Genomic DNA, 57059 nt, shown 5'->3' on the forward strand with positions numbered 1-57059 from the left:
GCCGCGCCGTACGGCGCGGCGCTCGTCGTCGTCGACCACCTCGCCCTCTACATCTTCGTCGCCGAACTCGCCGCGAAGCTCTACGCCTACGGCTGGCGGTTCTTCCGTAACCCGTGGAACCTCTTCGACACCGCGATCGTGGTGGTCTCGCTGCTCCCCACGGTGGGCGGGCTCTCGGTGCTGCGCGCGTTGCGCATCCTGCGGGCGCTACGACTCATCTCCGTGCTGCCCAGCCTGCGCCGGGTGGTGACCGCGCTGCTCACGGCGCTACCGGGGATGAGCTCGATCGTGCTGCTGCTGGCGCTGGTGCTCTATGTCGCGGCGGTGATGAGCACGAAGCTCTACCACGTCACCGCCCCCGAGTACTTCGGCGACCTGCCCACCTCGCTGTTCACCCTGTTCCAGATGATGACCGGGGACGCCTGGTCCGACATCACCCGGGAGGTGATGGACGAGCACCCGTCGGCGTGGCTGTTCTTCGTGGTGTTCATGCTGGTGTGCACCTTCGTGGTGCTGAACCTGTTCATCGCGGTGGTGGTCAGCGCGATGGAGGAGGAGCACGCCGAGGAGTCCGTACAGGCGACCGAGGAACTGGGCAGGACCGTACTCGCCGAACTGGCCTCGCTCCGGGCCGAGGTGCGGGAGTTGCGAGACCGGGTTCCGGCGCCGATGAACGGCACGGCGAGGGCGAAGGGCACGGCGAACGGCGACTCGGGCTCCGCGGGGAAGAACGGCACGAACTCCGGGGGAAGGAACGGCTCGGGCTCCGCAGGGAAGAACGGCTCCGGGGGAAAGAACGGCTCGGATTCGAAGGACTCGGCGAACGGTGGCGTGAGAAAGCCCGCCACCCGGAAGGCGGCGGGCCGGCGGCGCGGATAGGCGCCGGGTCAGCGCGAGTAGAACTCCACCACGAGCTGCTCGTCCACCGGGACCACGATCTGCTCGCGCAGCGGGCGGCTGAAAAGGGTGAACCGGAGGTCGGCGTGGTCGACGTCGAGGTAGGCGGCCGTCCGGTCGTCCGCGTACACGCCTTCGGACGCCGCGACGAACGGCTGCATCCGGCGTGATCTCTCGCGCACCGCGACGACCTGGCCCGGCTTGACGAGGTAGCTGGGGATGTCGACCTTGCGGCCGTCCACGGTGATGTGGCCGTGGGCGACGTACTGGCGGGCCGCGTAGATGGACGGGGCGAGCCCTGAGCGCAGGACGAGGGAGGCGAGGCGCGTCTCCAGCAGCATCACCAGCTCCGCGCCCGCCCGGCCGGTGCCGCGCAGCGCCATGTCCCAGTAGCGGCGCATCTGCCGTTCGGAGACGTCGTAGTACCAGCGGAGCTTCTGCTTCTCCATCAACCGCAGCCCGTAGTCACCGGTCTGCCGCCGGTTGGTCTTGCGACCGTGCTCACCCGGCGGGTAGGGGCGCTCCTCGAAGTATCGGACGGCCTTACGGGTCAGCGGCACGCCGGCCCTCCGGGAAAGACGCACCTTCGGCCCGGTGTAGCGCATGCTCACTCCTCTGTGGTTAGGTTTACCTTAGTTAGGCAAGGCTAATCTTACACACAGCAGTGTCCCCGACCTCAAGGAGAGCCGGTTCATGCAGCCCGTCACCGCTCCGCCGATCCCCGAGCGGGTCCGCACCCTCGCAGCCACCGCCGCTCCCACCCACGTCTCCGTCTCCGGAACCAACGCTCCCGCGACACCCGCCAGGGGCGGCGTGGACGGCGCCGGACGACCCGTGCTGCTCGTCCTGCCCGGCGATCCGCTCCATGACGTGCGAGACGAGCCCGTGGTGACCGTGGATCTGACGTCGACCCGCTCGCTGGGAGGGCACGAGCTCTCGCGGGGCCTGCTCAAGGTGCAGGGCTGGGCGCAGGCGGTGCCCGAGGCCGAGGTGAGGGAGACGGCGGTGGCGATCGCCGAACGCTGCCCGGACGAGGCCCTGTTCGAGACGCTGGAGGGGATGGACGGCCCCCGGCTGATCCGCGTCGACGTCGGCAGGGTGATCTATCTCACCGGGCCGGAGTCGGGCCTGCTGGACGCGGAGGAGTATCTGGGCGCCGCCCCCGACCCCCTGATGGACGACGCCGAGCGCATGCTCCACCACATCAACGGCTCCCACCGTCGGCAGTTGGAGGCCGCGCTCGTCTCCCTGCTCGCCGCACCGGTGCCGGAGGCCTGGCTCTGGGAGCTCGACCGCTTCGGGGCGACCGTCCGCTGCGGCGTCGACAGCGACCCGACGCTGATCCGGCTGCCATGGCCCTCGCCCATCGGCGACGCGGAGTCCCTCGAACACGCCGTACGCTGCCTGCTCTGCCGGCACTGACGAGGAAAGCCCGGCCGGCGGCCCCTCGACGACCAAAAGGGCGACAATTCATCGCGCGGCACCGTTTTATCGCATGGCGCCATTTCCAGGCAAGGCCGGAAATGGCGCCAGACCATTCCATGTGAAACACGCAGAATGGCCGCAGGAAACCACTCCGAGAGCGCGATCACTCCCGGAGGAAATATTCTCCCGAAAGGAGATCGTCCTCGGGAGCGGAATGTCAGCCCTCGGACACCACCTCGCTGGTGTTTCTGATCACCTGGTCGACGAAGCCGTAGTCTCTGGCCTCGGTGGCGGTGAACCAGCGGTCGCGATCCCAGTCCTCCTCGATCCGCTCCAGCGGCTGGCCGGTGTGGAAGGCGATCCGCTCGCGCATCATCTGCTTGGTGTAGAGCATCTGCTCGGCCTGGATGGCGATGTCGGCGGCCGTGCCCCCGAGGCCTCCCGAGGGCTGATGCATGATCACCCTGGCGTGCGGCAGGACGTAGCGCTTGCCGGGAGCGCCCGAGCAGAGCAGGAACTGCCCCATGGACCCCGCGATGCCCATGCCCACGGTGGCGACGTCGTTGGGGATGTACTGCATCACGTCGTAGATGGCCATTCCGGCCGACACCGAGCCGCCGGGTGAGTTGATGTAGAGCCAGATGTCGCGACGGTCGTCGTCGGCGGAGAGCAGGAGCAGCTCCCCGCAGATCCGGTTGGCGACCTCGTCGTTCACCTCACTGCCGAGCACGACGATCCGCTTGCGCAGCAGCCTCTGATACAGCTGGTCTTCGGGGACGATCTGGGGACCACTCATGTCTTCCACCTACTCCGAACCCGAGGTTTGCCGATAAACGAATACCCGCGACCATAGTCCAGCGGGGAGCCGCGTTTTCCGCTCGTTCGCTGTCAGCGCTTTTCGCTGAAAGCGCAGCATCCCTCATTTCGTTTTTCCTCCGGGCGACGACCGCGCCCAGAGCAGGCATGTTTACCCCCTCCTCTGGAGGAGAGGGGACCAGTCGAAGTGGACAAAACTCCACAACGGGAGGGATAACACCATGGGTCACGACGACAAGATCGCCAACAAGACCGAAGAGCTCGGGGGCAAGGTCAAGGAAGGCGCGGGACGTGCCACCGGTAACGAGCGGCTTGAGGCCGAAGGCAAGGCCGACCAGACCGAGAGCAACCTCAAGCAGGCCGGGGAGAAGGTCAAGGACAGCGCGAAGAAGGTCAAGGACGCCTTCAAGAGCTGACTCGCGACTCATATGGCGGTGGGGGCCCGGTTTTCCGGGCCCCCACCGCCATGTCGGGAGGAGTCCTTGCCCCGGGCCCTGTCCACCCTCGTCGGGCGGGGCCGTCCGCCCTTTTCGGGCCGGGGACCATAGGGCGCCAGGTCAAAGAGGGCGGCTCTCAGGAGGCCGGGCCGACCTCCGGTTCCGGCGCCCCGTCACCGGACGTGTCCTCTCCCTCGTCGCCCGCGATCTCGCCGTCGGCCTCGTTCTCGGTTTCGGTCTCGGCCTTGGCCTCGCTCACACCCTCTGGTCTTTCCTCTTCAGGAGTGCGGCGCGCGTCGTCGGGATCCGCCAGAAGTGGTCGCTCGGGGAAGGTCGTGTCCGCCCCCGACCGCTCCGCCACGACCCTGCTCTCGCCGTCGATGCCCCGCGGACCCGCGGGCGGCGGATCCTGCGCGGGGGCGTCACTTTCGGCACCGGTGCTCTCGGCACCGGTGCTCTCGGGGCCGCCCGTCTCGGCGCCTTCACGCTCGGCCGTGTCTTCGCTCGTCTCAGGAGTGTCCGTCATGCCGACCCCCTCCCCTGACAAAGTCCAAATATGTCGCCGGGCAGGCATGGGGCCGGTCAGCCGGGTAGGGAAACCCTCGACGAAGGGAGCGAGATCATGACGGTCACCCGGTTTCAGGATCTGCCACTGGCCGAGCACGACAGGGCCTGGGACGGCGAAGCGGCCGAGAAGCGCGTCCGATCATGGTCGGACGCCGAGGAGGAGCCCAATGCCCGATACCGAGAGGCCCACCTCTGGTACGACGGCGACGAGCCGGACAACTTCGGGAGTTACAAGCTTCCCATCGCCGACGTGATCGACGGCAGGCTCAAGGTGGTGCCGCACGCCGTACGAGCCGCGGGAGGGATCCTGCAGGGAGCCAGGGGCGGGGTCAAGGTGCCCGAGGAGGACCTCGACCGGATCAAGGCCCACCTGGCCAGGTACTACGCCAAGATGGGCGAGAGCGCCCCCTGGGAGTCCTGAGGGGATGACGCGTTTCGCGTTCGAATTCGACCCGGCGTGGCGGATACCGCTGCTGATGGTCGGGGTGAGCCCTCAGAGGGCCTTCGCCGAGGTCCGCGAGGGCGATCTCTCGGTTCGCTTCGGCCTCTGGTCGCTGCGCACGCCCCTGTCCAACGTCGCGGGCACCACCGTGACCGGCCCGTACGCTCCGTGGAAGGCCATCGGGCCGCACCTGTCGTTCGCCGACCGCGGGGTGACGTTCGGCACCGGCACCGGGCGGGGCGTGTGCGTCCGGTTCCACGTCCCGGTGCCCGCCCTGGTACCCGGCCACCTCCTGACCCATCCAGCCGCAACTCTCACGGTCTCCGATCCCGAAGGACTGGTGAGAGCCCTCGGGCAGTCGCACGAGACGTGAGCCGGACACATGACAGAGGGGCATCCGGGTAAAAGGGCGTTCCAACCAAGGAGGGAAACATGACGGCCGAAGGAGAGATGCCGGAGGAGACTTCGGCGAGCGGGAAGCCCATGGTCGCGGCCACCCCGCGCGACGTCGTCCACATTCGCCTGGGCTCGTTCGCCCTGATAGCGGCGATCGGCCTCGGGGTGCTCGGTTTCGTGGCCGGGATCACCTGGCTCACCGTCGTGATGGCCGTGCTGGCCGTGATCGCGATCGTGGACATCGCCCTGGCGGTGCACCGGCAATCGCGTTCCGCTCCGGGTACGACGACGGAAGCGGGCTGAGCCGCCGCGTTCGGCGGTCGTCAACGGGCCACGACGGGGCAGGCCCCGGCCGGATCGTCCACCGCGCCTCGGCGGACGACGGCGCCACGGGCGCCGTGACGGCGAACGGTGCCGGGCGTGGTGACCACGCCCGGCACCGTCGCGCCTCGCCCATTACCGTTTTCTACTTTTTCCTGGTTTACCAGTAGGTGTAGACAACGGGACGGTAATAGGGCTGGAAGCCGAAGGGCGTATAAGTGTTGTAGAAAGTGAATGGCGAATACCTGGTGTAGTAGGCGTAGGGACCGAAGGGGTCGTGGTTGCTTCCGGCGACCACCGAGACCTGCTGTGGCGCCGCGCTTGCCCCGGCGGGCTGAGCCGACACCGTCATGCCGGCGATCAGGGTGGAGGCCACCAAGGTGCCGACGGCGAGAGCCTGCTTGAACATGAAAGATCACTCCGTGTCTGATGGTTGAACCCGGCATGCCGCCAGGACTTACAGGGCGCCGATCAGATTTCCAGGAAATATGACGAATCGACGCCACGTAAGACGCTAGTTCAGAGCCATAACGACCTTCGCCCCAGAAAGGACAAAGCCTTGGTCCGGGATCATTTCCCGGCAGGAAAGGCGGAGGTTACATCCGAGCGGCTTCTCCGCTCCGCCAAGAGGGCGGCTTCTCACCGAGCCGCGCGCACGGTATGGAATGCGCATCCATGTCGATCTTGATGTGCCTCGACCCCGCCGAGCCGCCCACGCGGCACGGAGATCACGAGCCCGCTCACGCCGGGGATCCGCCACCCGTCCGCGCGGGCCCGCGCATCGGCAACCCGAACCGGCCGGTCCATCCCAGCCGGTCCAGCAGATAGGCCACCCCGCGCACGGTGTAGGAGACCTGGAACCTCTCCGCGATCACCACGGCGACACGCGCGGTGGTCCAGTGGCCGTCGTCCCAGCCGTGGGCGGCAGCCCCCTCCGCCAGGACCGCCTCCAGCCGGGCCAGTTGCTCGTCGGTGAGCTTTCTGCCGCCCGCGGCGCCCCTGGAGACCAGTGCCGCCCTGCCTCCCCGTCTCCAGAGCGCGTACCACTCGTAGGCGGACTTGCGGGTGACTCCCAGCAGCCGGGCCACCCGCGCGGGCGTGATCTCCCCGGCGAACATGTCGGCGGCCCGGAACCGCAGCCTCTCGCGCCTGGCCCGCTCCTGCGCCGACAGCCCACCGCCCCTGTCTGAATATCTCATACTTTAAGGCTCTCACCTGGGCAAATGGGGCCTAACAGGCACCCACCCCCGTGTCACCCCCGCGTTTCCCCGCCTGGCCGGTGAGAGGCGCCCCCTGCCCCGGAGCCTCGGGGGACGCGAGGGCGACGCTCCTGAGCAGAACGCCGCTCCCGCGCGAACCCCGGCGCGTGGGCGGGAACGGAGACCGCGCCCGCCCGCCGAGGTCCAGCCGGCCCGCCACGGTGTCAGACGCCCACCGGGTGCCAGACCGTCTTGATCTCCATGAAGGACCTGATCCGGGAGACGCCGGGATCGGCGACGGTCCAGTCGTCGTGAAGACCCGGCCGCAGGACCCGCTTGAGGGTGGTCGCCGCGCTCTCCTCCAGCTCTGAGGCGAGGTCGCCCGCCCCGGTCAGGTCGAGGGCGTTCACGTCGGCGTGCCCGGCGAGCGGCGGGGCGAGCTCACCCAGGCGTCCGGTCAGGATGTTCACGACCCCCGCCGGCAGGTCCGAGGTGGCCAGCGCCTCGGCGAGCGTGACGGCGGGGAGCGGGGCACGCTCGCTCGCCACCAGCACCGCCGTGTTGCCCGAGGTGATCACCGGCGCCAGCACCGAGACCAGTCCGAGCAGCGGGGAGCCGGCCGGGGCGATGACGCCCACGACCCCGGTCGGCTCGGGCTCTGAGTGGTTGAAGAACGGACCCGACACCTGGTTCGCCCCGCCGAGCACCTGGCCGATCTTGTCGGCCCAGCCCGCGTAGTAGACCCAGCGGTCGATGGCGGCCGAGACCAGCCTCTCGGCCCCCGCCCTGCTCACCCCCTCGGCCGCGGCAGTCTCCTCGGCGAACTGGGCCCGGCGCCCCTCCATCATCTCGGCCACCCGGTACAGGATCTGGCCCCGGTTGTAGGCAGTACGGCCGGACCAGCCGGGAAACGCCTTGCGCGCCGCCACCACGGCGTCGCGCGCGTCCTTGCGGGACGCCTGGGCCGCGTTGGCGAGATGGACCCCGCGGGAAGATGTCACCGGATAGGACCTGCCTGACTCCGAGCGCGGGAACGCCCCGCCGAGATACAGCTTGTACGTCCTGCGCACGGCGACGCGGGCCGGCGCGGGGAACGGGGGGTCGGTTCTGTCAGCCAAGGTATGCCTCCAGCCCGTGCCGGCCGCCCTCGCGGCCGTAACCGGACTCCTTGTATCCGCCGAACGGGCTGGCGGGATCGAACATGTTGAAGGTGTTGGACCACACGACGCCGGCGCGCAGCCGGCTCGCGGTCCACAGCATCCGGGAGCCCTTCTCCGTCCATACCCCGGCGGACAGGCCGTACGGCGTGTTGTTCGCCTTGGCGACGGCCTCCTCCGGTGTGCGGAAGGTGAGCACCGAGAGCACCGGGCCGAAGATCTCCTCGCGGGCGACCCTGTGCGCCTGCGTGACGCCGGTGAACACGGTGGGCGGGAACCAGAAGCCGCGCTCGGGGATCGGGCACGCCGGCGACCAGCCGCTCACGCCCTCCGCCTCGCCGACGGCGACCAGTTCGCGGATCCTGGCGAGCTGCGCGGCCGAGTTGATCGCCCCGATGTCGGTGTTCTTGTCCAGCGGATCGCCCAGCCGCAGGCGCTCGATCCTGGTGCGCAGCTTCGTCAGCAGCTCCTCGGCGATCGACTCCTGCACCAGCAGCCGCGATCCCGCGCAGCACACGTGTCCCTGGTTGAAGAAGATCCCCGAGACGATCCCCTCCACGGCCTGATCGATCGCCGCGTCGTCGTACACGATGTTGGCGCCCTTGCCGCCCAGTTCGAGGGAGAGCCGCCTGCCCGTGCCCGCCACGGCGCGGGCGATCTCCCTGCCCACCTCGGTCGAGCCGGTGAAGGCCACCTTGTCGGCGTCCGGGTGGGCGACCACGGCCCGGCCGGTGTCGCCGGCGCCGGTCACGATGTTCACCACGCCCGGCGGCAGTCCCGCCTCCTGGCAGATCTCGGCGAACGCCAGCGCGGTCAGCGGGGTGGTCTCCGCGGGTTTGAGCACCACCGTGTTCCCGGTGGCCAGCGCGGGCGCGACCTTCCAGGCGAGCATCAGCAGCGGGAAGTTCCACGGGATGACCTGGGCGGCCACGCCCAGCGGGCGCGGCGAGGGGCCGAGCCCGGCGTGGGCCAGCTTGTCCGCCCATCCCGCGTGGTAGAAGAAGTGCGCCGCGACCAGGGGCAGGTCGACGTCCCTGGTCTCCTTGATCGGCTTGCCGTTGTCCAGCGACTCGAGCACGGCCAGCTCGCGTGCGCGTTCCTGGATGATGCGCGCGATCCGGAACAGGTACTTGCCGCGCTCCGCTCCCGGCAGCGGCGACCAGACCCGCTCGAAGGCCCGCCGGGCCGCGGTGAAGGCACGGTCGACGTCGGCCTCGGAGGCGACGGCCACCTCGGACAGCGGCTCCTCGTCGGCCGGGTTGATCGTGACGATCCGCTCGTCGCTCTTGGCCTCGACGAACTCGCCGTCGATGAACAGGTCGTAGGACGGCCGGATCGACACGGTCGACCGTGACTCCGGCGCGGGCGCGTACTCGAAGATCTCCTCCGTCATGTGATCGGAGTCCCCCTAGTCGATCGTGTAGTAGTCGGGCCCGGCGTAGTGTCCGGTGTTCAGCTTGGTGCGCTGCATGAGCAGGTCGTTCAGCAGGGTCGAGGCGCCGAGCCTGAACCACGCCGGATCCAGCCAGCTCTCCCCCGCCACCTCCTTGACCAGCACCAGGTAGCGCATCGCGTCCTTGGTGGTGCGGATGCCGCCCGCGGGTTTCACCCCCACCCGCCGCCCGGTGGCGGCCAGGTAGTCCCGCACCGCCTCCAGCATGACCAGGGTGACCGGCAGCGTGGCGGCGGGCGTGACCTTGCCGGTGGAGGTCTTGATGAAGTCCGCCCCGGCGTGCATGGCGAGCCAGGAGGCCCGCCGCACGTTGTCGTACGAGACCAGTTCCCCGGTCTCCAGGATGACCTTCAGGTGCGTCTCGCCGCAGGCTTCCTTCACCGCCGCGATCTCGTCGAAGACCTTGCGGTAGTCGCCCGAGAGGAACGCCCCCCGGTCGATGACCATGTCGATCTCGGTGGCGCCGGCGGCCACCGCCATACGCGTGTCGGCCAGCTTCACCTCCGGCGACGTGCGGCCCGCGGGGAAGCCCGTGGCGACCGAGGCGAGTCCCACCCCGCTGCCGGACAGCGCCTGGGCGGCCACCGGCACCATGTCCGGGTAGACGCAGAGCGCGGCGACCGCGGGCGTGGTGGGGTCGGCGGGGTCGGGACGCATCGCCTTGCCCGCCAGCGCGCGTACCTTGCCCGGGGTGTCCGCCCCTTCGAGCGTGGTCAGGTCGACCATCCGGATGGCCAGGTCGATCGCCCGGCGCTTGGCCGTGGTCTTGATGGACCGGGTCGCCAGGTCCGCGGCCCGCCGGTGTACGCCGACCTCGTCGACCCCCGGCAGTCCGTGCAGATAGGCCCGCAACGAGCCAGGGACGGTGTCAGGCACGAGCGCCCCGCCTTTCGATGAGCATGTTGAGGATGAGGGCGACCAGCAGGATCAGGCCGGTCACCACCATCTGGAAGAAGGAGCCCAGGCCGAGCAGGTTGCACAGGTTGCGCAGCACCGACAGCAGCAGCACCGCCACGAACGTGCCGAACACCCCGCCCCTGCCGCCGAACAGGTTGGTGCCGCCGAGCACGACGGCCGCGATCGCGTCCAGCTCCAGCCCGCTGAAGGCGGTGGGCTGGCCCACGGTCAGCCGGGAGGTGAGCAGCACCCCCGCGAGCGCGGCGAGCGCGCCGGACACCGCGAACACGGCGGTGATCACCCCGCGCACCGGCAGGCCGGACAGCCGCGCGGCCTCCTTGTTGCTGCCGACCGCGTAGACGTACTCGCCGAAGGTCGTGCCCCGCAGCACCAGGGCGGCGAGGATCGTGATCACGACGAACACGATCCCGATGATCGGCACGTAGCCGATGAACCCGCCGCCGAGGAGCTGGAACGCCTCCGAGCCGCCGCCGCCCGCCGGCTTGCCGTCGGTGAGCAGGTAGGTGAGCCCGCGAATGGCCGTCAGCCCGGCCAGTGTGGTCATGAACGAGGGCAGCGACAGGTAGGCCGACAGCCCGCCCATGAGCGCGCCGAACAGCGCGCCCACCGCGACGCTGAGCAGGATCGCCGGTACGAAGTGCACGTCCGACCCCATGAGCAGGGCGACCGTCATCCCGCCGAAGGCGGCCACGCTGCCGACCGACAGGTCGATCCCCGCGGTCAGCACCACCATCGTCATGCCGATGGCGACGATCCCGGTGAGCGACGACTGCTGCAGCAGGTTGGCGATGTTGCGGCCGGTGAGGAACTGCGGGGCCAGCAGCGTCGCGACGACGCACAAGGCGATGAAGACCAGCAGCAGGTTGGATTTGACGATCAGGTCGGTGCCGCGGCGCGACCTGGAGCCGCCGGGGTCCTTGGTCGCCGGGGTGGCGGATCCGATCGATGTGGTCATGGAGTCGCTCCTGTGATGACGGTGTGCGCGATGACGTTCTCCGGGCTGACCCTCGGGTCGAAACACGCGACGTTGCGGCCCTCGTACAGGACCTGGATGCGGTCGGCGTTGGCGGTGAGCTCGGTGAGCTCGCTGCTCGCGAGCAGTACCGCCACCCCCTGGTCGGCCAGGTGGCGCACCTGCCGGTAGAGGTCCGCCTTGGCCCCGACGTCGAGGCCGCGGGTGGGCTCGTCCAGCAGCAGGACCCTGATCCCGCCCCGGGTGATCCACTTGGCCAGCACGACCTTCTGCTGGTTACCGCCCGACAGCTCTCCCACGAGCTGGTCGGGTCCGGCGGACTTGATGCCCAGGTCGGTCAGCGCCGGCCGGGTGAGCCTCCGCCCGAGGCGGCCGGGCAGCAGCCACGGGGGCCGGCCGATCGCCGCGATCGCCGCGTTGCGGCCCACGGACAGGCCGAGCATCAGCCCCTGCTCCTTGCGGCTCTCCGGCACCAGCGCGAGCCCGGCGCGTACCGCGGCCGACGGGCTGCCCACACGCATCGGGCGCCCGTCCAGCTTCGCGGTGACCTGTGCCCTCAGGTCGCCGAAGAGCGCGCGCAGCAGGGTCGTCCGGCCCGCGCCGCCGAGTCCGGCGAGCCCTACGATCTCGCCCGGCCGCACCTCCAGGTCGCGGACGTCGATCAGGCCCGGCAGGTGGACCCGCTCGACGCTCAGCAGCGGCTCACCCTCGGGCGCGGGGTGGTCGGTGGGGCGTATGAGCTCCCTCGCCTCACCGATCATCGCGGCGACGATCTCGCCGGGGCCGGTCGAGGCCAGGTCGTAGACGCCGACCGTACGGCCGTCGCGCAGCACCGTGGCGCGGTCGCCGATCTCCATCACCTCGTCCATCCGGTGCGAGATGAAGATCACCGAGCGTCCCTCGGCGGTGAGCGACCTGATGACGTCGAAGACGGCGAGCAGCTCGCTCTCGCCGAGGGTGGCGGAGGGCTCGTCCATCACGATCACTCGCGCGTCGGCGGTGAGCGCCTTGGCGATCGCGGTGAGCTGCTGCGCCGCGATGGGCAGCTCCCTGACGGGCGTGGTCACCGAAAAGCGCGCGCCGACCCGGTCCAGCGCCTCGCGGGCCAGCCGCGCCCGCCGGGACCTGCGCACGAACGGGCCGAACCTCGGCGCCCTGCCCAGCAGCAGGTTCTGCGCGACGGTGAGGTCGGGCAGCAGGTCCAGCTCCTGGTAGATCACGGCGATGCCCGCGGCGAGCCCGGCGTGCGGGGTGGCGGCCCTGAAGGGTTCCCCGTCCAGCAGGATCGTGCCCTCGTCCGGCTGGTAGGAGCCAGAAAGGATCTTCATGAGCGTGCTCTTGCCGGCGCCGTTCTCGCCCAGCAGGCAGTGCACCTCGCCGGGGCGTACGGTCAGCTCCACGCCGTCCAGTGCGACGGTGCCGGGGAAGCGTTTGACGATCCCGGCCATCCGCAGCCTCGGGTGCTCGGCGGTGTCGGTCATGGCTCCTCCCTCGTCGCGGTGTCCAGCAGGTAGGTCGCGCTCTGGTCGTCGGTGATCAGCACGTCGCAGAGGCGGCTCACCACGACCGCCCGGCACACCGCGTGTTTCGCCGCGCCGCTGACGAGCGCGACGGAGGTGGTGGCCGAGCGCAGGGCGTCCAGCGAGAGGCCGAGCGTGCGCCCGTCCAGGCCCGGATCGACGATCCGGCCGCGCTCGTCGACGAAGCGGCCGAGCACGTCGCCGACCGCGCCGGCCCGCGCCAGCCGGGTGACGTCGTCGGCGTCGATCTGCCCGGAGTCCACCAGCACCGAGTCGCTGCCCATGCCTCCGGGGCTGAACAGGAACAGGTCGGCGCGGCCGGCGAGGGCGAGCACGTCGGAGACGGCCCGGTCGCTCTCCAGCACCGCCCGGGTGCTCTCCTGCTCCAGGATCGCCGGGGCGGGCAGCAGCGTCGCGGTGCCGCCGCCGTGGTGCGCGATCAGGTTCGCCATGCTGTGCGCGGTGGTCGGCTGCCGTGATCGGCTGTGCGCGCCGTTGACCTGCACCACGTTGACGCCCGTGGCCCACCCGGGGGTGAGCCCGCCGGCCAGCCGGTCGAGCGTGCGTCCCCAGGAGACGCCGATCAGCTGGGGCGCGGGACGCATCGCCATCAGGTGGTCGGCCCCCGCGGCGGCCACCCGGTCGCGCAGGTACTCCGGGTCGTTCCTGGCGTTCCCCGCCACCACGATCGCCTCGCGCAGGCCGAACCGCTCCCTGAGCGAGCGCTCCAGGGCGTGCACCCTCGACCTGGGGTGCAGCACCTCGATCCGCACGATCCCGGCCTGGCGGGCCTCGGCGAGCATCCGGCCCACCTTCCAGCGGGTGAGATGCATGCGGTGGGCGATCTGCTCCTGGGTCTCCCCGCTCTCGTAGTAGCGGACGGCGACCTGGTAGAGCTGGTCGTGATAGTCCACGGGAATGCTCATGTCAGCCCGTCCCCTCGTCGCGGCGCGCTCAGCCGGTGCGCGATCGCCGTGGTGGCGGCGGTCGCCGCGAGATAGTCGTCGTAGCCCTGCCGGTACGGGTTCCGGTGCTCGGCCACCGGCTCGACCACGCGAATCCTCGGCTCGTAGTGTGCCGCGGCCTCGGCCAGCGAGGCGTACCGTCCCGCACCCACCGAGGCGATCACCGAGCAGGCGCGCAGCGTGAGGTTGTCCCCGGTGGCCAGGCTGATCGGCCGGCCAAGCACGTCGGCGGTCGTCTGGAGCCACAGCTCGTTGTGCCGGATGCCGCCGGAGACGAAGATCTCCTCCACGCCGATCCCGCCCGCGACGAAGGAGTCGATGACCTGGCGGGTGCCGTACGCGACCCCTTCCACGGCCGCCCGGTAGACCTGCTCGGGGGTGCTGGCGAGGGTCAGCCCGAGCACCGCGCCGCGCAGCCGCGGATCGCGCAGCGGCGTGCGGTTTCCCATGAAGTAGTCCAGGACGATCAGCCCGTGCTCGACCGGCGGCAGCGCGGCCGCGGCCTCGATGAGCCCGCCGATCTCCGATCTCGGCCGCCCGATGAGCCGCTCGCCCGCCCAGGCCAGCACCGAGCCCGCGCTCACCTGACCGCCCTCCACCAGCCAGTGCCCCTCGCGCAACGCGTCCGGGTACGGGCCCCACACGGTGGAGGGGAAGATCGGTTCCGCGATCTCGGTGACGAACGCGTTGGACGTGCCGCACACGATCGACACCCGCCCCTCGCGGGCGCCCCCGACGGCCAGCAGGGACAGGTGCGCGTCGATCCCGCCGGAGGCGACGACGGCGGGGCCGGTGATCCCGAGCTGTTCGCGGGCGTCGGGGCCGAGGGGCCCCACCGGGTCACCGACCGGCACGATCTCGTCCGGCAGCTTGTCGCCGAGATCGCCGATGCCGAGCTGCTCGTACAGGTCGTGCGGGAACCCCGCCCCGCGTGGGTCGTAGTTGCTCTTGCAGACCGCGTTCATCTGCGATCCGGCCCATCGTCCGGTGAGCCGCCACACGATGTAGTCCACGGCCTCGACGACGCGTGCGGCGGCGCGGTAGACCTCGGGTTCGTGACGGGCCAGCCACATGGCCTTGGGCACCAGCCACTCCACCGCGTCGCAGTCGCCCGAGTAGCGCAGGGCCGGGTGGTCGATCCGCGCGGTCAGCGCCGACTCCTCGCTCGCCCGGCTGTCCATCCACAGCAGGGCCGGGCGCAGGGGGCGCCCGTGGCGGTCGAGCACGGCGACCGTCGAGGCGGTGGTCGCCACCGCGACACCGGCGATCTCCGGGTTGCCCGCCTCGGCGAGCGCCGCCCGTGCGGCGTGGACGCTCGCCCGCCACCAGTGGTCCGGGTCCTGCTCGGCCCAGCCCGGCCTGGGGAAGGTGGTCGGGTAGGACTCGTCGCCCGCCCCGAGCCGCGCGCCGTCGGCGTCGTAGACCGCCGCGCGGGCGCCTTCGGTTCCCAGGTCCAGGGCGAGGAAAGCGCTCACGGTCACCCCTCGTTCGGCATGAACAGGACCTTGGAGCTGAAAATGGAGCGTTCGCCGAGGCTGACCATGGTCTCGGGGAGCGCGTCCAGCCCCAGCTCATGCGTGATCATGAACTTCCAGGCGAGGTCGCCCGAGGCGAGCGTGCTGGCCGCCACCCGCCACTCCTCGCCGGGGAACGGCGCGGAGAAGGAGTTCCACGCGCCGTGCAGGGTGACCTCGCGGCGCAGGAAGGAGCTGAAGGTGGACTTGGGCAGCACCACGGGGTCGTGCGGGATGCCGATGAACACCGCCTCCCCGTGCCGTCCGGCCAGGCCCACGGCCTGGTCGACGGTGGCGGGCACGCCCGCGGACTCGATGACCACGTCGTAGCCCTCTCCGGCCACCTCGGCGGCGGCCTCGGCGCTGACCGCGGTGTGCGTGGCCCCGGCCTCCGTCGCCATGGCCGCCTTCCGCTCGTCCAGTTCGATCACGAGCACCTCGGCGGCCCCGGCGATACGCGCCCACTGCACGGCGAACAGCCCGATGGGGCCTGCGCCCACCACCGCCACCCGGTAGCCTCCGCGCATCTTCGTGCGCCACAGGGCGTGCAGCGCGATCGCCGCCGGGTCGAGCATCGCCGCGGCCCTGGGGTCGAGGCCGTCGGGGAGCACCATCAGGTTCTCGGCCGGTACGGAGACGTACTGCGCGTACGCTCCGTCCCTGCGGCTGCCGAAGTAGCCGTAGTTCTTGCACAGGCCGAACCGGCCCTGGCTGCAGGGTCCGCAGGCGTGGCAGGGGATGAGCGGCGGCACGGTGACCAGGTCACCCTCCCGCACCCGGCCGGTGGCCGACAGCCGATCGCCCATCCGCACCACGTGCCCGGAGAACTCGTGGCCGCAGATGATCGGGAAACGGTAGGCCCCGGCACGCAGCATGCGCGGGATGTCCGAGCCGCACACTCCGCACGCCGCGACGCGGACGAGCGCCTCGTCGGGGCCCGGCGTGGGCACGGGTACCTGCTCGACCCGGATGTCCCCGGGGGCGTGAAGCACTGCGGCCTGCATGGTTTCCGGCATTTCTTCTTTCTTCCTCGTCTTCTGCTTCTCGCGTGTCGGTCGTCGCGGGTCGTGTCCTCCAGGGGTCCTCCTGGGGTCTTTCACGACCCGGACCACCGGCCTTCGCCGCGGATGCCCGCGTGCCCGCCCCTGCGGGCCGGTCCTTCGGGGAACGGTCGCCTACGGGAGGGTCTGGGCGAACTCGGTCTCTCCGACGTACTTCGCGGCGTTCTCACCGTCGATCAGCGCGGTGCCCGCGTCGACCGAGGGCTCGACCTGCTCGCCCTTCTGGACCTTGAGCACCGTCTCGACGGCCGTCGCACCGAGGGAGATGGGGTCGTTGAGCGCGGTGGCCACGTACCGGTCGCCGTCGGCGATCTGCTTGACCGCCTCCATGAGCCCGTCCACTCCGGCGACCAGGACCTTGTCCTTGCCGTTCTCGGTGAGGACCTGCAGCGCGCCGAGCGCCATGTCGTCGTTGTGGGCGTAGACCGCGGCGACGTCCGGGTGGACCTGGAGCAGGTCCTGCATCGCGGTGACGGCCTTGGCGCGGACGTAGTCGGAGTACGGCCCCTCGACGATCTTGATCTTGGGGTTCGCCTCGACGGCCTCGTGGAAGCCCGCGCTGCGGTCGCGCGCCACGGCTCCACCGGCGTCCCCGCGGATCTCGATGACGGTGCCGCCCTCGGCTCCGAGCTTCTCGCTGAGCCGCTTGCCGACGAGTTCGCCCATCGCCTTGTTGTCCCGCCCGACGTGCGCGACCGCGCCCTCGGCCACCGGCCGGTCCACGGTCACCACGGAGACCCCGGCCGCCTTGGCCGCGGCGAGGCTGGGCTGCACGCCCTGCGGATCCACCGGGTTGATGAGCAGGATGTCGACCTGCCGGGTGATGAGGTCCTGGATGTCGTTGTTCTGCTTGGTGACGTCCCCGTCCGCGTCGGCGAAGTGGAGCGTGGCGCCGGCCTTCTTCGCGGCGGCCTCGGCCCCCTCGCGCAGTTGCACGTAGAAGGGGGACTGCTGGGTCGCCTGGCTGAAGCCGATGGTGATCGCGCCGTCCGCCTTCTGGTCGGCACCGGCGGTGGATCCGCCGGGGGTGGACGACACCGAGCAGGCGGACATCGCCGTGAGGGCGAGGAGGAGCGCGGGCATGGTGAGCAGCCGCAATCTACGCATATGGGACCTCCGGGGTGTGATTTAGATAACGCACGCTAAATCGGACGTTAACCTCACGGCAACACATGAGCCAAAATTTGCTCATATGAGCACGCTACCCCGTCTCCCCACCACCGGCTCCCGAACATACCCGCTCTACCTGCGGAAACGTGCCGATCCACCCATCAGGGGCGGTCCGGTCCGAGCCTCGCGTTGACGTGGGCCCGACCATGTCTAGGGTGAACACGTGCCCGCCATGCTGAACGCCACCAAGACCCGCACCGCGCTGCGCACCTCGGCGCGCATCTCCCTGGAGATGCTGCTCGTCGTGCTCATGACCGCGGTCAGCCTGTGGATCCTGGGCCAGATGTGGTCCATCCTCTGGCCGCTCGTGATCGCCCTGCTCCTCACCACGCTCACCTGGCCCGTGACCCGCCTGCTGCGCCGGCACGGCTGGCACCCCACCCTCGCCGCCACGACCGTCACCGTGCTCTTCCTCCTGCTCGCCGCCGGCACCGTGGTGCTGATCGCCGTCCCCGTGGCCTCGCAGTCCGGCGAGCTGGCCACCGGCGTGAGCAACGGCATCCAGCAGCTGCGCAGGTGGGCCGCCGGTCCGCCGCTGAACATCGGCGCCGACCAGGTGAGCACCGCGCTCGACACCGCGGCCTCCCGCATCCAGGACAGCGTCGGCAGCATCGTCACCGCCACCCTCAGCGGGGTCGGCACCGTGGTGAACGGCCTGGTCAACACCGTCCTCGCGCTCTTCCTGATGTTCTTCTTCCTCAAGGACGGCCCGCGCTTCCTGCCCTGGCTCACCCGCCAGCTCCCCGGCCGCCTCGCCACGGACGTCCCGGCCGTGGCCACCCGCAGCTGGGACACCCTCGGCTCGTTCGTCCGCTCCCAGGCCTTCGTCGGCCTGCTCGACGCCGTCTTCATCGGCCTGGGCCTGTGGATCGTGGGCGTGCCCCTCGTCCTCCCCCTCGCCGTCCTCACCTTCGTCTCGGCGTTCATCCCCATCGTCGGAGCCCTGTTCGCCGGCTTCGTCGCGGTCCTCATCGCGCTGGTGTCCAACGGCCTCACCGACGCGCTGATCGTGCTCGCCATCATCGTCGCGGTGCAGCAGCTTGAGGGGAACGTGTTCCAGCCCATGGTGCAGAGCCGCGGCCTCGGCCTGCACGCCGCGGTGATCCTGCTCGCGGTGACACTGGGCGGCAACCTCGCGGGCATCGTGGGCAGCCTGCTCGCCGTACCGGTCGCCGCCCTGATCGCCGTGGTGTGGAACTACATCCGCGAACAGCTCAGCGACCCACCCCGGGAACCCGACACCGGCGCGCCGGACACGAGCGGGCCCGGCACGGGCGGGCCGGAGGCCGAGAAGCCGAAGACCGAGAAGCCGGGCACCGGCGCGGCCCTCCCCGCACAGAACCCCGGCTGACACCGTCAAATACCACGTAACTCACCAAAAGGTGTCGAACTAGGCCAGAACGGGAATTTCCCCTTCAGAGCCACCATTTCCCGGCGCCCTCCATCAGGAGGGCGCCGCGACGATCGAAAGGCCGGACGAGACGCCGCGACCTCGCGCGCCTCGACGCCCTCCACTCCCCCTGACGCCTGAGCCTTCGCGGCTCTATAAATCCATACCTAAATGGACATATAAGGCGAAAGGGGATGAGGATGACCGGTCTGGCGACCGAGAACACACTTATCCGGAACGCCACGGATGTGGAGACCTTCGCACGACGCTGTTTCCTCGGCTCCCCCGGCGACCGAGTGGGTGTCGAGCTGGAGTTCCTGGTCTTCGACCGTACGGATCCCGCCCGCCAGGTCCCGCTGGCGAGGATCACCGACGCCCTGCCCCCGCTCCCCGGAGGGAGCCTGGTGACCTACGAACCCGGGGGCCAGCTGGAGCTCTCGGGACCGCCCGGCTCGCTGCCGAAGGCGATCGCCCTGCTGAGCGCCGACGTGAACGCGGCGCGCCGGGCACTGCGGGACGCCGGCCTGGTGCTGGGCGGGGTGGGTCTCGACCCGCTGCGACCGCCCAGGCGGCAGCTGCGCCTACCCAGGTACGAGGTGATGGCGCGCTTCCTCGGCACCCCGTACGGGGCGCTGATGATGTGCTCGACGGCGTCGGTCCAGGTCAACCTGGACCTGGGCGACAGACCCGCGGCCCGCTGGGAACGCGCCCACCTGCTGGGGCCCGTCCTCGTGGCGGCCTTCGCCAACTCGCCACTCAGCGAGGGACGGCCGTGCGGATGGATGTCGGGACGCCAGGCGGTGTGGGAGCGGCTCGACCGCACGCGCACGGCCGCCGTCCCGGTGAGCCGCGACCCCGGCGCCGCGTGGACGGACTACCTGCTCGACGCCCGTCTCATGGCCGTACGCGACACCGACCGCGACACCGGCGGAGACGGTGAGGACACCGAGTCCTACCGTCCGGTCCTCGACGGCTCGACCTTCCGCGACCGGCTCGCCTCGCCGGAACACCCGCCGACCCTGGCGGACCTGAGCTACCACGCCACGACGCTCTTCCCGCCCGTACGGCCGCGCGGCTGGCTGGAGATCCGCTACCTCGACGCCCAGCACCCGGCGATCTGGCCGGTGTGCGCGGCGGTCACCCACGCCCTGGTGACGGACGACCGCGCGGCCGACGCGGCGCTGGCCGCGGCCGGGCCGTGCACGGGGATGTGGGCGTCGGCGGCGCGCCACGGCCTGGCCGAGCCCCGGCTGCGCAGAGCCGCCGACGTCTGTTTCCGCGCCGCCCTCGGCGCGCTGCCCCGGCTGGGGGCGGCCCCGGCCCTGGTCTGCGAGGTGGCCGCCTTCGCCGACCGCCACGTGACACCCGGCCGGTCCCCGGCCGCCGACCTGCTCGATCTGGTGAGGGAATCGGCGGAACGCCTGCCCGACTGGCTGGCCGAGGAAGGACGAAGCCGATGAGCGACTTCAAGGAACGGATCGCCGCCGAACTGACCGCCGCGCGGAACCGCTCCACGACCTACACCGACGCCGAGGACGACCTGCTGGTCAGGCAGCACTCGCCGCTGATGTCACCCCTGGTGTGGGATCTGGCCCACGTGGGCAACTACGAGGAGCTGTGGGTGCTGCGGGAGGTCGGCGGGATCACCCCGCTCCGCCCGGAGATCGACGACCTGTACGACGCGTTCAAGCACCCGCGTGCCGACCGCCCGTCCCTGCCCATCCTCGGGCCGGCCGAGGCGCGCCGCTACATCGAGGGGGTGCGCGGCCGGGTGCTGGACGTCCTGGACACGGTCGACCCGTACGACCCCGACCCGCTGCGCAGGAACGGCTTCGTCTTCGGCCTGGTGATCCAGCACGAGCACCAGCACGACGAGACGATGCTCGCCACCCTGCAGTTGTCGGGGCGGCCGGGACTGGTCCGCGACGGCGACCTGCCTCCCGCGGGAGCGCCCGGCTCCGAGGAGGTGTTCGTCCCCGCAGGGCCTTTCATGATGGGCACCGACACCCAGCCGTGGGCCTACGACAACGAGCGCCCCGCCCACCGGCTCGACCTGCCCGGCTACTGGATCGACAGGCTGCCCGTCGGCAACCGCGCCTACGCGGACTTCATAGAGGACGGCGGCTACGACGACCCCCGCTGGTGGTCCCCGGACGGCCTGCGCTGGCTGCGGCGCAACCACGCCTCCGCCCCGCTGTTCTGGACCAGGGACGGCGACACCTGGTGGCGTAGCCGTTTCGGCAGGACCGAGCCCGTGCCCATGGACGAACCCGTGCAGCATGTGTGCTGGTACGAGGCCGACGCCTACGCCCGGTGGGCGGGAAAGCGACTGCCCACCGAGGCCGAGTGGGAGAAGGCTTGCGGCTGGGACGCCGAGGCCGGTCGGGCCCGGACGTACCCGTGGGGCGACGACGACCCCGGCCCCGGCGTGGCGAACCTCGGGCACCGGGCCGCACGGCCCGCCCCGCTCGGCGCCTTCCCGCTGGGAGCGAGTCCCTGCGGCGCCGAACAGATGATCGGGGACGTGTGGGAGTGGACCGGTTCGTGGTTCCTGCCCCACCCGGGCTTCCGGAGCTTCCCCTACCGCGAGTACAGCGAGGTGTTCTTCGGCGCCCGCTACCGGGTGCTGCGCGGCGGGTCCTGGGCCTCCGACCCGGCCGTGGTCCGCACCACGTTCAGGAACTGGGACCGCCCGGCCCGCAGGCAGATCTTCGCCGGCTTCCGGTGCGCCCGCTCGGCCTCCCCCGAGCACTCCCCGCGGCGTTCCCCCGGCCACTCCGCCAGGCGCTCCACGCCCCGATCCCCAGGGGACTCCCCGAAAGGTCCGCCCGGAAGTTCGCCGGGACGCCACCGGGAGCGCCCGGCGGAGCGCCTCGCGGAACGTCTTACCGGGCGCCCTGCGGAGCGCGGTTAGATGTGCCGCCACGCGTCCTGGCTGGGCGCTCCACGCACCCTCGCCTCGCTGATCCACGAGCCGGTCAACGGCCTGCTCCGGCAGTCCTACGCCCCGCGCCTGCAGCGCCACGGCAGGCTGAACGCCGACGGCTTCGGCATGGGCTGGTACGACGCCCTCGCGGAGCCGGTCCGCTACCGCCGGACGATCCCCGCCTGGGCCGACGCCAACCTGGCGGGCCTGGCTCGAACGGCCCGCTCCGGCTGCCTGCTGGCCTGCGTACGGTCGGCCAGTGCCGGGATGCCGATCGAGGAGAGCGCGACCGCACCCTTCGCCGACGGGCCGTGGCTGCTCAGCCACAACGGCCGCGTCTCGCGAGAGACGGTGAGGGAGCTAGCCGACGACGCGGAGAGTTCCTGCGACTCCGCGTGGCTCGCCGCCGCCGTGTTCGCCAGGCGGCGGGTGGGCGACCCGCTCGGCGAGGCCCTGGCGGAGGTCGTCACCCGCGCCGGGCTGAAGGATTCCCGCGCCCGCCTGAACCTCCTCGCCTGCGACGGCGCGTCGATCGCCGCGACCGCCTGGGGCGACACGCTCTTCCTCCGCCTCGACGGCCACCCGCGCGACGGCGTGCTCGTCGCGAGCGAGCCGCTGGACGACCGGCCCGGCTGGCAGGCCGTGCCGGATCACACCCTGGTTCTCGCCTCACCCGACGGAGTGAGCGTCCAGCCGCTGTGACCGGGCGGGGTGAGACCACGAGAAAGCACAGCACCCGGCCACGGACCGGCGAGCGGGATCGTGGCCCCCACACATCCAGGAGGCCCAGTGACCGTCAGTGAGCCGACCATCCGCCTGGTCAACCATCTCGGCCGCGACCATCTCCGGCAGGCACTCGAACACGACGTCCGCGCCGGGCTGACATCGACGCCGAAGTGGCTGCCACCCAAGTGGTTCTACGACGAGGCGGGCAGCGAGCTGTTCTCCCGCATCACCCGGCTGCCCGAGTACTATCCCACCCGTCGCGAGCTGGCCATCCTGCGCAGGGAGGCCCTCGACATCGCCGTACGCGGCGGAGCGGACACCCTGGTCGAACTCGGTTCGGGGACGAGCGAGAAGACGGTCCTGCTGCTGGACGCCCTCTCCGCGGCCGGGACGCTGCGCGCCTACACGCCGGTGGACGTCGACGCGGCCACCCTGAGCGAGGCCGCGCACCGCCTCGCCTCCCGCTACCGTGGCCTCACCGTGCGCGCTATCTGCGCCGACTTCGAGGCGCACCTCGCCCTGCTGCCCCGCACGGGACGGCGGATGGTGGCCTTCCTCGGCGGGACCATCGGCAACCTGACCCCGGCGGCGCGCGAGGTCTTCCTGAAGGAACTGCGCGCCACGCTCCGTCCCGGCGACACCTTCCTGCTCGGCGCGGACCTGGTCAAGGACGCCGACCGGCTGGTCGCGGCGTACGACGACGTGAGCGGGGTGACCGCCGCCTTCAACCGGAACGTCCTGCGCGTGATCGACAGGGAGCTCGACGCCGACTTCGAGCCGGACGCCTTCGAGCACGTCGCGCTGTACGACGCGCGGCACGAGTGGGTCGAGATGCGGCTGCGCGCGAGCCGCGCCATGCGCGTGCGGGTCGGCGACCTCGGCCTGCGGATCTCCTTCGCGGCCGGAGAGGAGATCCGGACCGAGATCAGCGCCAAGTTCCGCACCGAGGGACTGCGCAGGGAACTCCTCGCGGCCGGTTTCGGGATGATCCGCCAGTACATCGACCCCACCGGCGACTTCGTCCTCATCCTCGCCCACCCGTGACCCGCCCCCCCTCAGGGCTCGACACCGTATTCCGGGCACCGCCGGTGAACTCGGCGGAGGTGTGGAACCGCTCGCAGCCGCCCCGGAGCCCGGCGCCCGCTCTCGCCGGGCACCGGACCGGGGTGGCAATCGGTGAGTAACCACCTGCTAAACACCGGCCATCGACCACGGCGCCCCGTCGATCGTTGAGGGCGATCCGATCCAGCGAAGCGCCTGGGTTCGAGCCCGGCGCGATGGGTTTCGAAAGGGTGCGGGTAAGGGTCGGCCATGACCGACAAGCGCAGGCAGGACGACCTCGACGTGGGTGACGAGGTCACGTGGGAGAGCCACGGCTCGTCGACCTCGGGCAGGGTCGAGAAGAAGATCACGGAGCGGACCGAGGAAGCGGGCCGTACCGTGGACGCCTCGGCCGACGATCCGCAGTATCTCGTACGCAGCGACAAGAGCGGCAAGACCGCCGTGCACAAGCCGTCGGCGCTGCGTAGGAAGAACCGCCGTGACTGACGACGGCGAGCGGATCGCCGTGGGCTTCGACCAGGCGGTCAACATGACGGCCGCGGAGCTGGAACGCTGGCTGGACACCGAGGAGTCCAAGAGCGTCGGGGACAAGTCAGGTGGCGAGGAGTCGACAGGCCACCGGTCCGGCCGCCGGATCATCGAGATCCTGCGGAGGCGGAAGGACGACCTGGAAGAGGACGACTACGCCCACATGCGCAAGGTGATCGGCTATGTCCGCCGCCATCTGACGCAGCGGCCGTCCGGGGACGTGAAGGAGACCCGCTGGCGATACTCCCTCATGAACTGGGGGCACGACCCGCTCAAGTGAACGCGCGGCCCGCGCCGCCGGTCACGCATGGATAGGCCGTCCGGACCTCGTCCCCGGCGAGCCGGAACCGGCCGAGGGACGTCGCGGTGTTCTCCGCTTCGCGGAGGGCGACCACATAAAGTCCGCCTGCTACGGATGAGAACTTTCTCTACGTCTTTAAAGCTGCGCCGTGCCGGCGCCGCTGGTTCGTGAGGAGGTGAAAGACCGTGCGCCACGAGGCGCTGTGATCCGTGTGCGGGTGTGAGACCCGCACCATCGTCCCGTCGCAGCGGGGCGACAGAAGCAGGGGGTAGCTGGGCCCGGCGAGTCGGCCGGATCTGGTGGAGAGCAGCCCCGACAACGACGGGACGCACCGGCACTGCCGGACGGTGCGGGTCCGGCAAGCGAGACGGGAAGGTGGACGCGAGGAACCAGCGGTGTAAAGCCCCTCAAGACCTCCGCCAGCTCAAACCCGGTGGATCTGGGCTGGATCGCGGTGCGTACTGCCCGTCTATGGGCAGGAACTCCCGGATCGGATTGATCTTGCCGGTCGGGAGGCCACGGTGAAGGACTGCGGCGTAACCGTGGCGATGCCGCAGGGGCAAAGCTGGCCGCCTCACCCGACGAGCGGATCACAGTGAACGTGGGAACCACCCGGTCACACTCCCGGTTGGCGAGTATCCGGCCCGCCGACCGGAATAGGCGCACCGACCGCCGAACGGATCGAGTGGGGCGGAGCCGCCGTAGTAGTCCGAGGCCGGGAAAGCCGGTCACATGGCGAAGGGCGGCAGCGGTTTCGAGAAGGGAAGGAGGCTGCAATGCCGAAAGATGCGCCGGTGAACACAGGCGCCTGGCCGGATGAGGTCCCGATGGGGCCACGTCGGCGGGTATCGGAGATGCAGGCCAAACTTCACCGTTGGGCGGCGGCCGATGCCGGCCGCCGGTTTGACGATCTGTTCAACTTCGTGCACGACCCGGCGACGCTGATCGTGGCGTTCGACCGGGTCGCGGGCAACACCGGGTCCCGCACGCCGGGCGTGGACGGCCTGACGGTCGCCGACGTCGAAGAGCGCATCGGGGTCCCGGGCTTCCTGGATGACCTGCACGCCCAACTCAAGGCGGGCACATTCCGGCCACTGCCGGTGCGGGAACGCACGATTCCCAAGGCGGGCGGCAAGCTACGCCGTCTGGGGATCGCCACAGTGGCCGATCGGGTTGTCCAGGCGGCGCTGAAGCTGGTGCTGGAACCCATCTTCGAGGCCGACTTCGAGCCGGTCTCCTACGGGTTCCGGCCCAGGCGGCGAGCCCACGACGCAATCGCCGAGATCCACTACTTCGGCACCCGCGCATACCGGTGGGTGCTGGACGCGGACATCGAGGCGGCCTTCGACAACGTCTCACACCCGGCCCTGATGGACCGGATACGGGCAAGAGTGAAGGACAAACGCGTCCTGGCGCTGGTCAAGGCGTTCCTCAAGGCCGGGATCCTCACCGAACTCGGCGAACACAGGAACACCCACACCGGCACGCCGCAGGGGGGCATCCTGTCCCCGTTGATCTTCAACATCGCCATGTCTGCGCTCGATGAGCACCCACAGCCGACGCGTGCACCGCCGCCGCAAGGGCCTGCCGAACTGGCGCATCGTCCGCTACGCGGACGATTTCGTCGTGCTCGTGCACGGCACCCGCGACGACGTGCACACCCTGCACGAAGAGATCACTGATGTGCTCGCCCCGCTGGGTCTGCAACTCTCGGAGTCCAAGACCCGCATCGTGCACATGAGTGAGGCGTTCGACTTCTTGGGGTTCCGCATCCAGTGGCGCCGCAAGCAAGGCACCGACAAGTGGTACGTCTACACCTTCATCTCCCACCGGGCCATCCGGTCGGTGAAGGCCAAGATCCGTGCCCTCACGCGCAGAACGTCACAGCAGGACCTCGAACACGTGCTGAGAAGACTCAATCTGATCATGCACGGCTGGGCCAACTGCTTCAAACACGCCGTCGCACAGACAGTGTTCGACATGCTGGACAACTTCACCTGGTGGAGAGTCATCCGCATGCTGGGCGAACGGCACCGTTGGAGGTGGAAGGACATCCGCCGACGGTTCACCACGCCCACTGGGCAATGGCTACCGATCGTCGCGGGTGAGATCGAGCTGAAGCGCCTCGCAGCGATCCCGATCATCCGATATCGCTACCGAGGCAGCAAGATCCCCAACCTTTGGGGTCCTACCCCCACCTAACGACAGAGACCGTGGAGAGCCCGTTGCGATGAGAGTCGCACGGCAGGTTCGGCGAGGGGTCCGGGGAAACGGACCGGAGGAAACTCCGACACCGCGCCCCGGGCCTACTCAGCGCGACCCGCCTGCGGCGTCTCGCCGCGCGTAGGGCGGTCGCTGGCCGCGCTACGGCTCTTCGGCCGGTCGCGGCCAGCACCGCCCACGCGCCCGACAGCCACAATGAACCGCGCCAATCGGTTAATACGCATCTCGACCATAGGGAACAAACCGACGCAAAGATCGTAGCCGGTGATTCTCCGAATACGCTGCCGATGGGCTCTATGGCCGCGAGGCGACCACCCCACTGGGGACTCAGCTTGTGGAGTGGCTTGCCTGGTACCTGATCACTGCTGTGGACGACTGCCAGAGCAGGGCGCACCTCCTTCTTTTGGCATCCACGGACATACAACCTAGTTCCCAATTACAGTCGACGCGCGAGGCGCGCAGTTCGAGGACGCTTTCGGTGAGGGGTTGGCAATGAATGGGGACCTTCCCGCGTTGGTCGGCCAGGCATGGCCCTACATGGGCGCCGCAGTGGCTGCCTACGGTGGGGCCGTCTTGGCCAGGGCGCAGGACGAAGCCGCAGATGTCACGGTCACATGGGGCCGAAGGATGTTGCAACGAATCTTCGGTGTCACTCCGGAGGGTGAGGATGCGCCCACGGCGGTGGTCGAGCTCGCAGACGACCCGAGTGATTCGGATCTACAATCGACGCTCCGCATCCATATTCGCAAGGCGCTGGCCGCTGACTCAAGCCTCGCGGCCGACATCCGAAGGATGCTGGAGGAAGCTGATCGCGCATCGGGCGTGCGCGTAGAGATCGGCACACAAGCTGTTGGCGTAGCACAATCAGTTGGCATAGTAATTGGACCCAATTCCACTGTGGAAAAGGCCGTCCACATCGAAAATGTTGAACAGGATGTCAATTTCTAAACCTGAGTAATGTGGATGGTTTCGAGGATGGAATCGCGCGGCCCTGCATCATCGGACGGTGAAGAGCCGGTCTTCGCTATGTGGTCATCAATGGGTGCCGGGATAGTAGTGGGCGCCCATGCTCACATAGATAATGCCGTATCTATAGGTCACGCTCAGAGTGTTAACGTACATCTATCTGAAAACGAGCCACCTTTTTCAGCGCCTCCACTGCCCAAGAGGCCGGCACTCTGCATAGGCCGCGAAAATGAGTTAGAAGAACTCACAGCCGGGATCGCCTCATTATCCCCACCGACAGGCATGGTTACCACCGTAGCCATAGTCGGCTCTCCTGGGGTGGGAAAAACTACGCTAGCTCTAACGTTCACTCACTCAATCGCCAAAAAGTATCCAGACGGTCAGATCTATCTTCAACTCGAAAATACCGAGAGGAGCGGAGAATCCGAGGACCTACTTGAGTTAATTCTTCTGTCGCTAGGCCAGCGGGGATCACAGATTCCCAAGTCGGTCACCGGCAGAATCGGGCTTGTGCGTTCTATTTTATCTAAACGCCAAATACTCATATTGGTGGATAATGTCACAAGAGAAGCGCAACTGCGAGGAATGCTCCCCATTCCAGACGGATCTCTCTTAGTGTGCACAAGCCGGTCGGGGCTGAGTGGATTGCGAACACCTGGCGTGCACCATCAGCACATTGGGACACTCAGTCAATCAGCTGCAACAGCATATCTTTCGGCAAGGGTCGGTGAATCTCGAGTCCTGCCTCCAGATCAAATGGACCGTTTAGCGGAGCTTTGCGGAAGGCTACCTCTCGCGCTTCACTTGATATCGGCTAAGCTTCTTGCACGACCGAACCTGACAGTCGCGAAAATGATTTGTGCCCTCACCGATAAAAAGCAGCGTTTGAAGGGCCTGCGGGTGGGCGAGCTCTCGATTAGGGCTGCTTTCGAGATGAGCTACACAGATCTAGCGGTCGATTCGGCATGTGCGTTCCGCGCGCTAGGCTCGCATCCGACAGGTAATATCAGTGCGAGCATTGCAGTTGCAGCGACTGATGCCCTTATCTCTGCGACGGCAACTTTCACCGATCTTGATGCAGAGGAGTTGCTCGATGAGCTCGTCGAGCAAGGCTTGGTCGAACATGTAGGTGTCGAACGGTTCCGCATACACGACTTAGTGCTGAGCTATGCATCAGCGCTATTTCTTGAAGACGAGGCAACAGAGGCGCAACATAAAGTAACTATCGCTGTCTGCCAAGCCTACGTGGCGCTCGCAATGGAGCTCGCAGGGCAAATAAACCCCCAGAAAAGCAATGAGCAGGACGGGTCACCTATAGCCGTCGAAATTATGGAGATCATCACAAATGAGGATCTCGCGAACTGCCTAGAAGTTGCTCAGCAGGCTGTAGATATCTGTGAATGGAATCTTGCTGCAGAGCTAGCATTTTCTGCCGATCCCATACTTCGCGCGCGCAGTCGCTGGAGAGCGCTTCTTCGCATGAACGAGCTCGTATTGGCAGCTGCAGCAGAAACTTTGAACAGCTGGTGGCAAGCACGTGCTCTGCTTAGTATTGGTCACGCGCGTGTGAGGCTGGGTGAAGTTTCTGCGGGCCAGTCAGCCATCCACGATTCCTTCGAGCTGTCGCGCGAATCCGGCTACACAAACCTAGCGATCGAGGCCCTCCATCATGTGGCACAGCTCCAGGCGGAGTCTCAGCCTGACGAGGCCGCAAAACTATACAAGCTGATCCTCAAGTCTCTTCGCCAGACTGGAAATAGGGAAGGTATAGCAAGCGCGCTCTCGGGTCTAGCGGACTGTATGCTAAGGACTGGTCGGCCCGAAAGAGCAGAGCAGCTTCTACAGCACGCCCTTGCGATCGTCAAAGACGCCACGAACCTGGCATTTCGCGCTGCTATTCTCGCTAACCTCGGGCTGGTTTGCCTCGAACTGGAAAGGCCACATGAGGCGCACGCATTCATAGACATGGCTCTCCGTGATCACATAGCTGCCACTGATCCATCAGGTGAGGCCGGGGCCCACCTGCTCAAAGGACGAATTGCCGAAGCGCTGAGCGACACCGGAAGTGCGCTATGCGAGTACCAGCGGGCACTTGAACTCTACGAAAAACTGGAAGAGGTAGCTGGTCAGCAGACCTCTTTTAGTCACATTGGCGGACTCTTCCACGCTACAGGTCGACCAGCGGAAGCAGCCGAATATTATCAAAAGAGCCTTGATCTCGCAGAAACCTTATTCGATTCTCAGGCCATCGTTGTGTCACTAGCAAACCTCGGGACACTTTGGCTGAACGTGGGCGAGCTTGAATCTGCCAAAGAGGCTCTCACAAGAGCTCTGCGTGTGGCTGAAGATTCCGAGAACTCATTCCTAGTTACACAAGCGTTACAGCAGTTCTCTAAATATTGGACACATCAAGGGGAATGGGAAAGAGCAGCCCAGACGCTAGAGCGGGTTCTAACGCTTGTTCGGAACATGAGAGCAAATCCGAATACCGCGGAAACGCGCGTGTCGCTCAGCTATGCATATTTCCGCTTGGGGCGACAAAAGGATGCACTCCGAGAACTTCGCCTGGCAGAGTCGGAACTTGGGGCTGGTTCTACATCGATCTCCATTGTTGCAGTAAAGAGGCAGCTCGCGACGATACTTTCAAGCCGTGGAATGTTCGATGAGGCAATTGCAGAAGCAGAGGATGCCTTGGAACGGTCAAAGACTATAGGGCTTAACCCTGGCATTGCAGAGTCATTAGGTGTGCTCGCTAACGTGTTAGCTCGTCAAGGCGAATTCGCTCGAGCTGCCGGTATATATCGTGAGTGTATTCAGCTCGCTAGCGATACGCTCGACCTGCGTCTACTTGTCTCACACACCGTAAATCTTTCTACCTGCCTAGCGAATTCTAGCCAAGCGGAGGACGCCTTTGAGGGATATAAGAATGCACTTAAGCTTGCAGGTCGGCTCCAAGATCGATCATTGCAAGCAACAATTCTCCGTTGCATTGGGGTCGAGCATGCTAAGAGTGGACGCTCAGCTGAAGCGCTGAAGCGCTTTGCCGAGTCAGAAAGAATTGCTACCTCGCTAGGCGACAAGCACCTGATTGCTGTACTACGAACTGACCAGGCTCAGGTTTACGTTGGACGACAGAAGCTAGACAGGGCTCGGCAGTTGCTAGAGAACGCTCAGCACATTTATGCGGAGCTTAACGACGTTGATGCAGAGCGGAAGACCCTCCTCCGGATTCTGGGCGTTGAGGTGCAGCGTGACCGCCTGTCGGGTAAACAGCTTCCTCAAAAGGTCAATGAGCTCCTCTGCCAGAATGGTCACTCCCCAGCCGGCGCGTTCCTGAGGCGTGATCTCATTGCACCCACTGAGGCCTATCAGTTCCTCGGTAGTGAGCACCAGCTTCCTGGGCGTCGAATAAACATCTCTAGCGATGTGCGAGAAAGTCTACCTCCAGTTGATATTGAAGGCGCTCTTCAGCATATGAGTGTCTCGCGTCAGAACTGCATAGTTTGCAGACAGCCGCTCGCCTTGGGAGGGGAGGCGAATCTAATTCGGCTCTTGCATCGGGGAGAGGATTCGCTGCTATGGCTTAAACTGAGCCACTCTAGATGCGGCCCATCGGAGATCGTGACTATTGATGAGATCCCTCAGGCTGGCATAGTAAACATGGAGATTGAATGCGCCCTAATGTCGTTGGGTGACACGCTGATTCCCAGCCTCATTATCGATATCCCCTACCTAGCTCGTAGTGCGGATGGCGACGGTTCCTCTGATACGTTTCTAGATGGACTGGTTGAGCGTGGATTTACGCGCATGAGTTTGGACTCTCACTCGAAGCAGATCCAAGCGGAACTAGTAGCCGCCGTTCAGAATCCAGAGATCCTTGCTGTGTTACACAACGGCCGAGTAGACGTTTCTGCCCGCGACTTGAAGGTTCTCTCAAATGCCCCGCTTAGCTTTCTTCCAGCATGGTATGAGCGGACATATGAAGGCATTCTTGGCGTGATGGTTGGCCACAACCTCCAAGGCATGAGTTGGGAGAGTACTGATCATATTATTGACGCAGCGATGCGTGGTCGTCTTGTCTTCGGCATAGCTCCTCTTGTCGTCCACCATCCCCCCAAGGGCCGCCCATGTATTTGCACGCCTTCTACGGGAAGAAAGTTCAAACGTTGCTGTGGCTCGTCTGTGTAGGCGTCAGACTAGATCTCCCATCGGCATACCATATTGCTATGAAACTCCGCCACAGCGAACCTGGATGGCAGGGGAGGCCAGAAGATGAGGGTGGCGCCTACCAGGTCCTGAACAGGAAGCGCAGGTGCCCGTGGGCGGATCATGATCGCCCCTTGCCAACAGATGCTTCGATATTGCGATGCACCCGCAGGACAATCATCAGGATGATGTAGATCTCGATCGTAAATGAGCAGGTGGGGGTGAGGTTTCAGGAGGCGTAGAACCGCGCTCCTCATGCAGGTGTTTTTGTCGAGTCCTACGGGGGGGCTGCGACGATCGCTGACTTCGGTAGCCGCCGTTGGCTGCTGGGGCGATCGACGCCAAGACCCTCCTTTGTTGGGACTTGCCATCGATGACCATGGTTGAGGTGACAGCGGCGCTGACAGCAACGTCCCCGCACACGGACTCACTTCGGCTACCGTCCACCACCCTCTGACCACGGTCTCAGCTACCCCACCAGCGTGATTGTTCCGCCTGGCTCGAAAATCGGTGCGTTAGTGGGCAGGCGGCAGCGAGCCCTGGCCGGTGATGTCGGGTCAGGGTTTTGTGGAGGCGGGTTGGGGTCAGGCGGTTGGTTGCAGGGTGACGGTTTTGCCGGTGAGGTGTTCGAGCTGGCGGACGAGGTCGTGTTCGCGGCGTCTGGTGGCGATACGGGATTGGTAGAAGTCGGGGCCCAGGTGGCGATAGCGGGCCTCAGGGTCGGACAGCAGATGCCAGACGATGGTGAGGACGGAATTGCCGACGGCGACGATGGCGCGTTTTCGTCCGCGGCGTCTGGACAGTCGCCGGTAGCGCTCGCCGAGGAAGGTGCTGGAGCGGGAGGTGACCGCGACGATCTCGCCGAGGGTGGCGCCGAGCCAGGGATTGCCCTTGCCGGTGGAGCCGCCTTTCTTCTTGCCGGCGGAGGCGTTGTCGATGGGCGCGAACTTGGCCCAGGAGGCCAGGTGGCCGGCGGTGGGGAAGCGGCTCATGTCGATGCCGATCTCGGCGATGAGTTCTTGGGCGGCGATGGTGCCGACACCGATGATCTCGTCGAGTTGAGCCACCGCGGCGGCATACGGGGCGATCTTGTCCTCGATCCGGCGGGAGATGGCCTCGATTCGAGCGGTGAGGTCATCGACTCGATCGGTCATCATCTGGCATAAGAAGCCGTGCTCATCGGTGAAGTGACCGGTGAGCGCTTCTTGCAGCAGGGGAATCTTCGAGCGCATCGGACCGCGCGCCATCGCGGCCAACACCTTGGGATCGCGTTGTCCGCCGATCAGTGCGGCCAGCATCTCGCGGCCGGAGACGCCGAAGATGTCACTGATCACGCTGGACAGCTTGATCTGGGCGTCTTCCAGCAGCTTTTCCACGCGCTGCTTCTCGCGGGTGCGTTCACGCACCAGGCTGCGCCGGTAACGGGTCAGGTCGCGTAGCTGGCGGATCGGTTTGGGGTGCACCAGGCTGGGCCGGCACATGCCTCGTTCGACGACCTTGGCCAGCCAGACTGCGTCCAACTTGTCGGTTTTCGGGCGGCCGGGGACGTTCTTGACGTGTTTGGCGTTCAGCAGCCAGCAGGTGAATCCCTCGGCTTCCAGCAGGTAGTAGACCGGCTTCCAGTAGTCGGAGGTGGCCTCCATCGCCACCAGGGTGACGGTTTGGCAGCGCAGTCAGTCGGCCAGGGCGAGCAGGGAGGCGGTCAGCGTGGTGTACTCGCGTACCTCCTGGCGGCGTCGTGCGGGTTTGTCGTCATGGGGTACGCGCACGCACACGACCAGGCCGCTCTTGCCGATGTCGATCGCCGCGACTCGCTCCACCAGTTCCAGCGGCTCATCACTTTCCTGCACAGGTGTCCCTCGTCTCCTCCGTCGTGGGCAAGGTGGTTGCCCGGGGAGCCGGTAGGGGAAGGATCAAGAGCCGGGCTCTCGTGCTCGAAGCGACAGTTCAGGGCCCCTTGGGCGGCTCCCGGCGTCAGACTGAAAACCGGCCTCGACCAGGCACCAGGCGGACTCGACGTCGGCGGGCAACCACCCCCGATTTTCATGCCCGCAGGGCGTGCGCAGCCACATCAAAGACTGAAAAGCGGAAGGTCGTATTTCTGTTTGCTGAGGCGTGGCGACACGGGTCCCTCCAGATCCCGCGCCGCCACGCCCGTCTCACCGGGCTCTTCCGGACAGCAACGCCGTCCAGATCGCCCGAGCCTCATTGATTGGCCAGGAAAAGGTCTCTTGGACCTGGTGGCCGCTGTCGAGTTGGATGGTTCGCCGGACGAACGCCCGACCGGCGCCTTCGTACAGTTCGTAGACCGTGGCACGGCACCAACAGGTCCAGGCCACCGAGCGCGCCCGCTCAAGTGCTGGGTAGGGCTGCTGCCAGTCCAGCCGGATATGGTCTCGCTGCGGCATTGCCACATGTGGGCTCAGGCACTCATCGAGCAGAGTCACGACGTGCGCTCCGCGACGCCTCCGCACTGGTAGGCCGCTTTGAGGAGCTCTTCGTACCGCTGGGCGACGTAGTGGGCGACGGTGATGGGGTTGTCCACGCCGTAGACCCGGTACAGGCGGCGGCCCGTTTTCGCCGAGGTTTTCCCCGTCCACCAGCGGTAGGCGCGCCCGTCCGTCCAGACAAGGAGATCGGCCCAGACGGAGACCAGGGCGACGCCGTGGCCCTCGTGGACATCGGCCGAGACACCGCAGTGTTCAAGGCCGATCCGCAGGCGCTCAGCAGCCAGGGCCGCCGGGCATCGTTGAGCCGGCCCTTTGCCGGCAATGGCGCTCACGGCTCCAGCTCTTCCTGGTCGCGGAGCTGCTGGGCGAGTTCAGTGACGTCGTCGGCGTCGATTGTCCGGTAAAGGCCACGATTTATCTCTTCGTCGGTGAGGTGTCGGCCATTCGGGGTTGCCCACAAACGACCCGCAGAACTACGCCAAATACACATCCGGGAAATGCTGCCTGGAGGTCTTCCAGAATCACGGGTGTTGACATGGAGTAAGCGTCGTTCCATTTGCGTGACGAACCCACCGCGTTCCAGAGACGTCCAGGACGTTTCAAAGTTAGAGTCGAAAACGTCCTGGACGTCCTCACTTCCCGAAGTGCACCGTGGCCAACGTCCCCTTACACCGCGCCATGCTCGATGCGAAGCTGAGCAACCAGAATCTGGCAGACCGCTGCGAGGTGGACGTTAAAACGGTGGAACGCTGGTTACAGGATGAGGCACGAGTCCCGCACCTCCGGCACCAGTTGGCCGCCGCCGAGGCATTAGGAGTTGATACGTCCGTGTTGTGGCCAGAGGCTATCCGTAACACCGTGAAAACCGGCCCGGATCGAGAGGTTCTGACCGTTTACCCCTATCGGTCGGCGTGCCCCAAGTCGATCTGGCGCAACCTGATCACCTCGGCCCGCAACGAGATCGTCTTCGCCGGATACACCAACTACTTCCTGTGGCTGGAACACCCCAACCTCGCCAAGGTCCTCAAGCGCAAAGCCGAGCAAGGGTGCAAGATCCGGTTCCTGATCGGTGATCCGGACAGCGAGGTCACCCGCCGCCGGGAGGAGGTGGAGAGCGTTCCGTTGACGGTCTCCACCCGCATCCGGATCACCCTCTCGGAGATCGAGCAGGTTCGGGACGTGCCCGGCATCGAGGCGAGGTTCGGAGACGAGCACATCGCGATGAGCGTCTTCCGCTTCGATTCGGAGATGCTCGTGACCCCGCACCTGGCCAAACTCGTCGGTCACGACTCGCCCATGATGCACCTGCGCCGCTACCAGGACGACGGCCTGTTCGACCGGTTCGGCTATCACGCCTCCGAGTTGTGGAGCAACGGGAGGGACGTCTGGGCAGAGGAGCCACGCAAGCCTGCGGAGAGCGCCAGTTCTGGGTGACCAACCGGGTGACAACGCCCCCGGGACGGGAGCGTTTCCGATGGCCGCTGCGTCGCGGTGAGGGCCGGGACACGGCCCCGCCCACGTCGCACCCGGCGCGGATCGGGGCACGGCCCCCTTACACCGCGCGCCGGGGCACGGAACCCGGCCCTCGTGCGCGGTGCGCGTCAGGGCAGGGGTTCCGGCTCCGGGGCGGTGAGCCGCCGGAAAAGCGGGCGCGGCTCGGGAAGACCACTCTCCCCGGCCGTGCACTGCGCGGTGATCCGGGCGGCCGTACCCGGCAGGAACGGCGCCAGCTGATCGGCCAACGTCTCGCACGCCCGGACGAGCGCGGCGAGGACGGCGTCGAGCCGGGCCGCGGCGCCGGGGTCGCCGTCGCGTTCTGCCCGGGCCAGTTCCCAGGGCCGGGTGAGGTCGACGTAGCGGTTGGCCTCGTCGACGATGGCCCAGACCGGCGCGGTGGCCCGGCGGAACGCGAAGTCGTCCAGGGCCGAGCGGACAAGACCGGGCGCCTGGCGGCAGACCGCCTCCAGGGCCTCTCCTCCCGGCGCGCCGATCCCACCGCCTATCCCGGTCCCGACGAGGGGAACGTGCCCGTCGCGGTAGCGGTGGACCATGGCGACGACCCGGTTGACGAGGTTGCCCAGCCCGTTGGCGAGCTCGTCGTTGGCGCGGGCCACGAGCCGGTCGACCGTGAAGTCGGCGTCCCCGACACGCGGCACCTCGCGCAACAGCCACCAGCGGACGGCGTCGGTGCCGTACTCCCCGGCCAGGGCGATCGGATCGGCCGTGCCCCCACCGGATTTGCTGATCTTGCGGCCGCCGACGGTGAGGTAATCGTGTACCACCACGTCCGTGGGCGGTGGCTGCCCGGCCGACAGCAGCACCGCCGGCCAGTAGACGGCGTGGAAGCGCAACACTCCCTTGCCGACCAGGTGGATCCGACGGTCGGCGCCGACCCACCAGCGGCCGTAGTCCTCCCCGCCGGTGCCGTAGTCCAGGGCCGTGATGTAGTTGCCGAGCGCGTCCCACCACACGTAGACGACCTGGCCGGGGTCCCCGGGAACCGGGATTCCCCACCCCCGGGCACGGGTGGTCGACCGGGAGACCGAGAGGTCCTCCAGGCCTCCGGCGATGAAGCCGAGGACCTCGTTGCGACGCTCCGCGGGCTCGATCCTCAGGCGTCCGCCGGCGACGAGGTCGTGGAGCCGGTCCGCGTAGCGCGAGAGGCGGAAGAACCAGTTCTCCTCGGCCACCCGCTGGGGCTCGACACCGTGTTCCGGGCATCGTCCGCCGGTGAGCTCGGCGGGGGTGTAGAACTGCTCGCAGCCGACGCAGTAAAGACCCTCGTAGTGCTTGCGGTAGAGGTCACCGGCATCGGCACAGGCCCGCCAGAGCCTCTCCACGCCCCTCCGGTGGCGGGGGTCGCGGCTGGTGCGGATGACGTCGTCGACCGCGAGTGCCAGCGGCTCGCGCAGCGCGACGAACGCCTCGGCGTTACGGTCGACGAACTCCTGGACGGGAACACCGGCCGCCTCGGCGGCCAGCACGTTCTTCAACGAGTTGTCGTCGGTGCCGGTCTGGAACCGCACCTGCTCGCCCTGTGCCCTGCGGAACCGGGCGAGCACGTCGGCCTGCACGAGCTCCAGCGCGAACCCCAGGTGGGGGCGGGCGTTGACGTAGGGAATGGTGGTGGTGACGTAGGTGTGCGCTGTGGTCATCGGAACCTCCGAAAGAACGGGGGCTCCGGCCGGTGAAACGCGCCGAGGCCCCGTGACAGGGCCTCGGAAACGAACGTCCGTGCGGCGTCAGCGGCCCCGTGAGCGGGGCATCATCACCTGGCGTCCGGACGTGTTCATGCGGTCAGGTTAACACCGCCCCCCGGCACGAGCCGCCGGTTTTACGGCGAACGGCCTCAGCGCGAGGAGGGATCGGGTGCCCCCGCGACGAGCCGCCGGGAATCGCGACACGCCGCGCGGCCCACCTCATGGCCTCGGCGATACCTCCGGCAGGTGATCCGGACCATGCACCGACCATCACCTTCACTTTGAGTGATATTCTCGTTACTCGTTGTAGAGAATCGAGATCGTCGAGAGGATCGTCGTGAAGCGAATCGCCCTCGTCCCCGTCATCTCCGCCGCCCTGGTCGCGGTCATGAGCAGTGCCGCCTACGCCTCGCAGTACGTGGCCTACGAAGGGCCTGGCTTCACCGGCCGGTCGGTGGTCATCGACCGGTGCGGCCCGTCCAACATCCCCTTCCACGGGTCCTACAAGTGGTACGGCGACGGCCAGAGCGGCCGGATGTACAACCAGCCCGACACCCAGGGAGTGACGCACTTCGAGCTGGCGCCCAACCGCAACGCGGAGCAGAGGACGCCCGTCGGCTGGAAGAGCATCTTCATCGTGTGCTGACCTTCGGAAGGCGCGGCCGGAAGCCGGAGCCCATCCGCCTTCCGGCCACACGCCCGCGTCTCCCCGCGTCTCCGCCGCCCGCCTCCTCAGACCGCCTCATTCAGCCGGGAAGCGGCCACGGCCCGCTGCAGGGTAGGTCCATTTCTCCCCGTCCAACGATCCCGCCGCGGCTACCGGTTACCTCGCCGATTCCATGATGGCGAGCACCTCCGGCATCATCTCCCGGTAACCGGCGCCTTGCTTGACCCGCGCGCTGAAGTTCTGGGCTTCGTGCGTCGTCGGCAGGACGCCCACGAGCAGCATCGGCAGGAACAGGCGACGGGCCAGCAGTTCGGGACCGGAGACGGCGTGGGGGCGGCGCAGGACCGAGACGTTCACGCGGACCGCATGCTCGTTCAACCGGGGCACCCCCGGCCGGTCGGTCTCGATCGCCGCGTAACGGAAACCATGGGCGAGGTCACAGGGGTCGCAGCCGACCGGCCCGCGGCTCAGAACCCCATGACACTTCGGGCACACCATTTTGTCGAGCGCGGCATCGACCACCCGCCAGTCGTGCCGGTCCGGCTCATCGACGACCATTTCTCCGACGGCCATCGCCTCGGCGGGAGAGATGGGGCCGATTTCCGTGCGCAGGAACTCCTGCCAGCCTTCCTCGACGATGTCGTCCACGAGTGCGGCGCAACGTGCGCAGTCCGGGGCGCCACCGTATTCCCAGCAGTCACAGGCCGGACATATCCTCAGCGGGTCACCCACTGCTGGCCGCATCGCTTCTCCATGCACATAGACCGCGTCCACCGACGTTTTGCCCCTACCAGTGTGGAGTACGGGGCTCAGCTGGATTTCGCGCGGAGGAGGCCCCGGAGCCCCGCCAGCCCGTACACCTTGAAGAAGGTGCGCAGGACCGCCACGTTGGGACGATCGCGGCAAATCCGCACGCCGTCCGGAACACGGTCCAGGAAGACCTCGAGTTCTGCGACGTGGTTGACGTCGCCGGTGGGGTTGTTCGGGTTGCAGACGCGGATCATGCAAGTGCGGTCGGTGATCAGGTCCGCCATCGCCCGCAGGTCCTGTCCCGCTCGGTTCCGGCCCCCGTAGGGAGACTGCACCTACGGGAGCCGGACGTACCGGCGATGTCTTTCCTGGAGTGGCCGAGGGGCGAATCCATGCCGCGAGGTGGTGGGACAGGGTCAGATGCGCGCGCCGACGTCGGCGCCGTTGGAGGGGCGCAGGAAGGCCGAGGACGGGATCGAGCCGTCCGCCGCGCGGGGTCCGGTCATCGTGCTCGGGTCGGTGCTGGTGAAGGTCCAGGTGCCGCCGAGGTTCCAGGAGTTGCCCGAGCCGGAGGAGGAGGAGCCGAGCGAGACCTGCGTCGCGTTCGCCACCGACAGGTTCTTGGTGAGGGTGGAGCTGGAACGGGCGAAGTTGAATCCGGTGCCGCCGTTGCGCCACGCGGTGTTGCGGTCGGCGGTCAGCCGGCCGGGGTTGCCGTTGTCGATGAAGCCTCCGACCGCGTTGTCGAACGCGAAGGAGTTGCGGATCACGTGGCCTGCCTGCGGGTCCGTGGCACCTCCGCCGAGTTTGAAGCCGTTGCCGTCCCCGGTGTAGTCGGGCAGGTTCCACCGGTTGAACCCGTTACCCCACGCCACCGACGACTCCACGGTGACCGGGGACAGGAACATCCAGAAGTCCAGGCCGTCGTCGGAGTTGTTCCACAGCCGGGCGCCGCGCACCACGTTGCCGCTGCCCGAGCCTTCCTTGATGGCGAGGCCGTCGGCGCTCTCGCCGTTCTTGCGCGGGTCGCGGTTGCCGTAGGCGTCCAGGTTGATGATCTGGTTGTTACCGGAGGCGCCCTGAAGGTGCAGGCCCGACTCGTAGTTGTCCCGGGTGATCAGACGGTCGAAGACGTTGTTGTTGGTGTCCAGGCCGAAGATGCCGTACGGACCATGGATGATCTCCAGTCCGGACAGGCGCCACCAGTCACCCTCGATGTGGATGGCGCCCCGCTCGGGGCGGGGGATGGAGGAGCCGACCGCGCCGGGCGTGTAGGGCATGTTCTCGCCGTCGAGGATGACCTTTTCGCCGTTGTGGTTGCGCATCGTGATGGGCTGAGTCGGCGTACCATCCTTGAGGATCTGGATGTTGGTGTTCGGCGCGTAGGTTCCACCGCGCAGGACGATGGTGTGGCCGGGCTGGGCCAGGTCGACCGCCCGCTGGATGGTCTTCAGCGGCGCGCCGAGCGTGCCGGGATTGGCGTCGTCGCCGTTGGTCGCCACGTACAGTTCGTTGACCGGTTGTGGCCCGCCCCCGGTCTCGACGTCGAGGTAGTCGATGTTGGGCAGCCCGGCGGAGGTGGTCGGGGTGAGCCGGATGGTGTTGCCGCCCGCGTTGACCGGCACGGTCAGGGTGCTGGTGACCCAGGCACTCCAGGCGCCGGTGCCTTCGAACGACGGGGCCGCCACCGTGGATCCGTTGACGATCAGGCCGGCGGGCCTGGCAGTGGTCGTGCCGTTGGCGAAGCGGATCCCCAGCGTCGCGACACCGGCCGCGGAGGCGTTCACGGTGAACTGGGCGTAGGCGCCGGTGGCGTTGTCTCCGTTGCAGAAACCGCTTCCTGAGTAGCCGGTCCAGTTGGAGTCGATGGTGCCGGTGCAGGCCGCGGGCGAGGTCTCGGCCTCATGGCGGGTGGGCGCGGCGTGCGCCGCGTTCCCGGACAGCGCGACAAGTACGCCGGCGAGCAGGCCGGCACACGCGAGGAAGGGCGTCGGGCGCATCGTTGGTCTCCAAGATCGTTGTAACGTCGGCCGACGGTTGGGAACGAGACCGCCGCGCGTTGATCCTTCCGGTGCTCCGGCCGGGATCCGGCGACGACCACGACGCGAGAAACCGTCACCGTCGCACGCCGGGCGATCGGTGTGGTCTCGCGGTCGCGGTCGTCGTCTTCGAAGGCCCGGGTAGGCGGGTGTGTGAGGACCCGCCTACCCGGGGGTTTTCTAGCGGCGGGTGATGTTGGACTCCGAGTACAGGCAGTTCGTGCCGTCGGGTCCCTCACCGATCTTGCTGGGCTCGCTGCCCTTCGGCACGCCCTTGTAGCGCTCGCAGATGGTGGTGTTGCCGTAGACGGTGATCCGGCTGAAGCGCGCGGTGTCGCCCCAGTTGGAGTTGATCCCGGCCAGAACCTTCGTGGAGCGGGCGGTGATGCCGTCCATCACCACGTGGCGCGTGTAGGAGCTGGAGCAGTTGCCGCAGGCCCGGTACAGCTTGCCGGAGCTGTGCACCTGGAAGTTCCTGATCGTGAGCGTGCCGGCGCCGTTGTGCTGGAAGACCTTGTCGGCGCCGGACTTGGCGCCGCCGCCGTCCACCAGGTAGGTGGCCGAGGAACTGGAGGACTTGAACGTCGCGGCGTCCTCGCCGACGTCGTTCCACCACACGTTGCGAATGGTGCAGGAGCCCTCGCAGTGGATGCCGTCACCGGCCGGGGCGTCGAGGATGACGTTCTGGATCGTGCCGCCGTTGGCCACGACGAACATCGGGTCCTGGCTCTCGCCCTGCCCTCCGTCGCCGATGCCGTAGTAGCGCTTCATGCCGCCGTCGAAGAACGTGCCGGCGTTGCGGGTGGTGGTCTGGTGCACGCTGCCGGTGTCCGAGGGCCACGAACCGCTGCCGTCACCGTTGCCCGGGGGCGGCGAGGTCGGGGTGGGAGACGGGGTGGGGTTCGGAGGCGGCGTGCCGCCGGCGGTCCGGAACGTCCACTGTTTGGTGGCCACCGAGTCGCAGGAGTTCTGCTGCAGCAGGGCGCCGGAGGAGGTGGAGTTGTCCTGGACGTTGAGGCACTTGCCACCGTTGGCGTTGACCACCCGGTAGTTGGACCCGGAGGCGGTGAGCTGCCAGGTCTGCGACGCGGCCCCGGTGCAGGACTCCTGCTGGACCGCCTTGCCTGCGCTGGTGGAGGCGTCCCGCACGCCGAGGCACTTGCCGCTGTGCGTCGCCTTGATCTGGTATCCGCCGCCCGAGGAGGTGAGCGTGAAGACCTGTCCGGCGGCGTTGGTGCACGTGTTCTGGGCCAGTTGCACGCCGTCGCCGGTGCTCTGCCCCGGTACGGCGGCGCACAGGCCGCTGCCCGCGTTGGCGAGCGTGTAGTTGCCGTTGGAGGGGGCCGCCGAGGCCGGGGTGGAGAGCACGGTCACCAGCCCGCTGCCCGTCACGAGGGCGGCGGCCAGCATGACCGCGAGTTTTCGGTCCTTGCGCATCGTCATCTCCAGTTCGGTCGGGGGGTGTGAGCGCTTGGCGGGGTCGAAGCGCGTCAGGGGGTGATCTTCTCGACGGCCACACCTGTGGCGGCCCGGACGCCCTGATCGTCACCGTCCTCGTCAAGCTCCCTTCGCCGGCGGGCACGCCTGCCGGACAGCATGGAGAAGGTCGCCCGCCTTCTGTTGGTAAGCGCTTTCCCGCATGCGTTTGGAGTGAAGCACACGGTGGACGAGGATGAGAAGCCCTGATGGGCGAAAGGCCCCGACGGCTCGTCATCGGGGCAGGTCACCGCGATTTTCCGAGGGCCGCCCACCTCGGGACGACCCTGAAACTTTCATTTCGGGAGGGGTGGGTCGCTCACCGCGCTTGGGTTCTCGCCCTCGAAGGAGTCCGGAGACATCGTCACCGGCGGGCGTCGACGGTGACCGGGTTTCCTCCGGGCCCGCTCGGATCCGATGGCGGCAGGTACGACAGGTATCGGTGCGGGTCCGTTACCGGGGAACGATCGGGAGGGTGATGGAGGAGTCGGGGAAGACGGTCTGGTGCTGGACGACCAGGTCGGCCTCGGTGGAGTCGGCGGAGGTCCGGCCGGTGCCGGGGTTGCGGTCGAAGCGGGGGAAGTTGGAGCTGGAGATCTCGACGCGGATACGGTGGCCGGTCTTGAAGACCTGACTGGTCGCGACGAGGTCGATCTCGTGCACCCCGGAGGCGACGGAGGTCCGGACGATGCCGTCGGTCACGCTCATGGCACGGCCGTCGGGGTGGACGTCGACGAGCTTGGCCGTCCAGTCGGTGGAGACCGCCGAGGTCTCGGCGTGCAGGGTGACACGGAGGTGGCCGGTCACCTCGACATCGGAGGCGAGCGCCTCGGTGGTGAAACAGAGCACGTCGGGGCGCAGCTCGACGTCGCGCTGGTCCTGAGGGCCGATGTTCGTCACGTCGGGGAGCAGGAGAGGGCCACCGGTCGTGGGCACCGGATCGCGGGGGTCGAAGGTGAAGGTGGACGGCGCGGTGTCCGAGGGGGCCTCGGCGGACAGCAGGCCGCCGGTGTGCAGGTAGTAGCGGGTGTCGACCGCGCGAGACAGCGGCCACTCCTCCTCGTCCCGCCAGACGTTGTCGCCCATGACGAAGATCTTCACGGGCGGGCCGGCGTCCTCGCCGCGGAGGAAGTCCAGCTGCCGCTGCGGCAGCATGACCGCCTGCGCCGAGGCGGAGAGCCCGAAGTCCAGGCGGCCGGTACCCGTCGCCTCCGAACCGTGCGACCAGGGGCCGATGACCAGCGGGCCGCCCAGCCGCCGGTGGTTCTCCAGGGTCCCGGCGAGGAACAGGTCGAACCAGCCCGCGACGTGCATCACGGGCACCTCGATCCGGTCGTGCCGCAGGGTCTCGGCCAGCCCTTCCCAGTAGGCGTCACGGGTCGGGTGCGAGATCCAGTCACTCCACCACGGCCCGGCGGGGACGTCGCGCAGCGGCAGCGTTCGCGCGGCGGCGGCCTGGTCGCCCAGTACGGGCAGGAGCGTGCCGAAGCCCGCCCCCACGTCCTGGCCGGCCTCCATCGCATGCGTCAGACCGAGCATCTCCTGCAGCAGCCCCCAGTTCAGCGCCGAGCCGAGCGCGAAGGCCCCACCTTGATACTTCAGCCCGTCGTAGAAGTCGTGCGGGGTCATCGAGGCGACCACCGCCCTGAGCCCCGGCGGGCGGGTCGCGGCGGCCTGGAGCGCGCATCCGGCGAGGTAGGACATCCCGAAGGCCACGACCTCGCCGTTCGACCACGGCTGGGAGGTGATCCACCCGACGGTGTCGTAGCCGTCGTCGCCCTCGTCCAGCCACGGCCGGAACTCCCCGTCGCTGCTTCCGCGTCCCCGGCAGTGCTGGAGCACCACCGCGAAGCCGGCCTCCAGCGCGGGGATCTGCGGTGCCGTCGAGAACGAGCCCGAGCCGTACGGCGTGCGGACGAGCAGGGCGGGGAAGGGCCCGCCGGAGGCGGGGCGATAGACGTCGCCGCGCAGGATCGTACCGTCGCGCACCGGCATCGGGGTGTCGTGCTCGCCGACGATGGAGAGCGGAGGGCGGTTCAGCTTCGGCATCACGAGTTCCTTGGGACGTCCGTCGAGCTTCGGGGATCGTACCGGGGAGCTGATCCCCCTTGATGTACATCATCATGTACACTGACGACATGAAGGTGATGACTATGTCCGAATCACGGGCCAACTACGCCGCCACCCTCGACGCCGTCATCGACGACCAGGAAGAAGTCCTCATCACCCGCCCCGGCGGAGAAGGCGTCGTCATGGTGTCGCAGCGCGAATACGAGTCGATGCGCGAGACGCTCTATCTGATGGCCTCTCCCGTCAACCGCAGAAGGCTGTCGGAAGCGGTCGCCCGGCTGGAGGCCGGAGGCGGCACCATCCGCGAGCTGGCGGATGAGGACGCCACCTCGTGAAGATCCTTTTCGACGAACTCGCCTGGCAGGACTACTGCTACTGGCAACGAGAAGATCGACGCATCCTCAAAAGGATCAACCAGTTGATCGCCGACATAGCCCGAAACGAGAACGAGGGCATCGGCAAACCAGAGCCGCTGAAGTACGAATGGTCCGGCTACTGGTCACGGCGCATCACCTCGGAACACCGGCTCGTCTGCCGTGTCAACGACGACACCATCATGATCGCCGCCTGTCGATATCACTACGAGAAGTAGTGTCCGCCCGGCCAACCCCGCATCCTGCCTCAGCCCCGACGGCTCGTCATCCGGGCAGGTCGGCGCGATTTTTCAAGGGTTGCCCACATCAGGGCAACCCTTGAACCCTCATCCGGGAAAGGCGGATCACTCACCGCCGCGCAGGTCGGCCAGACGCTTGGGCGAGTACTCGATGTCCTCGAAGCGTACGGTGCAGCCGTCGCCGGTGGGGCTCTGCGCGAGGAAACCGACCTCCGGGTCACCGTCGAGCGCGAAGTATCTGATGAGGTTCCAGAAACCGGACTCGTCGGCGACGTGGAAGGCGAAGGCGGAGCCGATGCGGGAGATCCGCAGCCGGATGTCCCGGCCGTCCATGGTCACGGAGTTGCAGTCGTCGGACACTCCGCGGGTGACCACCGAGACGATCGTGGGCTTGCCCTGCGGGGAGAGTTCGAGGCAGAACTTGGCCCACCGGTCGTCGTCGGCGTACAGCAGCAGGACGGCCGCGTCGTAGGTGGACAGCAGGTCGAGCCTGACCCGCGCACTGAGGGTGAAGTCGCCGTCCAGGCGGCCGACGAGGGCGGGGGCGTTGGCGTAGCGGTTCGGCTCTCCGGGGTCGGAGAAGAGGTCGGTGCCCGCCCCCGCGACGATGGAGAGCGCGTCGCCGTCCGCGCTCCAGTCCTCGGGCCGGTTCAGCCAGCGCAGCGGCGTGGGGAAGGCGGGCAGGGAGACGGTTTCGCTCACGGGTGTTCCTCCAGAGGGGTTGCGATCGCGTAGACGGTCGCGATGAGACGGTCGACGGTGTCGGCGTCGCGGACGGTGCAGACCGGATCGGTCCCGTTCCTGACGCTACGGGCGAAGTCGGCCATGAGGGGGAGATGCGGGTTCTGCGGCGGGGGAAGGAACTCGTCGACGGCGACCCCGTCGACGATCCCGCGCACGGTCCCCGAGTCGAGGGGGTCGAGTTCCAGGTGACCACCGTCGAAGAACAGGCGCAGCCGGTCGTGGCGGGCACCGGGCCTCCACGCCGCCTCCAGGCCGGCCGTGGTCCCCGACGGCCAGGCCAGTTCCATCCGGGCGAGGCGCTCGGCGCCCAGGTCGAAGGGCCGCCCGGTCCACGCGGCGGTCACGACCGGCTCTCCCAGCAGCCAGCAGAGCAGGTCCAGACGGTGACTGCCCACATCGGCGAGTACTCCCCCGCCGGAGAGCGCGGGGTCGGTGCGCCAGAGCCTGGGATCGTCGGGGCCCGGGTCGAAAGGGCTGGAGAACTCCACGATCGCGCGGTGTACGGCACGCCCGCGCAGGATCTCGCGCACCCACCCGAGCGCGGGCGCGAGCCGGCGGTAGTAGGCGACGCCCGCGTGGGCGCCGGCCAGTTCGGACACCATCTCACGGTGGTGGGCGATCCCCGGGTGGGTCCAGGCCGGGACATATGGCGATCCGCGCCGGCGGGTGTCCCTCGCGCGAGCCGGGGCCGGCTCGGACGCCGCTCCGTGTCGGCGGTCGATTCCCACGTGGGCCGCGGCCGGCTCGGGCGCCGCCCCGCCGAGCGGTTTCTCCACCAGGACCGGCAGTCCCGCACGCGCCGCCGCGATCGCGAGCGGCAGATGGGCCGCGACCGGTGTGGCGACGTAGACGACCTCCGCCACGTCGAGCAGTTCGGTGTAGTCGGACGTGCCGAAGGCGCCGGACCCGCCGGGAGAGGTTCCGAACTCCTCACAGATCGCCTGGGCCCGCGTGGCGTCCCTGCCCCACACGCAGGTGACGGTCTCCCCCAGGGAGAGCAGGGCGGGAAGGGCCTTCCTGCGGACGATGTCGCCGTATCCGGCGATCCCCCATCTCAGCCCTGGCCGGGACATATGGCGATCTTCAGGGTTTGCGGGGGCGGGGTCTGGAACGGCGCCGCGCTTCCCGCCGGATGAAGGGTGGGACTCTCGGAGAGGCGGTCGAGGGCGTCCTGAAGCCGTTCCAGTGGGTAGGCGGCGCTGAGGATCGCGTCGAGACGCAGTTCCTTGGTGAACGTGGCGGCGAGCCGCTCGGCCACGCGCATCGCCTCGGCCCTCGCGGTGTCGGTCGGCTCGGCGGAGCTGTGTACCCGCAATCCCTTCTTCTCCCACTTGACCATGTCGAAGGTGACGTGGGTGTCGATGTGGTGGGTGCCGAGGAAGACGACGAGACCGTTCTGCCGGACCAGGTCGACGCAGGCGTTGGCGGTGTGCGGGGTGCCGACCGCCTCGATGGCGACGTCGAACTCCCCTCCCAGCTCCTCCGGTACGGCCTGCGGTGACTTCACCAGCGAGGTCCGGTCCGCGCCGAGGAGCACCGAGCGCTCCAGACGCCAGGGGTCCAGGTCGGCGACGGCGATCTCGGCCGCGCCGCGCAACCGTGCGACCCGCAGGGCCATCAGCCCGACCGGCCCCTGCCCCACGATGGCCACCCGATCGCCCAGTCGCACCCCTCGGGTCGCGTGCACGGCCAGGGGCAGCAGTTGCAGGATCGCCCCCTGCTCGAAGGGCACGTCGTCGGGAAGGACGCCCACGCTCACCTCCCTCGCCGCCGCGTACTCGGCGAAACCCGAGGTGAGCGGGGTGCGGACGAACACCCGCCGCCCCGGCTCGACGCGGGTCACCCGCTCCCCCACGGCCTCGACGGTGCCGGCGACCTCGTGGCCGAAGCAGCCGGTCGCGCAGTGATCGCGCAGGCCGAAGTAGTGATAGTAGGCCAGGTCGCTGCGGTTGCAGACGGTGCAGGCTCCCACCCGGACGAGCACGTCGCCCGGCCCGATGGGCGGGACCGGCGCGTCGCCGTCCAGGCGGATGCGATGTCGGCCGACGAGTTCGATCCGGCGCACGTCACTCCTCGTTGTTTCCGGTTTGCGGATGTCCCGTGAACGCTTCGCCCGCCAAGGGCCGTGGACGTCCCAGGGCTGCATCGCCCGCCAGGGACCGTGGACGTCCCGGACCCGTATCGCCCGCCACGGGAGGTGGAGGTCCCGTGAACGCGCCACCGACGAGTTCGCGCCAGAACAGGTCGCCGCCCGGCGTGGCGCCGACGAGCCTGCCGGTCGTGCCGGTGAGCGTGACCAGCCCGGGCGTAGTGCCCAAAAACGCCCACTCGTCATCCCGTGTCCTGACCCGCAGTTCCCCGTCGTGGGTCAGCCCGATCAGCCGTCCCCCCACGTGGGCGAGCGCGGCGAGCCTCGGCCCGTCGCCCGCACGGGTCCACGGCCGCGACCGACCCGCGGCGAGCGGGCGCTGCCACAGTTCGCCTCCGGCACCGGCGGCGAACATGGTCTGGTCGACGGGGGCGATCCCGACCGCCTCCGGCGGGGCGTCGTACAGGTCCTGCCATGGAGCCCGCTCGGTCACCGGCTCGCGGACGACGACGCGCCCTTCGGAGTGCAGGCCGTACAACAGGACGGGTGAGCCCGGTGTCGCCTCTCTCGGCGCGGTCAGGGCCACCAGACCGGGCGCGGGCTCGATCCGCCGCCATCTCAGGTTCTGGGTGCGGTACGGCCTCACCCAGAGATCACCGTCGGTGCGGACGGCGAAGAGACGGTGCTCGCAGGCGGCGAGCGCGAGCGCGGCGGCCCCGTGCCCCATCGGCTCCCACCAGCCGGGATCACCGGCGAGCCTGGCGAGCACGTTGCGGGTGACGCGGTCGAGCACCGGGTCGTCGAGGGCGTCGCCCCAGCCGATCGTGGCCGCGTTGAAGACGGTGCCCGCCCCACGGCGCATGATGCCCATGGTGGCGTGGCCGCCCTGGCCCAGGTGCCGCCAGTGGCGCAGGTCGGCGGTGGCCAGGATGGCGAAGTCGGCGGGAGTGCCGTCGGCGCCGGTCGCCAGCGGGACGCCGTCGACCTCGACGTACTCGGCGGCGTCGGTCTCGTACCCGACCGCGCCCCTGCCGAAGGTGTCGCCGTCGCGCAGTCCCGTGCCCTCGAACACCCAGTGCTCGGCGAAGCGCACCGTGTACGACTCGGACTTCATCGCGTCCATGTCCTCCCAGCAGCCCGCGCCGCGCCGGAAGCTCACGCCGGTCAGGCTGTTCTCCGGCCGGCCCACGGGCGAACCCGACCACTCCACGGTGACCAGGCTCGGATCGGTCGCGGCCATCGGGTCGAGCAGGGCGTCGCGGTGGCACACCATGGTGCGGCCTTCGTCCTCCAGCCGGATCTGCCACCAGCACGTGTTGCCGGCGAAGAAGGCGATGTTGCCTCCGGAGGCCACGAAGGACTCCGCGGCGTCGCGCATCTCCCGGGTCCAGTACTCGTCGTGCCCGGGGATCAGGAGCAGGCGGCGGCCGCGCAGCAGCGTGTCCGGATCCTCGTGCAGGTCCAGGTTGGAGCAGTAGTCGGCCCGGACGCCGTTACGGCTCAGCCACCGGTAGAAGTTGTCCTCCCAGTTGCCCGCGGGTCCGCCGCCCGGCCGGTCGAAGGTGACCCGGCCGGCTCGCTCCGGGCTCTCCGTGGGATACAGGCCCTCTCCCGGGACTCCGGCCCTGTTGTACGCCTGCCAGGTGAGGAAGGGCACCGACACCAGGACCGCCCCGGCGGGTTCCGGTTCGCGGGCCCGGACGACGAAGTAGGTCTCGTCGTCCCCGCTCTCGTCGCTCCCGCCGGCCCGGGCCTCGCCCTCCCGGGTCCCGTCGTCCTCCTCGCCGAGGGTGAACCGCACGGCGTAGAGGGAGCTGGGCCAGCTCTCGGGGACCCGCAGGGTCCACCAGGGCCCGGAGGCGTCCAGCTCGGCCCTGACCTCGCCGGTCACGGCGTCACGAACCCGGGCACGGCAGCCGACCGCGCCGTACCCGCCGCCTGCCGCCGTCTCGCCGGCGGCGATACCGCCGGGCATCGGGTCCTCGGTCGTCGGATCGTCGGGCAGGAGACGAAAGCGCAGCGCTCCGCCCTGCGGCACCGAGGTGCGCGCCGCGTAGGCGCGAACGGCCACGGTCATGCCCTGGGACCTCGCAGGTCGCCGTATCCGCCGGCGACGCTCCAGCTCAGCGGGGCGATGTGGGCGTTGAACGGCACCCCGTCCAGGGTCATCTCCGGACGCGGGTGGGCCAGGTGCAGCAACGGGTCGTCGAACCGGGTGAACCCTCCCGCCAGGCTCAGCCGCGCCACGACGTCGTCGTCCTCGCCGCCCCAGCCCTGGTATCGCTCGTCGAACCCGCCGATCGCGTCGAAGGTCGTCCTTCTCGCCCAGAGGCAGGCGCCCGGCGGTTCCTTCAGCACCAGCGCGCGTACGGCGTCGAGCGGCACGTCGGCCTCGCCGTGCTCGCAGCGCCGGCGGACGGCGGCGGCGGAGGACTCGGGATCGAGGCAGAACATGCGACGGTAGGGCAGGAAGGCCGAGAGTTCGGGCTCGCTCGCCATGCGGTCCAGGTTCCGGCTCAGGAACCGGCGGTCGGCCAGGATGTCGGTGTCCAGCACGCAGATCAGCTCGGGCTCGCCGGGGGTGTCGCGAACCCCGACGTTGACCGCCCAGGACTTGTTGAAGTGCCCGTCGTGTCGCGCGAACACGTAGTGGTCCACCAGTGGTTCGACGGTGTCACGCCAGATGGGCGCCGAGTCGGACTCGACCACGGTGACGCTCACCCGGCCGTCGTGACCGTCCTGGTCGCGCAGGGCGGCCAGGCAGGCCAGCAGGTTGCGGGTGCGGGCACCGCCGACGCGGTCCCTGAAGGGGATGACGACCACCGTCCGCACCCCCGATGCCCCCGGTGTCCCCAGCATTCTCGGCCGTGACCAGGCGGAGGCGTCGGCCACCGACACCTCGGCGGCGGAGCGGTCGGCCGACACGCCGTTGTGGTAGTCCACCAGCACGCGCGCGTCGGCCGCGACGACCAGCTCCCCGAGGCGCGCACGGTCGGCGGGTGAGCGGTCCAGCAGGGGAAGGAGCGCGTTCACCAGCGCGGTCTCCAGCTCGCCGTCCCCGGGGCAGGCGGCGAAGCGGCGCAGGTCCTCCGCCGCGGGCTCTCCGGCCACGAAGTGGGCGAGAGCGGCGGCCACCGCCTTGTAGTGCGGGCCGCTGATCTCCCACCAGTCGGCGGCGACCATGGGAACCGACGGGTCGTTGGCGAGGAAGGCATAGGCGGCCAGCCTGGACCCGAGTGTCCGTGTGTCCGGGAAGGAACCTGGCATTTGGGGTGACGCTATTGGGGTTTCTGTCATGCCGTTTCCCTCCACCTGCACGAACTCCCTCCGGCCGCGCGAATGTCGGACCCCGACGTACCGTATCGTGTCCGAAAATGCCCCACAAGAGGACTTGACCCATTTAGGAGCGTCATTTAGGATCCCGATTTGGGAGCGCTCCCATAGCCCGAATGTCACGATCCCAACCCTAAATCGACCTACTTCAACACGTATCCGAACGACGTTGCCAGCACGCCGAATTTGGCACAAGGACCGGGTTGATCAAATCCTCCTGGTCGATTGGGGATGAAATGTCGAACGAGAGTTACCGGTCGGCGAGACCCACCAACGGGGAGGGCCTGGCGGAGGTCGAACTCGACCAGGCACACGCTCCCGACAAGGTCATGGCTCACGAGGACCTGCTGAGGAAGTTCGTCAATGGGGAGAGCTTCCGGCCCGTCCATATGCGCATCGGCATCATGGGTGCCTGTAATATGCGCTGCAATTTCTGCAACTTCCACTCGCCGAACGAGGAGAATTTCTACGATCTGTTCTCCTTCAAGGACGCGATTCCCACCGACAAGAGCGTCAGGCTCATGCGGGAATTCGCCGAGTCCGGCGGCCGGGCCGTCACATTCTGTGGCAGCGGCGAATGCACCATTCACAAGGGCTATACGGAGATCTGTGATTCCGGGCATGCAGCCGGGCTGCGCATCGGCCTCATCACCAATGGCTCCCGCCTGCACAGGGACGACATCGCCGACTGCGTGGTGAACACCCACACCTGGGTGCGCATCGGCCTCAACGCCGGCACCGAGGCCACCTTCAACGAGATCACCCGGGACCGCGAGCAGACGTTCAAGTCCTTCCTCGGCTCCGTCCGCAGGTTGCGCGACAACGCCGTCGACCCCGAGTTCCGCATCGGGTTCAACTTCGTGATCACTATGCAGAACTACCGGGAGATCACGCAGGCCGCCCTGATAGCGCGCGACTCCGGAGCCCACTACGTACGGTTCGAGCCGGAGTTCTACAGTTCGATGGGCCACGAGACGATCGAGCAGGTCATGGCGGAGGTCTCCGCCTCGCTCGACGAGGTCTCCGCGCTGTCGTCGGAGGAGTTCGAGGTCTCCGTGCCCAAGCTCGACCGGGGACCGATGGACCAGGTGGAGTCCGTCGAGGGCGACTTCGACCACTGCCACTACAGCCGCTTCGTCACGGCCGTCGGAGCGGACGGCCATCTCTACCCCTGCCCCCAGGTCCACCTGAACAGCCGCTACCGCATCGGCAACGTGCTCCAGGACGGTTACCTGAACGTCCTTGAGGGCGGCCCCAGAGCCGAGTGGGAGTCGAGCAACCCGCTCAGGACCGACCTGTGCAAATCCTGTTTCTACCGGCCGCAGAACGAGCTGCTCGAATGGCTGCGCAAGGGGCGGATCAAGCTGGACGACGCACTGAACACCTACCGCGTCGAGGTTCCGCACACGCTCCACGCCGACTTCGTCTGAGATCCGGGGTTCGCGTTGACGTCGATCGACCGGTTCCACCATCTCGGCCATTCTCCGGTCGATTCCGCCCCCGGCTCCCCCACGTCCGACCCCGCCCTCGCCGCCGCCCGCAACGGCCAGGTGCGCAGGGTGGTGGCCCGGCTGGCCGCCACCCGGCAGGTGCGCCTTCGGGTGCGCTCCACCCGCAGGCAGGAGGGCGGGGAGCCGCGGGTGGACCACTACCTCTTCGAGCACGAGGACCGCCGGGAGCTGCGCGCGGTCATGCTGGCCCCGCCGGGCCCGGGGCCGTGGCCGGCCGTGCTGGTCTGCCCGGGGCGCAACGCGACCCTGGAACGGGTCACCGGGCTCCTGCCTCCCGACCATCCCGGGCGCGACGTCGCCGCGCACCTGACCCGGGCCGGTTTCCTCACCCTCACCCTCGACCACGGTCTCGACCGCTGGGCCGAGCCCGCCACGCTGGGCGGGCGCGATCCCGGCGACGTGCTGGACGGCACGCTGCGGCTGCGCGGCGGGAGCCTCCTCGGGGCGATGGCGGAGGACGCGGGAGCCGCGCTCGACTGGCTCGGCGCGCATCCGGACGTGGCACCCGGGCGGATCGGCCTGTTCGGGCACAGCATGGGCGCGGCCGTGGCGCTGCACGCCGCGCTGCTGCGCCAGGAGCCGCTCCCGCTGTGCGCCGCCAGCCACCTGGGCACGTACGAGACGATGATCGGCCGGTCGCTGGCCTGGAACCAGTACGTCGCCCTGCCGTCGATCCTGCGTCACGCCGACCTCCCCGACCTGTACGCGGCGCTCGCCCCCGCTCCCCTGCAGGTCCAGTACGGCACGGCCGACGGACGCCTCGATCCCGGCGACGCCAAGACCGCCGGCGAACGGATCGTGAGCGCCCACCCCTCGGCCGAGATCCTGCCGCTGCCCATGGGCCACGGCACCGGCCTGGCCGAGGCGGCGGACTTCTTCACCCGGTCCCTGGCCGAGCCCGTCACCGACACGCCGGACGTGCCCGCGGCCAGGATCGGGTTCGACGTCCGGGCCCGCCTGGACATCCTGGACCTCGTCGACGACGCCCTCGCCTCCGGGTCCCTCACGCTCGGAACGCGCGGCACCCGGCTGGAGGCGCTCGCGACCGGGGAGATCGGGCGTGGCACGGCGGCGGTGAGCTCGGGCTCCTCCGCCCTGGAGATCGCGCTACGGATCGTCGGGGTCGAGGGACGCACCGTCCTGGTCCCGGCCAACACCTTCTTCGCGACCGCGGCGAGTGCCGTCCGCGCCGGCGCCCGGGTCGACTTCGTCGACATGGAGCCGGACGGTCTCGGCATGGACCCCGACGGGCTGCGCGCCGCCCTCGCCGCCCACGAGGACGTGGCCGCGGTCGTTCCCGTGCACATCGCCGGGGTCGTCCCCGACTCGCTGGCCGAGGTGCTGGCCGAGTGCGACAGGCAGGGGATCGCCGTCGTCGAGGACGCCGCCCACGCCCTCGGCTCCTCGCTGCACGGACGCCGGGCGGGCACCTTCGGCCGGTTGGCCGCCTTCTCCCTGTACCCCACCAAGATCATCACCAGTGGCGAGGGCGGCCTGCTCAGCGCGGACGAGAACGACCTGAGGCGCGTCATGCACCTGCGCGACCACGGCAAGCGCTCCTTCGAGGAGAACCTCCACGACGATCTCGGCAGCAACTGGCGGATGAGCGAACTGCACGCGGCGGTGGGCCTCACCCATCTGGCCCGGCTGGCCGAGGTGCTGGCCGAGCGTACGGAACTGGCCGCCCGGTACGACGACGGCCTGGCCGGCGTGCCCGCACTGAAGCGCCCCGCCGTACCCGCGGGGTGCGCGACGAACCACTACAAGTATCTCGCCCTGCTGCCCGAAGGCGTCGACCGCGCGGCGCTCAAGCGGCACCTCCGCGCCGAGGGGGTACGGCTCGCGGGCGAGGTGTACGACGTCCCGCTCCATCGCCAGCCCTACTTCGCCCGGCGCTTCGCGAACCGGTCCTTCCCGAACGCCGAGGCGTTCACCTCCCGCCACATCTGCCTGCCGCTCTTTCCCGGCATGACGCGAGCCCAGCAGGAGCGGGTCGTCCACGCGCTACGGGACGCGCTGTCGTGACCGGCGAGGCGGTCCTGCCGTTGCTGCGCGCGGGACGGTGGTACCGGTCGATGGACACCGTGCCCGTCCCCGGAGGGCCGTCGCTCTCCCTCGCCCCGGAGATCCTCGTCCGCGACGACGGCGCGCGCCTGCGGGCGCGTCGTGCCGCGACGACCGTTCCCCCCTTCGCCCGGCGCCTGGAGATGCTCCGCGAGGCCGTCGCGCTGTTCGGGCACGGCCGCGTACCCGTCGAGTCCCTCGGCGTCCAGGACGCCGGGGGGTTCGACGAGGCGATGCGCGCCACGGCGGGGCTCCCCTCCGTTCTCGTGCGCCGCTGGTCGGCGATGCTCGGCGAGCGGCTGGAGGAGCTCGTGGCGGACGTGCGCGAGACCGGCGGGCTCACCCTGGTCTCCCTGCCCGCCAACACCTTCACCTGCCTGGAGGGAGTGCTCGAGGCGGCGCTGTCGGGCGCGGCGGTCTGGGTCCGCCCCAGCAGGCGCGAGCCGCTGTCGTCGGCCCGCCTGATCGGTGCCCTGCTGAGCGTGGGCTGGCCGCCGGAGACGCTGGGCTACTACCCGAGCGCGCCCCGGGTCCTGCCCGCGCTGATCCGGGCGACCGACAGGCAGGTCGTCTACGGCGGCGACGGCCTGGCCGCGGAACCGGCGATGGACACGCCGTCCCTCGATCTGCGCGGCCCCGGGCGGGCCTGCGTGATCGTGGGCGCGCGGGAGCCGGTGGATCCCACCGAGCTCGCCTTCCGGATCGCGCGGGACGCGGGCCGGTTCTGCACCTGCGTGTCCACGGTGGTCTGCCTGCGGACGGCCGGGGAAGATGCCGTCGAGCGCGGCAGCGCGGTCGCGGCGGTGCTCGACGGCATCTCCCTCGACCCGCCCGACCCGCGCCTGCCGCAGGCGTCGTGGCCCGAGGCCGACGCCGCGCGCATGGCCGCGTTCGTCTCCGACCGGCTCGCCCCCGGCGGGCGCGTCCTCACCCGGCGGCCGCTCCTGGTCAGGTCGGGCGGGACGACGTTCCTCGCGCCCACCCTCGTCCACGTCGACGACGTCGGCCATCCACTCGTCGGCTGCGAGCTGCCCTTCCCCTTCGCCGTCGTCGTCTCCGCGGACGAGGCGGGAGCGCGTGACGTCGCCGCCGGGTCCCGCTTCGTACACCCGGCCTGCTTCGCGGCCGTTCCCCAAGGAGTGTCGTCCTGAACCCGAGCAGTCATCACCTCCCGGTCGGCTCCCTGCTGGACGCCATGCGAGAACAGATCCCCGCCATGCGCGAGTCCCTCGACGAGTGGACGGCGCGCATGATGAGCTGGCACTTCAGCGAGGAGACCGGCTCACCGTTCTGGCTGGCGCGCAGGAGCCGCCTGCCCTTCGACCCGATCCGCGACGTCACCGACTACGCCTCCCTGCGCCTGTTCGGCCTGTTCGACAAGACCGACCTGCGGGGGGTGAGCGCGCGCGACCTCGTGCCCAGGGGCTTCGCGGGGCGGCCGTTCCGCGTCGTGGAGACCGGCGGGACGTCCGGGCCGCCGTACCGGGTCGTCGATGTGACCCGCGCCGTCTACGACGTGAAGATGTACCGCGTCATGCTGGAGGCCCGCGGCCTGCTCGGCGGCGACATCCTGGCCATGACGCCCAGCGGCCCGCACGCCTACGGGCATTTCGTCAAGCTGCTCGGCGACAGCTGGGGGGCGGCGGTCTTCTCCGTGGACTTCGACCCGCGCTGGGTGAAACACCTGCTTCGCGCCTCCAACGACGGCACCGGCGACGGCGCCGACGCCTACGTCGAGCACCTCGTCGCGCAGACGGCGGACCTCCTGCGGGACGAGCGGGTCAGCCTGCTCTTCACCACCGCCAAACTGCTCCTGTCGCTCGCCCCCGCACTGGACAAGCCCCTCGCCGAGTACGGCGTCCGCGCGGTGTGCACCGGCGGCACCTCCTGCTCCCCCGAGGAGGCGCGCTATCTGCGCGAGGAGTATCTGGACGGGGTCCAGTGGATCGACACCTACGGAAACACCCTCGTCGGGCACGCCCTCCAGGGTGACGCCCCCTCCCCCGAGGAGCCGCACAGCTACCATCTGCCGCCGCCCTTCGCGGTCATGCACGTCGTCCGGCCCGACGACGTCTGGCAGGAGGCCGCCACCGGTGAGCGGGGCCGGATCAGGGCGGTGACCCTCCTGGAGGATCTCTTCCTGCCCAACCTGCTGGAGCGGGACAGCGCCGTCTCCGCTCCGCCGCATCCCTGGTTTCCGTGGCCGGGGGTCGCGCGAGTGGGGCCCTACGAGGCGGAGGACGCCGACCAGATCACCGAGGGGGTCTACTGATGCCAGGAGACAGGCGGGCCGTCTCCTCCAACGGCGTGCCCATCCCGTTCACCGACGAGTTGTTCGCCCCGCTCGCCGACAGCAGCGCGCTGCTCGGCGATCCCGAGGCGCTCAGGCGGCGGTTCCACGACGACGGTCTGTTGCTGCTGCGGGGGTTCCTCGACCGCGAGGCGGTCCTCTCCCTGCGGGCGGCGTACCTGTCGGCGTTTCCCGAAGGTCTGC

53 protein-coding genes and 1 pseudogene (1 of these 54 running past the window's edge) are annotated in these 57059 nt (G+C 68.6%); 26 read left to right on the plus strand and 28 right to left on the minus strand.

Annotated elements, in window-relative coordinates; genetic code table 11:
* A partial coding sequence (locus tag AB0B96_RS06480) for an ion transporter (protein ID WP_362896897.1) occupies nt 1–879 on the plus strand: 879 nt, incomplete at its 5' end.
* A gap of 8 nt (nt 880–887) precedes the next feature.
* Here AB0B96_RS06480 and rpsD read toward each other — a convergent pair.
* Nucleotides 888–1502: a 30S ribosomal protein S4 gene (rpsD, locus tag AB0B96_RS06485; RefSeq protein WP_362896898.1), complete on the minus strand. Its 615-nt coding sequence runs from the start codon at nt 1500–1502 to the stop codon at nt 888–890.
* An 88-nt stretch (nt 1503–1590) separates the two neighbouring features.
* Here rpsD and AB0B96_RS06490 point away from each other — a divergent pair, with 88 nt between their 5' ends.
* The gene (locus AB0B96_RS06490; RefSeq protein WP_362896899.1) at nt 1591–2319 is read left to right on the plus strand and encodes a DUF2470 domain-containing protein; all 729 of its coding nucleotides are present in this window, start codon (nt 1591–1593) and stop codon (nt 2317–2319) included.
* Nucleotides 2320–2539: 220 nt separating this feature from the next.
* Here AB0B96_RS06490 and AB0B96_RS06495 read toward each other — a convergent pair whose 3' ends face one another.
* On the minus strand, nt 2540–3118 hold the full coding sequence (locus AB0B96_RS06495) for an ATP-dependent Clp protease proteolytic subunit (RefSeq protein ID WP_350949211.1): 579 nt from the start codon (nt 3116–3118) through the stop codon (nt 2540–2542).
* A gap of 241 nt (nt 3119–3359) precedes the next feature.
* Between AB0B96_RS06495 and AB0B96_RS06500 the strand changes: the two genes are divergently transcribed.
* Nucleotides 3360–3554 carry a CsbD family protein gene (locus tag AB0B96_RS06500; protein WP_362505991.1) on the plus strand — a complete coding sequence of 65 codons (195 nt, stop codon included), beginning with the start codon at nt 3360–3362 and terminating at the stop codon, nt 3552–3554.
* Between the two features lie 157 nt (nt 3555–3711).
* Here AB0B96_RS06500 and AB0B96_RS06505 read toward each other — a convergent pair whose 3' ends face one another.
* Nucleotides 3712–4101: a hypothetical protein gene (locus tag AB0B96_RS06505; RefSeq protein ID WP_362896900.1), complete on the minus strand. Its 390-nt coding sequence runs from the start codon at nt 4099–4101 to the stop codon at nt 3712–3714.
* 96 nt (nt 4102–4197) lie between these two features.
* On the opposite strand from AB0B96_RS06505, the gene AB0B96_RS06510 reads away from it, so the two are divergent.
* The 3 genes from AB0B96_RS06510 to AB0B96_RS06520 are packed head-to-tail and all read left to right on the plus strand — an operon-like array spanning nt 4198 to nt 5283.
* The gene (locus tag AB0B96_RS06510) at nt 4198–4563 is read left to right on the plus strand and encodes a hypothetical protein (RefSeq protein WP_362896901.1); all 366 of its coding nucleotides are present in this window, start codon (nt 4198–4200) and stop codon (nt 4561–4563) included.
* A 4-nt stretch (nt 4564–4567) separates the two neighbouring features.
* Nucleotides 4568–4957: a hypothetical protein gene (locus AB0B96_RS06515; RefSeq protein WP_362896902.1), complete on the plus strand. Its 390-nt coding sequence runs from the start codon at nt 4568–4570 to the stop codon at nt 4955–4957.
* A gap of 59 nt (nt 4958–5016) precedes the next feature.
* The gene (locus AB0B96_RS06520) at nt 5017–5283 is read left to right on the plus strand and encodes a hypothetical protein (RefSeq protein WP_350949216.1); all 267 of its coding nucleotides are present in this window, start codon (nt 5017–5019) and stop codon (nt 5281–5283) included.
* A gap of 178 nt (nt 5284–5461) precedes the next feature.
* Here the strand turns inward: AB0B96_RS06520 and AB0B96_RS06525 are convergent, their stop codons facing one another.
* The 11 genes from AB0B96_RS06525 to AB0B96_RS06575 all read right to left on the minus strand — a co-directional run bounded on the left by AB0B96_RS06525 (nt 5462) and on the right by AB0B96_RS06575 (nt 17168).
* Entirely contained in the window at nt 5462–5710 is a 249-nt protein-coding gene (locus AB0B96_RS06525) for a hypothetical protein (RefSeq protein WP_362896903.1), read from the minus strand.
* Nucleotides 5711–6041: 331 nt separating this feature from the next.
* Nucleotides 6042–6500, minus strand: a complete 459-nt coding sequence (locus AB0B96_RS06530) for a winged helix-turn-helix domain-containing protein (RefSeq protein ID WP_350949218.1) — start codon at nt 6498–6500, stop codon at nt 6042–6044.
* Nucleotides 6501–6724: 224 nt separating this feature from the next.
* Entirely contained in the window at nt 6725–7618 is an 894-nt protein-coding gene (locus AB0B96_RS06535; RefSeq protein ID WP_362896904.1) for an aldehyde dehydrogenase family protein, read from the minus strand.
* Nucleotides 7611–9050 carry an aldehyde dehydrogenase family protein gene (locus AB0B96_RS06540; RefSeq protein WP_362896905.1) on the minus strand — a complete coding sequence of 480 codons (1440 nt, stop codon included), beginning with the start codon at nt 9048–9050 and terminating at the stop codon, nt 7611–7613. Before AB0B96_RS06540 ends, AB0B96_RS06535 begins: the two co-directional genes overlap by 8 nt.
* Nucleotides 9051–9065: 15 nt before the next feature.
* The gene (gene deoC, locus AB0B96_RS06545) at nt 9066–9986 is read right to left on the minus strand and encodes a deoxyribose-phosphate aldolase (RefSeq protein WP_350949221.1); all 921 of its coding nucleotides are present in this window, start codon (nt 9984–9986) and stop codon (nt 9066–9068) included.
* Nucleotides 9979–10983, minus strand: a complete 1005-nt coding sequence (locus AB0B96_RS06550; RefSeq protein WP_350949222.1) for an ABC transporter permease — start codon at nt 10981–10983, stop codon at nt 9979–9981. Before AB0B96_RS06550 ends, deoC begins: the two co-directional genes overlap by 8 nt.
* Nucleotides 10980–12482: a sugar ABC transporter ATP-binding protein gene (locus tag AB0B96_RS06555; RefSeq protein ID WP_350949223.1), complete on the minus strand. Its 1503-nt coding sequence runs from the start codon at nt 12480–12482 to the stop codon at nt 10980–10982. Before AB0B96_RS06555 ends, AB0B96_RS06550 begins: the two co-directional genes overlap by 4 nt.
* Complete coding sequence (locus tag AB0B96_RS06560) at nt 12479–13447, minus strand: sugar-binding domain-containing protein (protein ID WP_350949224.1); 969 nt, start codon at nt 13445–13447, stop codon at nt 12479–12481. Before AB0B96_RS06560 ends, AB0B96_RS06555 begins: the two co-directional genes overlap by 4 nt.
* A complete protein-coding gene (locus AB0B96_RS06565; protein ID WP_362896906.1) occupies nt 13444–14961 on the minus strand; it encodes an FGGY-family carbohydrate kinase in 1518 nt (505 codons plus the stop codon). The genes AB0B96_RS06560 and AB0B96_RS06565 overlap by 4 nt, the downstream gene beginning before the upstream one ends.
* Before the next feature lie 2 nt (nt 14962–14963).
* Nucleotides 14964–16016, minus strand: coding sequence for a galactitol-1-phosphate 5-dehydrogenase (locus AB0B96_RS06570; RefSeq protein WP_362896907.1), 1053 nt, complete (start codon nt 16014–16016; stop codon nt 14964–14966).
* Between the two features lie 159 nt (nt 16017–16175).
* Nucleotides 16176–17168, minus strand: a complete 993-nt coding sequence (locus AB0B96_RS06575; RefSeq protein WP_350949227.1) for a substrate-binding domain-containing protein — start codon at nt 17166–17168, stop codon at nt 16176–16178.
* Nucleotides 17169–17403: 235 nt separating this feature from the next.
* Here AB0B96_RS06575 and AB0B96_RS06580 point away from each other — a divergent pair, with 235 nt between their 5' ends.
* The 11 genes from AB0B96_RS06580 (at nt 17404) to AB0B96_RS06630 (ending at nt 31541) form a co-directional block, all read left to right on the plus strand.
* Entirely contained in the window at nt 17404–18582 is a 1179-nt protein-coding gene (locus AB0B96_RS06580; RefSeq protein ID WP_362897157.1) for an AI-2E family transporter, read from the plus strand.
* Between the two features lie 239 nt (nt 18583–18821).
* Nucleotides 18822–20081, plus strand: coding sequence for a glutamate-cysteine ligase family protein (locus AB0B96_RS06585; RefSeq protein ID WP_362896908.1), 1260 nt, complete (start codon nt 18822–18824; stop codon nt 20079–20081).
* Nucleotides 20078–21535, plus strand: coding sequence for an ergothioneine biosynthesis protein EgtB (gene egtB / locus AB0B96_RS06590; protein WP_362896909.1), 1458 nt, complete (start codon nt 20078–20080; stop codon nt 21533–21535). The genes AB0B96_RS06585 and egtB overlap by 4 nt, the downstream gene beginning before the upstream one ends.
* A complete protein-coding gene (gene egtC / locus AB0B96_RS06595) occupies nt 21536–22249 on the plus strand; it encodes an ergothioneine biosynthesis protein EgtC (RefSeq protein WP_362896910.1) in 714 nt (237 codons plus the stop codon).
* An 87-nt stretch (nt 22250–22336) separates the two neighbouring features.
* On the plus strand, nt 22337–23317 hold the full coding sequence (gene egtD / locus AB0B96_RS06600) for an L-histidine N(alpha)-methyltransferase (protein ID WP_362896911.1): 981 nt from the start codon (nt 22337–22339) through the stop codon (nt 23315–23317).
* A 267-nt stretch (nt 23318–23584) separates the two neighbouring features.
* Nucleotides 23585–23821, plus strand: coding sequence for a DUF2945 domain-containing protein (locus AB0B96_RS06605; RefSeq protein WP_362896912.1), 237 nt, complete (start codon nt 23585–23587; stop codon nt 23819–23821).
* Nucleotides 23814–24143, plus strand: coding sequence for a DUF3140 domain-containing protein (locus tag AB0B96_RS06610; protein WP_362896913.1), 330 nt, complete (start codon nt 23814–23816; stop codon nt 24141–24143). Before AB0B96_RS06605 ends, AB0B96_RS06610 begins: the two co-directional genes overlap by 8 nt.
* Nucleotides 24144–24940: 797 nt before the next feature.
* Nucleotides 24941–25846, plus strand: a complete 906-nt coding sequence (locus tag AB0B96_RS06615) for a reverse transcriptase domain-containing protein (protein WP_362896914.1) — start codon at nt 24941–24943, stop codon at nt 25844–25846.
* Nucleotides 25728–26366, plus strand: a complete 639-nt coding sequence (locus AB0B96_RS06620; RefSeq protein WP_362897158.1) for a group II intron maturase-specific domain-containing protein — start codon at nt 25728–25730, stop codon at nt 26364–26366. Before AB0B96_RS06615 ends, AB0B96_RS06620 begins: the two co-directional genes overlap by 119 nt.
* A gap of 648 nt (nt 26367–27014) precedes the next feature.
* Entirely contained in the window at nt 27015–27335 is a 321-nt protein-coding gene (locus tag AB0B96_RS06625) for a hypothetical protein (RefSeq protein ID WP_362896915.1), read from the plus strand.
* Between the two features lie 27 nt (nt 27336–27362).
* A complete protein-coding gene (locus AB0B96_RS06630) occupies nt 27363–31541 on the plus strand; it encodes a tetratricopeptide repeat protein (protein WP_362896916.1) in 4179 nt (1392 codons plus the stop codon).
* Nucleotides 31542–32143: 602 nt separating this feature from the next.
* Here AB0B96_RS06630 and AB0B96_RS06635 read toward each other — a convergent pair.
* The 3 genes from AB0B96_RS06635 to AB0B96_RS06645 form a co-directional block, all read right to left on the minus strand.
* Nucleotides 32144–33208 (minus strand): IS110 family transposase, encoded by a 1065-nt coding sequence (locus AB0B96_RS06635; RefSeq protein ID WP_362896917.1) that lies wholly within the window; start codon nt 33206–33208, stop codon nt 32144–32146.
* A 24-nt stretch (nt 33209–33232) separates the two neighbouring features.
* Entirely contained in the window at nt 33233–33409 is a 177-nt protein-coding gene (locus AB0B96_RS06640; RefSeq protein ID WP_362896918.1) for a hypothetical protein, read from the minus strand.
* A 593-nt stretch (nt 33410–34002) separates the two neighbouring features.
* Nucleotides 34003–34341: a hypothetical protein gene (locus tag AB0B96_RS06645; RefSeq protein ID WP_362896919.1), complete on the minus strand. Its 339-nt coding sequence runs from the start codon at nt 34339–34341 to the stop codon at nt 34003–34005.
* A 526-nt stretch (nt 34342–34867) separates the two neighbouring features.
* Here AB0B96_RS06645 and AB0B96_RS06650 point away from each other — a divergent pair.
* A complete protein-coding gene (locus AB0B96_RS06650) occupies nt 34868–35443 on the plus strand; it encodes a DUF5919 domain-containing protein (protein ID WP_362896920.1) in 576 nt (191 codons plus the stop codon).
* A 167-nt stretch (nt 35444–35610) separates the two neighbouring features.
* Here the strand turns inward: AB0B96_RS06650 and AB0B96_RS06655 are convergent, their stop codons facing one another.
* Nucleotides 35611–37164 (minus strand): methionine--tRNA ligase, encoded by a 1554-nt coding sequence (locus AB0B96_RS06655; protein WP_362896921.1) that lies wholly within the window; start codon nt 37162–37164, stop codon nt 35611–35613.
* Between the two features lie 382 nt (nt 37165–37546).
* Between AB0B96_RS06655 and AB0B96_RS06660 the strand changes: the two genes are divergently transcribed.
* Entirely contained in the window at nt 37547–37855 is a 309-nt protein-coding gene (locus tag AB0B96_RS06660; RefSeq protein WP_362896922.1) for a MiAMP1 family antimicrobial peptide, read from the plus strand.
* 177 nt (nt 37856–38032) lie between these two features.
* Here AB0B96_RS06660 and AB0B96_RS06665 read toward each other — a convergent pair whose 3' ends face one another.
* From AB0B96_RS06665 to AB0B96_RS06685, 5 genes and pseudogenes are all read right to left on the minus strand, one after another.
* The gene (locus tag AB0B96_RS06665; protein WP_362896923.1) at nt 38033–38524 is read right to left on the minus strand and encodes a hypothetical protein; all 492 of its coding nucleotides are present in this window, start codon (nt 38522–38524) and stop codon (nt 38033–38035) included.
* A 188-nt stretch (nt 38525–38712) separates the two neighbouring features.
* Nucleotides 38713–38961, minus strand: a pseudogene (locus AB0B96_RS06670) (aminotransferase class I/II-fold pyridoxal phosphate-dependent enzyme); the annotation flags it as partial.
* A gap of 81 nt (nt 38962–39042) precedes the next feature.
* A complete protein-coding gene (locus AB0B96_RS06675; RefSeq protein ID WP_362896924.1) occupies nt 39043–40626 on the minus strand; it encodes a right-handed parallel beta-helix repeat-containing protein in 1584 nt (527 codons plus the stop codon).
* 219 nt (nt 40627–40845) lie between these two features.
* Complete coding sequence (locus AB0B96_RS06680; RefSeq protein WP_362896925.1) at nt 40846–42102, minus strand: pectate lyase; 1257 nt, start codon at nt 42100–42102, stop codon at nt 40846–40848.
* 492 nt (nt 42103–42594) lie between these two features.
* Complete coding sequence (locus AB0B96_RS06685; protein WP_362896926.1) at nt 42595–44190, minus strand: CocE/NonD family hydrolase; 1596 nt, start codon at nt 44188–44190, stop codon at nt 42595–42597.
* An 89-nt stretch (nt 44191–44279) separates the two neighbouring features.
* On the opposite strand from AB0B96_RS06685, the gene AB0B96_RS06690 reads away from it, so the two are divergent.
* Entirely contained in the window at nt 44280–44546 is a 267-nt protein-coding gene (locus tag AB0B96_RS06690) for a type II toxin-antitoxin system prevent-host-death family antitoxin (RefSeq protein WP_350949247.1), read from the plus strand.
* Complete coding sequence (locus tag AB0B96_RS06695) at nt 44543–44803, plus strand: Txe/YoeB family addiction module toxin (RefSeq protein WP_362896927.1); 261 nt, start codon at nt 44543–44545, stop codon at nt 44801–44803. Before AB0B96_RS06690 ends, AB0B96_RS06695 begins: the two co-directional genes overlap by 4 nt.
* Nucleotides 44804–44929: 126 nt before the next feature.
* Here the strand turns inward: AB0B96_RS06695 and AB0B96_RS06700 are convergent, their stop codons facing one another.
* From AB0B96_RS06700 to AB0B96_RS06720, 5 genes are read right to left on the minus strand one after another with little or no spacing between them, the layout of a single operon-like run.
* Entirely contained in the window at nt 44930–45526 is a 597-nt protein-coding gene (locus AB0B96_RS06700) for a DUF1349 domain-containing protein (RefSeq protein WP_350949250.1), read from the minus strand.
* Nucleotides 45523–46641, minus strand: coding sequence for a Gfo/Idh/MocA family oxidoreductase (locus AB0B96_RS06705; RefSeq protein ID WP_362896928.1), 1119 nt, complete (start codon nt 46639–46641; stop codon nt 45523–45525). The genes AB0B96_RS06700 and AB0B96_RS06705 overlap by 4 nt, the downstream gene beginning before the upstream one ends.
* Nucleotides 46623–47633: a zinc-binding dehydrogenase gene (locus AB0B96_RS06710; RefSeq protein ID WP_362896929.1), complete on the minus strand. Its 1011-nt coding sequence runs from the start codon at nt 47631–47633 to the stop codon at nt 46623–46625. Before AB0B96_RS06710 ends, AB0B96_RS06705 begins: the two co-directional genes overlap by 19 nt.
* A 1-nt stretch (nt 47634) precedes the next feature.
* Nucleotides 47635–49734: a N,N-dimethylformamidase beta subunit family domain-containing protein gene (locus tag AB0B96_RS06715; protein WP_362896930.1), complete on the minus strand. Its 2100-nt coding sequence runs from the start codon at nt 49732–49734 to the stop codon at nt 47635–47637.
* On the minus strand, nt 49731–50924 hold the full coding sequence (locus tag AB0B96_RS06720) for a galactosyltransferase-related protein (protein ID WP_362896931.1): 1194 nt from the start codon (nt 50922–50924) through the stop codon (nt 49731–49733). The genes AB0B96_RS06715 and AB0B96_RS06720 overlap by 4 nt, the downstream gene beginning before the upstream one ends.
* Nucleotides 50925–51226: 302 nt before the next feature.
* Between AB0B96_RS06720 and AB0B96_RS06725 the strand changes: the two genes are divergently transcribed.
* The 5 genes in view from AB0B96_RS06725 to AB0B96_RS06745 are tightly spaced (at most 44 nt apart) and all read left to right on the plus strand, a layout consistent with a single transcriptional unit that may run on beyond the window.
* Nucleotides 51227–52420, plus strand: coding sequence for a radical SAM protein (locus AB0B96_RS06725; protein ID WP_362896932.1), 1194 nt, complete (start codon nt 51227–51229; stop codon nt 52418–52420).
* 15 nt (nt 52421–52435) lie between these two features.
* Nucleotides 52436–54526 (plus strand): DegT/DnrJ/EryC1/StrS family aminotransferase, encoded by a 2091-nt coding sequence (locus tag AB0B96_RS06730; protein ID WP_362896933.1) that lies wholly within the window; start codon nt 52436–52438, stop codon nt 54524–54526.
* Entirely contained in the window at nt 54523–55716 is a 1194-nt protein-coding gene (locus tag AB0B96_RS06735) for a hypothetical protein (protein ID WP_362896934.1), read from the plus strand. Before AB0B96_RS06730 ends, AB0B96_RS06735 begins: the two co-directional genes overlap by 4 nt.
* Before the next feature lie 44 nt (nt 55717–55760).
* Complete coding sequence (locus AB0B96_RS06740) at nt 55761–56837, plus strand: hypothetical protein (RefSeq protein WP_362896935.1); 1077 nt, start codon at nt 55761–55763, stop codon at nt 56835–56837.
* Nucleotides 56837–57059 carry the 5' portion of a phytanoyl-CoA dioxygenase family protein gene (locus tag AB0B96_RS06745; protein WP_362896936.1) on the plus strand. Its footprint extends 647 nt past the window's final position, so only the first 223 of its 870 coding nucleotides appear in the window; the start codon lies at nt 56837–56839; its stop codon lies off the right edge, out of view. Before AB0B96_RS06740 ends, AB0B96_RS06745 begins: the two co-directional genes overlap by 1 nt.

The organism is Streptosporangium sp. NPDC049046, assembly GCF_040649155.1.
Taxonomy (GTDB): domain Bacteria; phylum Actinomycetota; class Actinomycetes; order Streptosporangiales; family Streptosporangiaceae; genus Streptosporangium.

Excerpts from the sequence above, each read along its gene's own strand:
- egtC (WP_362896910.1), top strand. The coding sequence starts at position 21,536 with ATGTGCCGCCACGCGTCCTGGCTGGGCGCTCCACGCACCCTCGCCTCG.
- AB0B96_RS06715 (WP_362896930.1), bottom strand. The coding sequence starts at position 49,734 with ATGACCGTGGCCGTTCGCGCCTACGCGGCGCGCACCTCGGTGCCGCAG.
- AB0B96_RS06655 (WP_362896921.1), bottom strand. The coding sequence starts at position 37,164 with ATGACCACAGCGCACACCTACGTCACCACCACCATTCCCTACGTCAAC.
- AB0B96_RS06615 (WP_362896914.1), top strand. The coding sequence starts at position 24,941 with ATGCCGAAAGATGCGCCGGTGAACACAGGCGCCTGGCCGGATGAGGTC.
- AB0B96_RS06605 (WP_362896912.1), top strand. The coding sequence starts at position 23,585 with ATGACCGACAAGCGCAGGCAGGACGACCTCGACGTGGGTGACGAGGTC.
- AB0B96_RS06505 (WP_362896900.1), bottom strand. The coding sequence starts at position 4,101 with ATGACGGACACTCCTGAGACGAGCGAAGACACGGCCGAGCGTGAAGGC.
- AB0B96_RS06500 (WP_362505991.1), top strand. The coding sequence starts at position 3,360 with ATGGGTCACGACGACAAGATCGCCAACAAGACCGAAGAGCTCGGGGGC.
- AB0B96_RS06515 (WP_362896902.1), top strand. The coding sequence starts at position 4,568 with ATGACGCGTTTCGCGTTCGAATTCGACCCGGCGTGGCGGATACCGCTG.
- AB0B96_RS06740 (WP_362896935.1), top strand. The coding sequence starts at position 55,761 with ATGCGAGAACAGATCCCCGCCATGCGCGAGTCCCTCGACGAGTGGACG.
- AB0B96_RS06630 (WP_362896916.1), top strand. The coding sequence starts at position 27,363 with ATGGAATCGCGCGGCCCTGCATCATCGGACGGTGAAGAGCCGGTCTTC.
- AB0B96_RS06705 (WP_362896928.1), bottom strand. The coding sequence starts at position 46,641 with ATGTCCCGGCCAGGGCTGAGATGGGGGATCGCCGGATACGGCGACATC.
- AB0B96_RS06575 (WP_350949227.1), bottom strand. The coding sequence starts at position 17,168 with ATGCGTAGATTGCGGCTGCTCACCATGCCCGCGCTCCTCCTCGCCCTC.
- egtB (WP_362896909.1), top strand. The coding sequence starts at position 20,078 with ATGAGCGACTTCAAGGAACGGATCGCCGCCGAACTGACCGCCGCGCGG.
- AB0B96_RS06560 (WP_350949224.1), bottom strand. The coding sequence starts at position 13,447 with ATGAGCATTCCCGTGGACTATCACGACCAGCTCTACCAGGTCGCCGTC.
- AB0B96_RS06580 (WP_362897157.1), top strand. The coding sequence starts at position 17,404 with ATGCTGAACGCCACCAAGACCCGCACCGCGCTGCGCACCTCGGCGCGC.
- AB0B96_RS06685 (WP_362896926.1), bottom strand. The coding sequence starts at position 44,190 with ATGCCGAAGCTGAACCGCCCTCCGCTCTCCATCGTCGGCGAGCACGAC.
- AB0B96_RS06495 (WP_350949211.1), bottom strand. The coding sequence starts at position 3,118 with ATGAGTGGTCCCCAGATCGTCCCCGAAGACCAGCTGTATCAGAGGCTG.
- AB0B96_RS06720 (WP_362896931.1), bottom strand. The coding sequence starts at position 50,924 with ATGCCAGGTTCCTTCCCGGACACACGGACACTCGGGTCCAGGCTGGCC.
- AB0B96_RS06555 (WP_350949223.1), bottom strand. The coding sequence starts at position 12,482 with ATGACCGACACCGCCGAGCACCCGAGGCTGCGGATGGCCGGGATCGTC.
- AB0B96_RS06585 (WP_362896908.1), top strand. The coding sequence starts at position 18,822 with ATGACCGGTCTGGCGACCGAGAACACACTTATCCGGAACGCCACGGAT.
- AB0B96_RS06570 (WP_362896907.1), bottom strand. The coding sequence starts at position 16,016 with ATGCCGGAAACCATGCAGGCCGCAGTGCTTCACGCCCCCGGGGACATC.
- AB0B96_RS06520 (WP_350949216.1), top strand. The coding sequence starts at position 5,017 with ATGACGGCCGAAGGAGAGATGCCGGAGGAGACTTCGGCGAGCGGGAAG.
- AB0B96_RS06680 (WP_362896925.1), bottom strand. The coding sequence starts at position 42,102 with ATGCGCAAGGACCGAAAACTCGCGGTCATGCTGGCCGCCGCCCTCGTG.
- AB0B96_RS06725 (WP_362896932.1), top strand. The coding sequence starts at position 51,227 with ATGTCGAACGAGAGTTACCGGTCGGCGAGACCCACCAACGGGGAGGGC.
- rpsD (WP_362896898.1), bottom strand. The coding sequence starts at position 1,502 with ATGCGCTACACCGGGCCGAAGGTGCGTCTTTCCCGGAGGGCCGGCGTG.
- AB0B96_RS06530 (WP_350949218.1), bottom strand. The coding sequence starts at position 6,500 with ATGAGATATTCAGACAGGGGCGGTGGGCTGTCGGCGCAGGAGCGGGCC.
- AB0B96_RS06675 (WP_362896924.1), bottom strand. The coding sequence starts at position 40,626 with ATGCGCCCGACGCCCTTCCTCGCGTGTGCCGGCCTGCTCGCCGGCGTA.
- AB0B96_RS06540 (WP_362896905.1), bottom strand. The coding sequence starts at position 9,050 with ATGACGGAGGAGATCTTCGAGTACGCGCCCGCGCCGGAGTCACGGTCG.
- AB0B96_RS06625 (WP_362896915.1), top strand. The coding sequence starts at position 27,015 with ATGTTGCAACGAATCTTCGGTGTCACTCCGGAGGGTGAGGATGCGCCC.
- AB0B96_RS06550 (WP_350949222.1), bottom strand. The coding sequence starts at position 10,983 with ATGACCACATCGATCGGATCCGCCACCCCGGCGACCAAGGACCCCGGC.
- AB0B96_RS06510 (WP_362896901.1), top strand. The coding sequence starts at position 4,198 with ATGACGGTCACCCGGTTTCAGGATCTGCCACTGGCCGAGCACGACAGG.
- AB0B96_RS06525 (WP_362896903.1), bottom strand. The coding sequence starts at position 5,710 with ATGTTCAAGCAGGCTCTCGCCGTCGGCACCTTGGTGGCCTCCACCCTG.
- AB0B96_RS06490 (WP_362896899.1), top strand. The coding sequence starts at position 1,591 with ATGCAGCCCGTCACCGCTCCGCCGATCCCCGAGCGGGTCCGCACCCTC.
- AB0B96_RS06690 (WP_350949247.1), top strand. The coding sequence starts at position 44,280 with ATGAAGGTGATGACTATGTCCGAATCACGGGCCAACTACGCCGCCACC.